This is a genomic window from Paenarthrobacter nitroguajacolicus (assembly GCF_051027655.1).
In the GTDB taxonomy this organism is placed as follows: domain Bacteria; phylum Actinomycetota; class Actinomycetes; order Actinomycetales; family Micrococcaceae; genus Arthrobacter; species Arthrobacter nitroguajacolicus.
This window is the reverse complement of record NZ_CP073234.1, coordinates 2,390,989-2,448,088: the sequence shown is the minus strand read 5'-3', so window position 1 is coordinate 2,448,088 and position 57,100 is coordinate 2,390,989. Positions and strand designations below refer to the sequence as shown.

Annotated in this window: 54 protein-coding genes (2 of these 54 running past the window's edge); 22 read left to right on the top strand and 32 right to left on the bottom strand. The window is 61.7% G+C overall.

Annotated elements, in window-relative coordinates; all coding sequences use genetic code 11:
- The 3 genes from KCX59_RS11655 to KCX59_RS11645 all read right to left on the bottom strand — a co-directional run.
- Positions 1 to 1,412, bottom strand: the 5' portion of a protein-coding gene (locus tag KCX59_RS11655; protein WP_256871293.1) for an ATP-binding cassette domain-containing protein. 76 nt of this gene lie to the left of the window's left edge; the window shows 1,412 of its 1,488 coding nt (coding positions 1-1,412); it begins with the start codon at positions 1,410 to 1,412; its stop codon lies off the left edge, out of view.
- A gap of 332 nt (positions 1,413 to 1,744) precedes the next feature.
- Positions 1,745 to 2,497, bottom strand: a complete 753-nt coding sequence (locus KCX59_RS11650) for an SDR family oxidoreductase (protein ID WP_091470674.1) — start codon at positions 2,495 to 2,497, stop codon at positions 1,745 to 1,747.
- A 117-nt stretch (positions 2,498 to 2,614) separates the two neighbouring features.
- Positions 2,615 to 3,340 carry a beta-ketoacyl-ACP reductase gene (locus KCX59_RS11645; RefSeq protein ID WP_179016622.1) on the bottom strand — a complete coding sequence of 242 codons (726 nt, stop codon included), beginning with the start codon at positions 3,338 to 3,340 and terminating at the stop codon, positions 2,615 to 2,617.
- Positions 3,341 to 3,493: 153 nt separating this feature from the next.
- Between KCX59_RS11645 and KCX59_RS11640 the strand changes: the two genes are divergently transcribed.
- Genes KCX59_RS11640 through KCX59_RS11625 form a run of 4 tightly spaced genes read left to right on the top strand, consistent with a single transcriptional unit; the run spans position 3,494 to position 5,599 of the window.
- Positions 3,494 to 3,991, top strand: a complete 498-nt coding sequence (locus tag KCX59_RS11640) for a DUF3099 domain-containing protein (protein ID WP_178992784.1) — start codon at positions 3,494 to 3,496, stop codon at positions 3,989 to 3,991.
- Complete coding sequence (locus KCX59_RS11635) at positions 3,988 to 4,263, top strand: hypothetical protein (RefSeq protein WP_091470669.1); 276 nt, start codon at positions 3,988 to 3,990, stop codon at positions 4,261 to 4,263. The genes KCX59_RS11640 and KCX59_RS11635 overlap by 4 nt, the downstream gene beginning before the upstream one ends.
- Entirely contained in the window at positions 4,264 to 5,130 is an 867-nt protein-coding gene (locus tag KCX59_RS11630) for an SURF1 family cytochrome oxidase biogenesis protein (RefSeq protein ID WP_178992785.1), read from the top strand. It abuts the gene before it with no gap.
- Positions 5,114 to 5,599: a YbaK/EbsC family protein gene (locus KCX59_RS11625; protein ID WP_179016623.1), complete on the top strand. Its 486-nt coding sequence runs from the start codon at positions 5,114 to 5,116 to the stop codon at positions 5,597 to 5,599. Before KCX59_RS11630 ends, KCX59_RS11625 begins: the two co-directional genes overlap by 17 nt.
- 147 nt (positions 5,600 to 5,746) lie before the next feature.
- Here the strand turns inward: KCX59_RS11625 and KCX59_RS11620 are convergent, their stop codons facing one another.
- Positions 5,747 to 7,345: an ABC-F family ATP-binding cassette domain-containing protein gene (locus KCX59_RS11620; protein ID WP_011774803.1), complete on the bottom strand. Its 1,599-nt coding sequence runs from the start codon at positions 7,343 to 7,345 to the stop codon at positions 5,747 to 5,749.
- A 268-nt stretch (positions 7,346 to 7,613) separates the two neighbouring features.
- Between KCX59_RS11620 and KCX59_RS11615 the strand changes: the two genes are divergently transcribed.
- Genes KCX59_RS11615 through KCX59_RS11605 form a run of 3 tightly spaced genes read left to right on the top strand, consistent with a single transcriptional unit; the run spans position 7,614 to position 9,631 of the window.
- A complete protein-coding gene (locus KCX59_RS11615; protein WP_178992788.1) occupies positions 7,614 to 8,252 on the top strand; it encodes a biotin transporter BioY in 639 nt (212 codons plus the stop codon).
- Between the two features lie 18 nt (positions 8,253 to 8,270).
- Positions 8,271 to 9,008, top strand: a complete 738-nt coding sequence (locus tag KCX59_RS11610) for an energy-coupling factor ABC transporter ATP-binding protein (protein ID WP_179016624.1) — start codon at positions 8,271 to 8,273, stop codon at positions 9,006 to 9,008.
- Positions 9,005 to 9,631: an energy-coupling factor transporter transmembrane component T family protein gene (locus KCX59_RS11605; protein ID WP_179016625.1), complete on the top strand. Its 627-nt coding sequence runs from the start codon at positions 9,005 to 9,007 to the stop codon at positions 9,629 to 9,631. The genes KCX59_RS11610 and KCX59_RS11605 overlap by 4 nt, the downstream gene beginning before the upstream one ends.
- Here the strand turns inward: KCX59_RS11605 and KCX59_RS11600 are convergent.
- Together KCX59_RS11600 and KCX59_RS11595 are read right to left on the bottom strand one after the other, a co-directional pair.
- A complete protein-coding gene (locus tag KCX59_RS11600; protein WP_256871294.1) occupies positions 9,628 to 10,881 on the bottom strand; it encodes a thiolase family protein in 1,254 nt (417 codons plus the stop codon). The two genes, KCX59_RS11605 and KCX59_RS11600, sit on opposite strands and share 4 nt — an antisense overlap.
- Positions 10,853 to 12,244 (bottom strand): class I adenylate-forming enzyme family protein, encoded by a 1,392-nt coding sequence (locus tag KCX59_RS11595; RefSeq protein WP_179016626.1) that lies wholly within the window; start codon positions 12,242 to 12,244, stop codon positions 10,853 to 10,855. The genes KCX59_RS11600 and KCX59_RS11595 overlap by 29 nt, the downstream gene beginning before the upstream one ends.
- A 61-nt stretch (positions 12,245 to 12,305) precedes the next feature.
- Here KCX59_RS11595 and ypfJ point away from each other — a divergent pair, with 61 nt between their 5' ends.
- Positions 12,306 to 13,208, top strand: a complete 903-nt coding sequence (gene ypfJ, locus KCX59_RS11590; RefSeq protein ID WP_179016627.1) for a KPN_02809 family neutral zinc metallopeptidase — start codon at positions 12,306 to 12,308, stop codon at positions 13,206 to 13,208.
- A 122-nt stretch (positions 13,209 to 13,330) separates the two neighbouring features.
- Here the strand turns inward: ypfJ and KCX59_RS11585 are convergent, their stop codons facing one another.
- Genes KCX59_RS11585 through KCX59_RS11560 form a run of 6 tightly spaced genes read right to left on the bottom strand, consistent with a single transcriptional unit; the run spans position 13,331 to position 18,484 of the window.
- Complete coding sequence (locus KCX59_RS11585) at positions 13,331 to 13,663, bottom strand: metal-sulfur cluster assembly factor (protein ID WP_054808115.1); 333 nt, start codon at positions 13,661 to 13,663, stop codon at positions 13,331 to 13,333.
- Between the two features lie 13 nt (positions 13,664 to 13,676).
- A complete protein-coding gene (gene sufC / locus KCX59_RS11580; protein ID WP_089595077.1) occupies positions 13,677 to 14,462 on the bottom strand; it encodes a Fe-S cluster assembly ATPase SufC in 786 nt (261 codons plus the stop codon).
- Between the two features lie 43 nt (positions 14,463 to 14,505).
- Positions 14,506 to 14,862: a non-heme iron oxygenase ferredoxin subunit gene (locus KCX59_RS11575; RefSeq protein WP_091470659.1), complete on the bottom strand. Its 357-nt coding sequence runs from the start codon at positions 14,860 to 14,862 to the stop codon at positions 14,506 to 14,508.
- A gap of 21 nt (positions 14,863 to 14,883) precedes the next feature.
- Entirely contained in the window at positions 14,884 to 16,197 is a 1,314-nt protein-coding gene (gene sufD / locus KCX59_RS11570; protein ID WP_179016628.1) for a Fe-S cluster assembly protein SufD, read from the bottom strand.
- A gap of 2 nt (positions 16,198 to 16,199) precedes the next feature.
- A complete protein-coding gene (gene sufB, locus KCX59_RS11565) occupies positions 16,200 to 17,663 on the bottom strand; it encodes a Fe-S cluster assembly protein SufB (RefSeq protein WP_011774792.1) in 1,464 nt (487 codons plus the stop codon).
- A complete protein-coding gene (locus KCX59_RS11560) occupies positions 17,663 to 18,484 on the bottom strand; it encodes a helix-turn-helix transcriptional regulator (RefSeq protein WP_091470656.1) in 822 nt (273 codons plus the stop codon). The genes sufB and KCX59_RS11560 overlap by 1 nt, the downstream gene beginning before the upstream one ends.
- A 109-nt stretch (positions 18,485 to 18,593) precedes the next feature.
- On the opposite strand from KCX59_RS11560, the gene KCX59_RS11555 reads away from it, so the two are divergent.
- From KCX59_RS11555 to KCX59_RS11545, 3 genes are read left to right on the top strand one after another with little or no spacing between them, the layout of a single operon-like run.
- Positions 18,594 to 19,559, top strand: coding sequence for an ABC transporter ATP-binding protein (locus KCX59_RS11555; protein ID WP_178992793.1), 966 nt, complete (start codon positions 18,594 to 18,596; stop codon positions 19,557 to 19,559).
- Complete coding sequence (locus KCX59_RS11550) at positions 19,556 to 20,320, top strand: ABC transporter permease (protein ID WP_178992794.1); 765 nt, start codon at positions 19,556 to 19,558, stop codon at positions 20,318 to 20,320. Before KCX59_RS11555 ends, KCX59_RS11550 begins: the two co-directional genes overlap by 4 nt.
- Positions 20,321 to 20,368: 48 nt before the next feature.
- Positions 20,369 to 21,313, top strand: coding sequence for a COX15/CtaA family protein (locus KCX59_RS11545; protein WP_179016629.1), 945 nt, complete (start codon positions 20,369 to 20,371; stop codon positions 21,311 to 21,313).
- A gap of 7 nt (positions 21,314 to 21,320) precedes the next feature.
- Here the strand turns inward: KCX59_RS11545 and KCX59_RS11540 are convergent, their stop codons facing one another.
- From KCX59_RS11540 to KCX59_RS11525, 4 genes are read right to left on the bottom strand one after another with little or no spacing between them, the layout of a single operon-like run.
- Entirely contained in the window at positions 21,321 to 23,282 is a 1,962-nt protein-coding gene (locus KCX59_RS11540) for an ABC transporter ATP-binding protein/permease (RefSeq protein WP_434122449.1), read from the bottom strand.
- Positions 23,279 to 24,463, bottom strand: coding sequence for a hypothetical protein (locus KCX59_RS11535; protein WP_179016631.1), 1,185 nt, complete (start codon positions 24,461 to 24,463; stop codon positions 23,279 to 23,281). The genes KCX59_RS11540 and KCX59_RS11535 overlap by 4 nt, the downstream gene beginning before the upstream one ends.
- Positions 24,450 to 25,337, bottom strand: coding sequence for a hypothetical protein (locus tag KCX59_RS11530; RefSeq protein WP_178992798.1), 888 nt, complete (start codon positions 25,335 to 25,337; stop codon positions 24,450 to 24,452). The genes KCX59_RS11535 and KCX59_RS11530 overlap by 14 nt, the downstream gene beginning before the upstream one ends.
- Positions 25,338 to 25,362: 25 nt before the next feature.
- On the bottom strand, positions 25,363 to 25,743 hold the full coding sequence (locus KCX59_RS11525; protein WP_179016632.1) for a peptidase inhibitor family I36 protein: 381 nt from the start codon (positions 25,741 to 25,743) through the stop codon (positions 25,363 to 25,365).
- Between the two features lie 225 nt (positions 25,744 to 25,968).
- Between KCX59_RS11525 and KCX59_RS11520 the strand changes: the two genes are divergently transcribed.
- Positions 25,969 to 26,517: a TOPRIM nucleotidyl transferase/hydrolase domain-containing protein gene (locus tag KCX59_RS11520; RefSeq protein WP_178992800.1), complete on the top strand. Its 549-nt coding sequence runs from the start codon at positions 25,969 to 25,971 to the stop codon at positions 26,515 to 26,517.
- An 84-nt stretch (positions 26,518 to 26,601) separates the two neighbouring features.
- On the opposite strand, the gene KCX59_RS11515 is transcribed toward KCX59_RS11520, so the two are convergent.
- The gene (locus KCX59_RS11515) at positions 26,602 to 27,564 is read right to left on the bottom strand and encodes a heme o synthase (RefSeq protein ID WP_091470646.1); all 963 of its coding nucleotides are present in this window, start codon (positions 27,562 to 27,564) and stop codon (positions 26,602 to 26,604) included.
- 416 nt (positions 27,565 to 27,980) lie between these two features.
- Between KCX59_RS11515 and tkt the strand changes: the two genes are divergently transcribed.
- From tkt to pgl, 6 genes are read left to right on the top strand one after another with little or no spacing between them, the layout of a single operon-like run.
- Positions 27,981 to 30,107, top strand: coding sequence for a transketolase (gene tkt, locus KCX59_RS11510; RefSeq protein ID WP_370629150.1), 2,127 nt, complete (start codon positions 27,981 to 27,983; stop codon positions 30,105 to 30,107).
- 33 nt (positions 30,108 to 30,140) lie between these two features.
- Positions 30,141 to 31,259 (top strand): transaldolase, encoded by a 1,119-nt coding sequence (gene tal / locus KCX59_RS11505; RefSeq protein ID WP_178992802.1) that lies wholly within the window; start codon positions 30,141 to 30,143, stop codon positions 31,257 to 31,259.
- Positions 31,260 to 31,265: 6 nt separating this feature from the next.
- Complete coding sequence (locus KCX59_RS11500; protein ID WP_179016633.1) at positions 31,266 to 32,897, top strand: glucose-6-phosphate isomerase; 1,632 nt, start codon at positions 31,266 to 31,268, stop codon at positions 32,895 to 32,897.
- A gap of 15 nt (positions 32,898 to 32,912) precedes the next feature.
- Entirely contained in the window at positions 32,913 to 34,469 is a 1,557-nt protein-coding gene (gene zwf, locus KCX59_RS11495) for a glucose-6-phosphate dehydrogenase (protein ID WP_179016634.1), read from the top strand.
- A complete protein-coding gene (locus KCX59_RS11490) occupies positions 34,466 to 35,407 on the top strand; it encodes a glucose-6-phosphate dehydrogenase assembly protein OpcA (RefSeq protein WP_178993038.1) in 942 nt (313 codons plus the stop codon). The genes zwf and KCX59_RS11490 overlap by 4 nt, the downstream gene beginning before the upstream one ends.
- A complete protein-coding gene (gene pgl / locus KCX59_RS11485) occupies positions 35,397 to 36,215 on the top strand; it encodes a 6-phosphogluconolactonase (RefSeq protein WP_178993037.1) in 819 nt (272 codons plus the stop codon). The genes KCX59_RS11490 and pgl overlap by 11 nt, the downstream gene beginning before the upstream one ends.
- Here pgl and KCX59_RS11480 read toward each other — a convergent pair.
- The 15 genes from KCX59_RS11480 to KCX59_RS11410 form a co-directional block, all read right to left on the bottom strand.
- Positions 36,168 to 36,563: an RNA polymerase-binding protein RbpA gene (locus KCX59_RS11480; protein WP_179016663.1), complete on the bottom strand. Its 396-nt coding sequence runs from the start codon at positions 36,561 to 36,563 to the stop codon at positions 36,168 to 36,170. The two genes, pgl and KCX59_RS11480, sit on opposite strands and share 48 nt — an antisense overlap.
- 163 nt (positions 36,564 to 36,726) lie before the next feature.
- Positions 36,727 to 36,984 carry a preprotein translocase subunit SecG gene (gene secG, locus KCX59_RS11475; protein ID WP_017198454.1) on the bottom strand — a complete coding sequence of 86 codons (258 nt, stop codon included), beginning with the start codon at positions 36,982 to 36,984 and terminating at the stop codon, positions 36,727 to 36,729.
- A 36-nt stretch (positions 36,985 to 37,020) separates the two neighbouring features.
- Complete coding sequence (tpiA, locus tag KCX59_RS11470) at positions 37,021 to 37,836, bottom strand: triose-phosphate isomerase (RefSeq protein WP_178993035.1); 816 nt, start codon at positions 37,834 to 37,836, stop codon at positions 37,021 to 37,023.
- A gap of 74 nt (positions 37,837 to 37,910) precedes the next feature.
- Complete coding sequence (locus KCX59_RS11465) at positions 37,911 to 39,137, bottom strand: phosphoglycerate kinase (protein ID WP_178993034.1); 1,227 nt, start codon at positions 39,135 to 39,137, stop codon at positions 37,911 to 37,913.
- Between the two features lie 9 nt (positions 39,138 to 39,146).
- Complete coding sequence (gene gap / locus KCX59_RS11460) at positions 39,147 to 40,157, bottom strand: type I glyceraldehyde-3-phosphate dehydrogenase (RefSeq protein WP_091467346.1); 1,011 nt, start codon at positions 40,155 to 40,157, stop codon at positions 39,147 to 39,149.
- Between the two features lie 271 nt (positions 40,158 to 40,428).
- Positions 40,429 to 41,052 (bottom strand): superoxide dismutase, encoded by a 624-nt coding sequence (locus tag KCX59_RS11455; RefSeq protein ID WP_091467344.1) that lies wholly within the window; start codon positions 41,050 to 41,052, stop codon positions 40,429 to 40,431.
- A gap of 175 nt (positions 41,053 to 41,227) precedes the next feature.
- Positions 41,228 to 42,208 carry a DNA-binding protein WhiA gene (gene whiA, locus KCX59_RS11450; RefSeq protein ID WP_017198459.1) on the bottom strand — a complete coding sequence of 327 codons (981 nt, stop codon included), beginning with the start codon at positions 42,206 to 42,208 and terminating at the stop codon, positions 41,228 to 41,230.
- Positions 42,209 to 42,217: 9 nt separating this feature from the next.
- On the bottom strand, positions 42,218 to 43,234 hold the full coding sequence (locus KCX59_RS11445) for a gluconeogenesis factor YvcK family protein (protein ID WP_017198460.1): 1,017 nt from the start codon (positions 43,232 to 43,234) through the stop codon (positions 42,218 to 42,220).
- On the bottom strand, positions 43,234 to 44,157 hold the full coding sequence (gene rapZ / locus KCX59_RS11440) for an RNase adapter RapZ (RefSeq protein WP_091467342.1): 924 nt from the start codon (positions 44,155 to 44,157) through the stop codon (positions 43,234 to 43,236). The genes KCX59_RS11445 and rapZ overlap by 1 nt, the downstream gene beginning before the upstream one ends.
- Positions 44,158 to 44,289: 132 nt before the next feature.
- Positions 44,290 to 46,320 (bottom strand): excinuclease ABC subunit UvrC, encoded by a 2,031-nt coding sequence (gene uvrC / locus KCX59_RS11435; protein WP_179016664.1) that lies wholly within the window; start codon positions 46,318 to 46,320, stop codon positions 44,290 to 44,292.
- Between the two features lie 60 nt (positions 46,321 to 46,380).
- Positions 46,381 to 47,049 carry a lysophospholipid acyltransferase family protein gene (locus KCX59_RS11430; protein ID WP_091467339.1) on the bottom strand — a complete coding sequence of 223 codons (669 nt, stop codon included), beginning with the start codon at positions 47,047 to 47,049 and terminating at the stop codon, positions 46,381 to 46,383.
- Positions 47,036 to 47,752 carry an HAD hydrolase-like protein gene (locus KCX59_RS11425; protein WP_179016665.1) on the bottom strand — a complete coding sequence of 239 codons (717 nt, stop codon included), beginning with the start codon at positions 47,750 to 47,752 and terminating at the stop codon, positions 47,036 to 47,038. Before KCX59_RS11425 ends, KCX59_RS11430 begins: the two co-directional genes overlap by 14 nt.
- 112 nt (positions 47,753 to 47,864) lie before the next feature.
- Positions 47,865 to 50,792, bottom strand: a complete 2,928-nt coding sequence (gene uvrA, locus KCX59_RS11420; protein ID WP_178993030.1) for an excinuclease ABC subunit UvrA — start codon at positions 50,790 to 50,792, stop codon at positions 47,865 to 47,867.
- Positions 50,793 to 50,857: 65 nt separating this feature from the next.
- Positions 50,858 to 51,238: a GntR family transcriptional regulator gene (locus tag KCX59_RS11415; protein ID WP_091467334.1), complete on the bottom strand. Its 381-nt coding sequence runs from the start codon at positions 51,236 to 51,238 to the stop codon at positions 50,858 to 50,860.
- Between the two features lie 154 nt (positions 51,239 to 51,392).
- Positions 51,393 to 52,187 (bottom strand): trans-aconitate 2-methyltransferase, encoded by a 795-nt coding sequence (locus tag KCX59_RS11410; protein ID WP_179016666.1) that lies wholly within the window; start codon positions 52,185 to 52,187, stop codon positions 51,393 to 51,395.
- Between the two features lie 70 nt (positions 52,188 to 52,257).
- On the opposite strand from KCX59_RS11410, the gene KCX59_RS11405 reads away from it, so the two are divergent.
- The 4 genes in view from KCX59_RS11405 to KCX59_RS11390 are tightly spaced (at most 32 nt apart) and all read left to right on the top strand, a layout consistent with a single transcriptional unit that may run on beyond the window.
- On the top strand, positions 52,258 to 54,792 hold the full coding sequence (locus KCX59_RS11405; RefSeq protein WP_091467332.1) for a DEAD/DEAH box helicase: 2,535 nt from the start codon (positions 52,258 to 52,260) through the stop codon (positions 54,790 to 54,792).
- 11 nt (positions 54,793 to 54,803) lie between these two features.
- Positions 54,804 to 56,192, top strand: a complete 1,389-nt coding sequence (locus KCX59_RS11400; RefSeq protein ID WP_179016667.1) for a CoA transferase — start codon at positions 54,804 to 54,806, stop codon at positions 56,190 to 56,192.
- Between the two features lie 32 nt (positions 56,193 to 56,224).
- Positions 56,225 to 56,737 carry a GNAT family N-acetyltransferase gene (locus KCX59_RS11395; RefSeq protein WP_179016668.1) on the top strand — a complete coding sequence of 171 codons (513 nt, stop codon included), beginning with the start codon at positions 56,225 to 56,227 and terminating at the stop codon, positions 56,735 to 56,737.
- On the top strand, positions 56,730 to 57,100 hold the 5' end (the start) of the coding sequence (locus tag KCX59_RS11390; RefSeq protein WP_179016669.1) for an alpha/beta fold hydrolase. Its footprint extends 973 nt past the window's final position; only the first 371 of its 1,344 coding nucleotides appear in the window; its start codon is at positions 56,730 to 56,732; the stop codon falls past the right edge of the window. Before KCX59_RS11395 ends, KCX59_RS11390 begins: the two co-directional genes overlap by 8 nt.

Genomic DNA, 57,100 nt, shown 5'->3' with positions numbered 1-57,100 from the left:
TCATTGGTGTTGGCATTGGCCTCGATAGTCACAAGTTCGCCGTCCCGCATCACGCCCACCCGGTGGCACCAGCCGATCAGTTCGGACAAGTCGGAAGACAAGAGGATAATGGCAACCCCTGTTTGGCTGAGCTCGCTCAGCATCTTGTACACCGTCTCCTTGGCGCCAATGTCGATGCCACGGCTGGGATGGCTAAGGATCAGCACGTCACAGTCCGAGCCGATCCATTTGGCGAGTTGAATCTTCTGCTTGTCCCCGCCGGAGAGGGTGGAGATGTTGCCGTGGATATTAGTGGTGCTGATGCGCATGCGTCGAATGACCTCAGTGACACCACGGAGCTGGGAAATCTCGTCCCGTAGATTTGCCTCCCCTGCTTCCGGCGGCTGAAGGCCGTCCACGATGCTGCCCGTCTCCTCACCACTCTCGGCGGCATCGGACAAGTAGCCGATTTTTAAGCGGGAGGCATCCTGGACTCCTCGGATCTGAACCGGTTGACCGTGCAAAAAGATGTGTCCCGAGGTGCTGGGGTGAACTCCCGCCAGCGCTTCGACCAACTCGTAGACACCTGACCGATGAGTTCCGACCAAGCCAAAAATCTCGCCTTTGGATACATTGAAGGTGACCTCCCGAACCTTGTCTTCCATGCTGAGGTTCACCACCCGCAGTGCCTCATCACCCGCTGCCGGGTCAGTAGGCCTGGTGCCGTCTTCGAGTTCCTGCTGAAGCAACAGAAAGGCCAATTCGTCGACGTCGGTATGACTGGCTTCAAGTATTTTGTGCACCCGGCCTTCCCGGAGGACGGCTATACGGTGTGCAATGGATCGGACCTCATCCAGTCGATGCGTGATGTAGATGATTGCGCGTCCTTGCCGGACCAGCATTCGCAACACCTGATGCAGGACAGCGACATCGTGGTCCGGCAGCGAAGCGGCAACCTCGTCCATGATGACCAACTGGGCTTCTTCGGCAACCATCCGCAGCACCTCCACAAGGGCCTGCTCAGCACGAATCAGCGTTCCGACCTTCATGTCGGGATCCAAGCTGATGCCGATGTCGCGTATTAACTTTCCTGCTTGATCCCGGAGTTCGTGATGAGGCTTATCTGCTTGGAAAGTACCCCGGAAAATCGCCCTTGCAATGGTTAGCTGGGGATCGATTCGGAAGTTCTGCGGGATGAGACCAACCCCGCAGGCCTGCGCTTCCTCTATGGAGTCCGGCACATACTTTTCTCCGGCCAGCGTCATCATTCCGGTGTCGTGCCTATGGGATCCGGCCAGTACGCCCATTAGCGTGGTTTTTCCCGCACCGTTGGTGCCGATCAACCCCAGTATCTCGCCACGTTGTACGGAAAGTCCGACGCCTTTAAGGATGCGCCGATGATCGTACGAGGCATGTATATCATCAGCGTGCAATAACAGGTCCAAAGAAAGCTCCTAAACAAAGGGACAATGGCCGCCCCTGTGAGTCAACCGCGAAGTTTCCACTTGATGTCTGAGTGCGTGAGTTGGCATAGAGCCGCCAACCGGGTTCATGCGGCCTGCTTACAAACCAGGACGAGGGCGCCTTGGAGAGTTAATCAGATAAATTCGCTTAATGCAAAGCTAAAGTGACGAAACAACAATTGCTATTTCGTGACGCGAAATGCTGGATAATTTATGGAACTGTTATTTGCAGAGAGGAGCGGATGTTAAACAGCAGCGGCCCAGGACGTTGGTCCCGGGCCGCCGATGATTTGCTGTGCGGGCTATTCGGCAGTCTTACCGAAGTAGTCTGCACCACCCACGTATTCGGTATGGCCGGATTCCACATCGGCGGTCACCATCTTTGCAACCTCGGCCGCGAACTCCTCCACGGAGTACAGCTTGCCGGCTTCCGCTCGACGGGCTTCAATGGCTCCCGGGTTGGAGCGATCCAGCAAGGTGGCAGTCACGGTGCCTTCGATCATGTCGCCGGATACGACCACAAGTGAGATGCCCTTGTCCGCAAGGTTGGGCAGGAGGGCGCGCAGGGCGTCCTCACCGGCACGCTTGCTCTTGGCAACGGGCTCGTACTCGGGCATGGTGGGCACGGTTTCCACAAAGTGCGCCTGATGGCTGGTGACGAAAACCACGCGCGAACCCTCGGGCATGAGCGGAACAGCTGCGTTAAGCACATTCACCTGGGCATCGCGGTTCAGCTTGAGTGCGTACCCCTCTTCCATGCCCGATTCCATGCCGCCGGAGGCGTTAAGTACCAAGACATCGAGGGAACCGAACTCCTCCATGGCGGTGCTTGCCAGTGCGTGCACGCCTTCGTCAGTGGTGAGGTCTGCCCCTACAGCAGCCGCGCGTCCGCCTGCTGCCTGGATCTCTGCCACTACCTTGTTGGCTCGCGGCGCCTTCTGACGGTAGTTGACGACGACGGCGGCACCCTCACCAGCGAGGATCTTGGCAACTTCGGCGCCGATTCCCCGGGAAGACCCCGTGACGATGGCGGTCTTGTTATCCAGCGTTCCCATTCGTGCTCCTTTTGTTCACTTCATCCAAATTCCGTGGGCTCGGATTCCATCATGCCAGCGGCCCGAAGGAAATCCGTTGTTGACCCCGGACAAAAAACAGCCGTGCAGGCTAGTTTCCTAGTGGCCCATCCCGAGGCCGCCATCGACCGGGATCACTGCACCGGAGATGTACGCGGCTTCGTCGCTGGCAATCCAGCGCACCACGTTGGCTACCTCGGACGCTTCGGCGAAGCGTCCCGCCGGAACATTGGACAGGTAGGACTTCTGGGTGTCTTCGGGCAGTTCGGCCGTCATGTCGGTGTTGATGAAGCCGGGCGCAACAACATTCGCGGTGATGCCGCGGCTACCAAGTTCGCGGGTCAGGGAGCGTGCGATCCCCACCATGCCGGCCTTGGAGGCGGAGTAGTTGATTTGGCCAGGCGCGCCGTAGAGGCCCGACACCGAGGAAATGAGCACAACGCGGCCCTTTCGCAGGCGGATCATGCCCTTGGACGCCCTCTTGATCACACGGAAGGCTCCGGTCAGGTTGGTGTCGAGAACTGACGTGAAGTCTTCCTCGCTCATCCGCAGCAGCAGCGTGTCCTTGGTGATTCCGGCATTGGCTACCAGCACTTCCACAGGTCCGTGCGCCTCTTCGACGATCTTGAAGGCAGCGTCGATTGATGCCTCGTCCGTGACGTCGGCCTTGACGCCCAGGATGCCCTCAGGCAGTTCTGTTTCACTGCGGTAGGTGACGGCCACCTTGTCACCGTTGGCAAGGAACGATTCGGCGATGGCGAGGCCGATGCCCCGGTTGCCGCCGGTAATGAGGACACTGCGGCCGGTGGATACTGCTTCAGACATGCTTTCGCTCCAGGTTCCGCGGCATTCTTTTGCCGCTATGAAGAGGGATTTTCCTGATTCGATCCTATCCGCAGCCCGCTGCAACCCGCGGGTAACCGGCAACCAGCGCGGTTTGGGCGGTTACAGCCTTGGTGAGAGAATTGAGAGAGGCCTTTGGAGCGTGATGATTCAGTTGTGACACGAGAAAACAGTCCCCTGCAGCAAGTGCCCGGGGAGCCGGACGCTGTTTCCAGCGACCCCGAGGTCCACAGCATCACCGATGCCGCGGCCGCACACTCCGAAGACATGCGTGACCGCATGATCAAGTATGCGGTGGCCATGGGCATCCGCATGGTCTGTATCATCCTGATTTTCGTGGTTGACGGCTGGTTCAAGATCATCGCCATCGCTGGTGCCGTGTTCCTGCCTTGGATTGCTGTGGTCATAGCAAATGGCAACGACAAAGCGGAGGACCACAGCGAGTCCCTGCTGGACTACGTGGCCGTTCCTGAGATCGAACGTTCCCCGGAGCCGGAAGAAGCTCCTGCGGACGGGCCGACAGTGCTTCAAGGAGAACTGGTGGACGACGAACCACCAAGCAAACAAGCTGGCCCTGCAACGGGCCATGCAAGCGAGGCCGGGCATCCCGGCGACGAACGGGCGGCTTCATGAATATCTTTAATCTTGGCGGCCCGGGTGCGGCCAGCCAGGAGTCCGAACGTGCCACGGGTCCGGCTCTGTGCTCCCGTAAAGGCTGCAGAGCCGGCGCCCAATGGCAACTCCTGTGGAACAATCCCCGCATCCATACGCCGGATCGACGCAAGGTGTGGTTGTCGTGCGGCGACCACCGGGACTGGCTGGAGGACTACTTGCAGACGCGTGGCCTCTGGAAGGAAACTGTGCCGTTCACGGCCAGTCAAGAAGCGGCAAATGGGGCCGGCTGAATGTATCGTTTCCTCTTCTCCAGCAAGTGGCTGGGATACTTCGTGCTGGCTGTCATCTTCGCCACAGCCTGCGTTTTCCTGGGCCGCTGGCAGATGGACCGCAGGGCTGAAACGCTGGCCGAGATCAATCGCGTGGTGAGCAACTACTCGGCAACTCCCATTCCCTACACGGAGATTAAAGAGCAGTTCGACGCCCTGGACCCCGAGCGGGAATGGACCCAGGTTGAATTGCGTGGGAGCTACGACGTCGATGGTCAGCGGGTTGTGCGGAACCGGCCGCTGAACGGCCAGCCAGGTTACGACGTCGTGGTTCCCTTTCGGCTGACCACAGGCGAAGCCGTGGTGATCGACCGGGGTTGGCTGCCGATCGGAAACAACACACCAGGCCGTCCTGACGTCATTCCGGCTCCTCCCACTGGCGAGGTGACGGTGGTAGCGCGGCTAAAGCCCGCCGAACCCAAGCTGGACCGGGGCGCGGTGGACGGTCAGCTGGCCTCCATTGACCTCGCCGGATTCGCCAGTGAACTTCCCTATCCCATCGCGACAGGGGCATACGGGCAACTGGCCAGCGAAGCCCCCGCAGTGCAGCCGATGCCAACGCCCTTCCCGAAACCTGCCACCGAAGAAGGAACACACCTTTCCTACTCATTGCAGTGGTTCGCCTTTGGCGTGTTGATGTTTATCGGGTTCGGATACGCAGCACGACAACAAGCCCGGAACGCGGCAATCGATGCTGAAGAGGAAGAGGACGAGCAGATCATCGCCGCCGGCGGAACGCCAAAACTCCGCACCCCGTCACCCCGAAAAAACAAACGGCGAACGTCCGAAGAAGAGGAAGACGCGATCCTGGATGCACAAGGCTACTGATTTGATGCCTGATCCCGTCATCAACGTCAGGTCGGCTTTGACAGCTTCCGGCGCCCAGGACACTGTCCGGACTTTCGACGTCAGCGTGCCGACGGCAGCCGCAGCTGCCTTGGTCCTGGGCTGTGACGTCGCCGCGATCACCAACAGCCTGGTGTTCGAGCTCGACGGCGAACCCCTGCTCATCCTGGCCAGTGGAGCAGCCAAAGTGGATTCGGCCCTGGTGGCCGACCAGCTGGGAATCGGAAAGATTCGACGCGCCAAGCCAGACTTCGTGCTGAAACACACAGGCCAGGAAGTAGGCGGAGTAGCACCCGTAGGTCACCCCAGCCGGATCCGAACCCTCTTGGACACCTCGCTGCAGGAACACCCGCTGCTATGGGCAGGCGCCGGAGACCACAACTCCATGTTCTCCATCAACTACGAAGAACTACGGGCTATCACCAACGCGGAAGAACTCCGGGTTCGCTAGCTGCATCAGCCTGCGGGGGTGACTCAATCGCGAGCGAAGCGACGCGGTTGATCTGTGTAGCGTGCGTCTAAGCGAGGAACGAGCGAGCACGCGGCAGATCAAGCGCGCCGCGCAGTGGAACTAACCGCTGGCGGCCCGCCCCAGGGCTTAGGCCAACGTGATGAGGTCCAGGTAGTCTTCGTTCCAGTGGTCCTCTACGCCGTCCGGAAGCAGCACAACGCGCTCCGGGTTGAGCGCCGACACGGCACCTTCGTCGTGACTGACCATGACGACGGCGCCGCTGTAGTTCTTGAGCGCCCCCAGGATTTCGGCGCGGCTGGCAGGGTCCAGGTTGTTGGTGGGCTCATCAAGGAGCAGCACATTCGCGCTGGAGGCCACGATTGTGGCCAAGGCCAAGCGGGTCTTCTCACCGCCGGAAAGTACGCCTGCGGGCTTGTCGACGTCGTCGCCGGAGAACAGGAATGAACCCAGGATGCCTCGGACTTCGGCGTCTTTCATGTCCGGGGCTGAAGACCGCATATTTTCCAGGACCGTGCGGTCGACGTCGAGCGTTTCATGCTCCTGGGCGTAGTAGCCCACCTTGAGGCCGTGCCCGGGGATGATGTCGCCAGTGTCGGGCTTATCAACACCGGCCAGCATGCGCAGAAGGGTGGTCTTGCCGGCACCGTTAAGGCCAAGGATGACCACCTTGGAACCGCGATCAATGGCCAGGTCTACATCCGTGAAAATTTCCAATGAGCCATAGGACTTGCTCAGCCCCTCCGCCGTCAGCGGGGTCTTGCCGCATGGTGAGGGATCCGGGAAACGCAAGGCGGCCACGCGGTCGTTTTCCCGCACGGCCTCCAATCCACTGAGGAGCCTCTCGGCGCGCTTGGCCATGTTCTGGGCAGCCACGGCCTTGGTGGCCTTGGCGCGCATCTTGTTGGCTTGGTCGATCAGGACCTGGGCCTTCTTTTCGGCATTGGCGCGTTCGCGCTTCCTGGCGCGCTCGTCCGTTTCGCGCTGCAGCAAGTAGCGCTTCCAGTCCATGTTGTAGAAGTCGATCTGGGCGCGGTTGGCATCCAACAGGAAGACCTTGTTCACCGTTGCTTCGAGCAGGTCCGTGTCGTGACTGATCACGATCAAGCCGCCTTGGTGGTTCTTCAGGAAGTCGCGCAGCCAAGTGATGGAGTCGGCGTCAAGGTGGTTGGTGGGCTCGTCGAGGAGCAGGGTTTCCGCGTCCGAGTAAAGGATGCGTGCCAGCTCGACACGGCGCCGCTGGCCACCTGAGAGGGTCTTCAACGGCTGGTTGAGGAGCCGATCCGGCAGGGCGAGGTTGGAGGAGATCGCAGCGGCTTCGGCTTCAGCAGCGTAGCCGCCACCCGAGAGGAACTCAGCTTCGAGGCGATCGTAGCGGTTCATGGCTTTGCGCTGCACGGCCGCATCATCGCTTGCCATGTCCTCATGGGCCTTCTTGAGCTTGCCTACCACGACGTCCAAGCCGCGGGCGGAAAGGATACGGTCCCGGGCAAGCTGCTCCATGTCCGGCGTCCGCGGGTCCTGCGGCAGGTAGCCGATCTCGCCGCTGCGGGTGACTTTGCCGCCTGCCGGAAGGCCTTCGCCGGCAAGGACCCGGGTGAGGGTTGTCTTGCCGGCGCCGTTGCGTCCGACGAGACCAATCTTGTCCCCTTTGTCCACCCTGAAGTTGACCTGGTCCATGAGCAGGCGTGCGCCGGCGCGGAGTTCGAGGTCCTGGACGGTAATCAATTCGGGTGATGCCTTTCAATGGGGAACGCTCGCGGGGACCGGTGGGTCCGATAAGTGCGGCGGGATGTGGCCGTGAGAACAGCCTGTTCAAGTCTACCGGTACCCCGGCCGCAGGCTGACATCGGCCCTCGAAAGAGGAAACTGTGCCAACGGCCAAACAATTCCCGAAAGACTTTGTGGGAAGGCTCCAAAATACCGCCCCCCGTCCCTCCGTACCCTCGACATCAGGGGAAACAACTTTCATTGCACCGCACCCGATAGGACCGTCATGAGCCAGACCCAACCTGACACTGCTGCCACTTTCGACGCAACAGTGCAACGCACCGCCTCCTCCCGCAAACGCTGGACCGCCACCGACCTCGGCCTCATTGCCGTTTTCGCTGCCCTCGTCGCCGCCTCCGCGATCGTCCCCGGCATTCCGGTAGGCGCCCTTGGCGTTCCCATCACCTTGGTGACCCTGACAGTGATGCTCAGCGGGCTGGTGCTGGGCGCCGGGCGCGGTTTCGCCGCCGTCGGGCTCTATGTGCTGCTCGGCTTCGCCGGGCTGCCGATCTTCAGCGGCGGCCGTAGCGGACTGGGGATTCTCGCGACGCCCTCCGCCGGTTACATCATTGCGTTCCCCTTGGCCGCAGCGGCAACCGGGTACCTTGCGGGGGTCGTCATCCGTCGGACGGTTAAGTTCCGTGCGCTGTGGCTCTTCGCCGCGGCAATGGTAAGCAGCATCGTGGTCATCCACGCGCTGGGCATCCTTGGAATGATGGTCAATGCCAAATTGGACTTCACCAAGGCTCTCCTCGCAGACCTCCCGTTCGTGCCCGGTGACGTCCTCAAGAACGTCCTGGCTGTGATCATCGCCATGGCGATTCACAAGGCTTTCCCGGACGTCCTGGTGCGTCGGGTCAAATAAAGCAGGAACAATCAGTAGATGAACTCCATCAGTTTCAGCAGTGTCTCGGTGCGCGTCCCGGTTGATGGAAGCGACGTGCCCAAGACGTTGCTGCAGGACATTTCCTTGGACCTGACCGAGCGCAGGATCGGGGTGATCGGCGCTAACGGATCCGGGAAATCCACCCTTCTCCGCCTCCTGAACGGTTTGGTTGTCCCGAGCGAAGGCACTGTTGTGGTCCACGGCGGTGACACCGTCGCCGACGTCCGTCGCGTTCGCGGCAATGTGGGCTTCGTCTTCACTGATCCCCTGTCCCAGTTGGTGATGCCCACGGGGCGGGAGGACGTTGAGCTCTCCCTGCGCCGTTCCATCAAAAACTCCAAGGAGCGGGCAGCGCGGGCAGAAACAGTACTGGATCGTTTCGGATTGCTGCACCTTGCCGATCAAAGCATCTACGAACTTTCCGGTGGTGAAAGGCAGTTGTTGGCACTGGCTGCAGTCCTGGCCGTTGATCCGGCAGTTCTGGTCCTTGACGAACCGTCCACCCTCCTGGACCTCCGGAACCGTGAACTCCTGCGGCGCACCGTAGCCGAACTGGACCAGCAGGTGGTCATGTCCACGCACGATCTCGAGCTCGCGCTCGACATGGACCGGGTGCTGGTGGTGGAGTCCGGACGAATCGTATTCGACGGCGATGCTGCCGACGGCGTCGCACGTTACCGTGCGCTCTGCGCGGCTGCCCTGCCCAGCGCCCCCTTAGGTGATGTGTCGAGGTGAGGGGCCATGGATTCCTGATTGCGAATTACGTTCGCGGAAATTCGATCATCCACCGAACTCCCCTATGGCTGAAATTTCTGGTGGTAGCCGCCTGCGGAACGGCGTCTTTCCTCATTGTGGATTGGACCGTTTCCCTTGTGGTCTTCGCCATCATGTGCGGCTTGTTCCTCCTGACCGGCGCCGGCCTCCGCCGACTTCTGAGGGCCATCTGGATGGTTACGCCCATCCTGCTGGTCATCGGTCTCTTCCAGTGGTGGCAACTCGGTGGACCCACCGCAGCACGCATCGTACTGAATGTGCTTATTTGTGTGGTGGCAGCGTCCGTGCTGACAGCCACCACCCCCGTGCAGGCGCTGCTGGACGGGGTGGTGGCCTTGGCAAAACCGTTCCGGCGTTTCGGTGCCGATCCTGAACGATTCGCCTTGACCATCGCAGTAATGCTCCGGAGCATTCCGTTCATTGCGGGCACTTTCTCGGACGTACGGGACTCCGCCCGGGCACGCGGCCTTGAACGCAATCCCCGCGCACTGGTCCTTCCTGTCTTCATCACTACTGTGGCGTACGCCCGTCAAACCGGCGACGCGCTGGCAGCCCGCGGGCTGGGCGAACCGGAAAGGGACTAAAACCTGGTGTACTGCAGCAGTGCTGCGGTTCCCATGCCGCCTGCAATGCTGATCATTGCCAACGCCAACGGAGTCTCTCCATCCGTTGCATAGCGGCCCCGTGCCTGGGCCATCAACCGCGTCACGAGGACCGCTCCAGAGGCGCCGTAGCCGTGGCCCAAAGCCAGGGCGCCGCCGTCCAGGTTGGCTCGCTCAGGATCTACGCCTAAGTAAGCCAGGCATGCAATCGTTTGGGAGGCGAACGCCTCGTTGAACTCAATCAGGTCAAGGTCTCCTGGGGCCACGTCGTGGCGGCTTAAGAGCCGTTCGGCGGCGTGGGCTGCTCCGATACCAAGGAGTTCCGGATCAACCCCCGCCGTGTCGCACCCCAGTACCAATAGTCCGTCCGAGGCTCCCATCTCGCGGGCCCGCTCGAGTGACGTTATGACCACAGCGGAGGCTGCGTCTGCGTCGAAGCAGGAGTTGGCCGCCGTGACCGTTCCATCCGGGACGAACGCAGCAGGGAACCTCGGCATCAGCGGCGCCCGCAGGGTCGCTTTGGGGCCGTCATCGAAATCCACCAGTTTTTCGTTGCTCTTGAGCGGAACGATCTCATCCGCAAAGGAGCCCGCACTTGCCGCCTCAACCGCGCGGCGATGGCTCCGGAGTGCGTACTCGTCCTGCTTCTCCCGGGTCACGCCAAAGGCGCGGGCCACGTTCTCCGCCGCAACACCCATGTCAGGGTCGCCGAACTGTGGAGGCACAAACCTGGCCCTTGAGTAAAACTCCAGTTCGCCGTCGTCGGTTCTGTTGGCCCTGGCCGGTGCGGTGCTGATGCTCTCAACGCCGCCGGCAAGGTACAGCGGATTACCCCCTGCAGCCACCAGCCGTGACGCCAGCGCAATGGCGTCCAGGCCTGAACCGCACTGCCGGTCAACGGTAAGGCCCGGTACGGTGACGGGCAAGCCGGCCTGGAGTGCGGCAAACCGGGCCACATTCCCTCCCCCGCCCACGGCGTTTCCGATGATGACATCATCCACATCCGCAGGTTCCGCATTTATGTTCTGCAGAAGAGAACCCAGCACGGGTGCCAGGAGATCCGGCGCGCGGAGATGCTTCAGTTGCCCGTTGGCGCGACAAATCGGAGACCGGAGCGCGGCGATGATGACGGGTTGCCGGGATTCGTTGGAGCCGTGTTGCAACTCTTCGGCGCCAGGCTTGCCGCTACCCAAAGGGCTGCCGTTACCCAAGGGGCTGTGCCCGGGGGTCATGATTCTTGATCCAGTCCAGCAGGACTTTCCTGCTGACCTTGCCCCGGTCAGTCATGGGCAACTCCGCCAATAAGTAGTACTGCAACGGCCATTTATCCCGTGCCAGCAGACCATCCAGGCCCGTGCGCAGCTGCGTGGCGGTGACCGCACCATAGGCAGGCACGACGCCGGCAATCACCTTTTGGCCGCGGATATCGTCAGGTGCCCCGGCAGCAATCGCAACGTCCACACCGGGCACCGAGGCAACTGCAAGCTCAACCTCATGCGGGTAGACGTTCTTTCCAGAGGTGATGATCATGTCCGAGCGGCGGCCGAGAATGTGAAGGGTGCCGTTTTCCAGGAAGCCCTGATCCCCCACGGTGTACCAGCCGTCAAGGCACCGCAGGGCTTGGCCATCGTCTCCCCAAAGGTAGCCGTTGCTGACCATTCCGCTGCGAACGCTGATATTGCCGTGTTCGCCGTCCGGCACGGGTCTGCCGGTGTCATCGAGGATGCTCAGGTCAACACCCGGGAAAGGCAAGCCAATGCCGGTGCCACCGGCGTCCAGTGGTTCACCAGCGGCAAGGCGGGTGCCGGAAACAAAGCTCAACTCGGAGGCACCGTAGTACTCGTAAATGGCTGCATGGGGCGCCCACCGCCGGGCCGCCTCCAAGGTCCGGGCGTCCAACTTGGAACCCGCGCAAATGATGCTCCGGATGCCCGAAGCATCAACGTCGCCGGCGAGTCCCCGTTCGCTGAGTAGACGCAGCGCCGTGGGTGCCAGGACCAGCCGGGTGATTCCGTCGTGGCTGATGGCAGCATGGGCGTCGCCGACGTCGAACGACTCAAGCGTGTGGAACGCGGCCCCCGCGTACAGGCATTCCGAGAGGGCATACAGGTTCAGGCTGGCTGACAGGGGCCCCGGCGCCAGGGTGCAATCGTCCTGCGTAAGGCCAAAAAATTCGATGGACGCTTCGAACGACACTTGCCAGGAACGACGGGACCTGGTGAACGCTTTGGGAACCGAAGTAGTGCCGGACGTGAGACCGATGAGGAAGGTATTAGACGGGTTTCCGTCTACCAACCCGGCATCAATGGTGGTGGTGGTCCCGACAACGCGTGATGAAACTTCCTCGATCATGGGGAGCGGCCATTCGGGATCCAGCACCGCACAGCGACGCTCCCCCGCCACCGCGGCCGCGTAGCGCTCAACAAAGCGCACGGAGTTGGGCTCGGCAAGAACAGTAGTGGCAGTCGTGTCGCCCAGCAGCCCTGCTGCAGCGTCGCGAAGTCCCGCCCAGGTGAGCCGGCTGCTGCCCACAACGACGGCGGTGTCGTGGGGGCGCTCTTCGGCCCAGAGCTGAAGTTTGTCCAGGAAAGGCATCCACACAATTTTACGGCAGTGTTCGGCCCCGGGCACCAAAAGTGACGTCTATTCTGACTGTATGAGTTTCAATGACGGCGCGCAGCTTGACCCCTCGCAAGTAGAAGACCGACGTGGCGGCGGCATGGGCCGCGGCACCAAGATCGGCGGTGGCATCGGCGGTGGAATAGTGGTGCTGTTGCTGGCACTTTTCGGTATCAATCCCAACATCCTCGGGGACCTGACAGGTAGCGGAAGCCAGCCACCCGCCGTCGAAAGTGGTGGCGGGTCCGGAGGTGTCCAGGAATGCCAGACAGGCGCCGATGCGGACAAACGGCTGGACTGCCGGATCACAGGGACAGTGAACAGCCTCAATGCCTTTTGGCCCGCGTACCTTGCTGACTACAACGTGCAGTATCCCCGTCCCAAGACCGTCATTTTTAGCCAAGCCACAAACACCGGTTGCGGTGCGGCCACAAGTGCCGTGGGTCCGTTCTACTGCCCTGCGGACACCACCGCATACTTTGATCCTGGATTCTTTGATGAGCTGGTAACCCGGTTCGGCTCCTCAGGAGGTCCCCTGGCACAGGAGTATGTAGTGGCCCACGAATTTGGTCACCACGTCCAGAATGTCCTCGGTAACCTTGACCAAGCCCAGCAGGACCCACAAGGTCCCCAGTCAGGAGCAGTCCGCGTGGAACTCCAGGCTGACTGCTACGCGGGACTTTGGGTCCGGCACGCCACCACCCAAACGGACGCCAGCGGCAAGCCCTTCCTTGATCCCCTGACCCAGCAGGACCTGCAGGATGCACTCTCGGCCGCTTCCGCCGTTGGTGATGACCGGATCCAGGAGGCGGCTACCGGCAGGGTTTCTCCTGAATCCTGGACCCACGGGTCCAGTGAGCAGCGGCAGAAGTGGTTCTATCAGGGATACACCACGGGCGATATCAACAAGTGCGACACCTTTGGGGTGGCTGCGCCGTAGTGCATTCGACGACATGGGCGCATTGACGACATGAGCGCATTGACGACATAAAAAAGGAAGGGTTCCGGGCTTGCCGCCCGGAACCCTTCCTTGTGCCCGCCGAAGCGAGCAAAAACTGCTGATCAGATGTTGAAGCCGAGGGCCCGCATCTGGTCCTTGCCGTCGTCGGTGATCCGCTCGGGACCCCATGGCGGCATCCATACCCAGTTCAGGCGCCAATCATCAACCACGCCGTCAAGGGACTTGCCCACCTGCTCTTCAAGCACGTCCGTCAGCGGGCAAGCCGCCGTGGTCAGCGTCATGTCGATCAGGAGTGCGCCGTCTTCGTCGGAGTACTTGAGCCCGTAGAGAAGGCCCAGGTCCACAATGTTGACTCCGAGTTCCGGGTCAATAACGTCCTTGAGCGCTTCTTCGACGTCCTCGAGACTGGTTCGCGCCGTGTTGATTTCGGTCATGGAACGATCCTATCTAGGCCTGCACAGCAGGAGCAACGGCAACGCCTGCGCCCGGAGCGTAACGGTCGTAGCCCTCATCCTCAAGGCGGTCCGCGAGCTCGGGTCCGCCCTCTTCAACAACCTTGCCGTCAACGAACACGTGAACGAAGTCCGGCTTGATGTAGCGCAGGATACGGGTGTAGTGGGTGATGAGCAGGGTGCCCATGTTGCCCTCTTCGTGCGCGCGATTGACGCCCTCGGAGACGACCTTCAAAGCGTCGACGTCCAGGCCGGAGTCGGTCTCGTCAAGGATGGCGAACTTCGGCTTGAAGAGTTCGAGCTGAAGGATTTCAACGCGCTTCTTCTCACCACCGGAGAAGCCTTCGTTGACGTTGCGCTGTGCGAAGTCGGCGTCGATACGCAGCTGCTGCATCGCTGCCTTGACGTCCTTGGTCCACGTGCGCAGGGCCGGTGCTTCGCCGTCGATCGCAGTTTTGGCGGTCCTCAGGAAGTTGGTCATGGTGACGCCGGGAACCTCTACCGGGTACTGCATGGCCAGGAAGACGCCTGCACGGGCGCGCTCGTCGACGCTCATTTCCAGCACGTTTTCGCCATCCAGCGTGATGGTGCCGCTGGTGACGTTGTAGCGCGGGTGGCCGGCGATGGTGGAGGCAAGCGTGGACTTGCCCGAGCCGTTGGGGCCCATGATGGCGTGCGTTTCACCGGTCTTGATGGTGAGGCTGACGCCCTTCAGGATCTCCTTGGTGCCCTGCTCCGTCTCGATGCTGACGTGCAGGTCCTTGATTTCAAGAGTTGACATGCTCTTCTTTCTTTCCGTTCGTAAGTCTGGCGGTACTGGGCGCTCAGTAGTGATCTACCGAGGCGCCGTTCACAACGTTGGTCACGTCCACGTAAACGTCGTCTCCGTCGATGGTGACGGCGAAAACGGGGACGGGGTCATAAGCAGGCAGCTGGAGGGGTTGTCCGCTGCGGAGGTCGAACTGGGAACCATGTCCCCAGCATTCAATCGCGCAGCCTTCAACCTCACCCTCGGACAACGAGATGTCCGCGTGCGAGCAGGTATCGGCGATGGCGTGGATGTCGCCCATCGAGTCCCTGACGATGGCTACGGGGTAGTCATCAATCAGGACGCGCAGCGCTTGCTTGACCTGGATGTCATTGGCGTTGCATACCAGTTCGCCCTTGGTTTCTTCACTCATTGTTGCTCTGCCTGGCCTGTCTTAGTTGTCGGTCGCGGCGAGTTCGCGCTCAACAGCTGCGGTCAGGCGCTCTTCGATTGCCGGGACCTTGATCTGCTGGATGATCTCGTTGAGGAAGCCTCGGACCACCAGGCGGCGTGCAACCTTTTCCGGGATGCCACGGGCCATGAGGTAGAACAGGTGCTCGTCATCAAAACGGCCTGTGGCGCTGGCGTGGCCTGCACCTTCAATCAAACCGGTTTCGATTTCGAGGTTGGGAACCGAGTCCGCGCGGGCACCATCGGTGAGGACCAGGTTACGGTTGGCCTCGTAGGTATCCGTGCCCTCTGCTTCCTTGCGGATCAGGACGTCGCCGACCCATACGCTGTGGGCGTTGCGGCCCTGAAGGGCGCCCTTGTAGAGCACGCGCGACTTGCAGTTGGCCACTGCGTGGTCAACGAAGAGCCGCTGCTCAAGGTGCTGTCCGGCGTCTGCGAAGTACAGCCCGAACATTTCGACGTCGGCACCCGGCGCGGTGAAGCGCGTGGATGGCGTAACGCGCACGAGGTCGCCGCCAAGGCTGACGACGATGTGCTTGAACTTGGCATCGCGGCCGATCTTTGCCTGCTGCGATGACGCGTGGACAGCGTTATCCGCCCATTCCTGCAAGGACACAACGGTCAGTTCAGCGCCGTCTTCAACGATGATTTCAACGTTCTCGGACACAACTGCGGAACCCTGGTGGTCCAGAACCACGACGGCCTTGGAGAAGCGTTCTGCCACAATCACGATGTGCTGGGCAGACGGTGCCTCGCCAGCGCCGGTAATCAGGACAGAAACTTCACTCTCGGCCTGCAGCTCGGCGGGCACCGTGACGACAGTGGCCTCGGCGAAGTTCTCCCACGCGTTGGCAGACACGAGGTCCTCCGGGATTGCCGCCTGGCCAATGCGCTTGTCATCGCGGCCAACGGTTTCAACAACGACGCCGGCCGGTGCAGTGACGCTGATAGCCGGAGCTGCGCCGTTAAGTACTTCGGTGTGGAGGCCACGCAGGCGCTTCAGCGGCGTGAACCGCCAGTCTTCCTCGAGGCCGTTAAGTGGCTTGAAGTCCGCCAGCTTGTAAGAGGTGAGACGACCCGCGCGGGAGCTGTCCGGAATCCCAACGCCGCCACCATGCGAGTGGCTCTTGGCCGAAGCACCGGCGAGCGGACCAGCGGAAGGCTGCTCCGACGTCGTGCTGGTGTTCGTTCCGGTGTTGACGGGCGAAAGGTTCTCGCCTTCCTCGGTGAAACCGTTGATAAACGGCTGGGCCGAGGGCGCGCCGATGCGCGCCTTTTCAGTAGTGATATCAGTCATTGTTAACCGACGGACCCTTCCATCTGCAGTTCAATCAGGCGGTTCAGCTCAAGAGCGTATTCCATGGGCAATTCACGCGCGATCGGCTCGATGAAGCCGCGCACGATCATAGCCATGGCCTCGTCCTCAGGCATGCCGCGGGACATCAGATAGAAGAGCTGCTCTTCGCTGACGCGTGAAACGGTGGCCTCGTGGCCCATCACAACGTCATCCTCGCGGATGTCGATGTACGGGTACGTGTCCGAACGGGAAATGGTGTCCACCAGGAGGGCGTCACAACGAACCGTGTTGGCCGAGTGCTTGGCGCCTTCACGGACCTGTACCAGGCCGCGGTACGCAGCGCGTCCGCCACCGCGGGCCACGGACTTGGAAATGATGGAGCTCTTGGTGTTCGGTGCGATGTGCACCATCTTGGACCCGGTGTCCTGGTGCTGGCCCTCGCCGGCGAAAGCGATGGACAGCGTCTCGCCCTTGGCGTGCTCGCCAACGAGGTAGACGGCCGGGTACTTCATGGTCACCTTGGAACCGATATTTCCATCGATCCACTCCATGGTGGCGCCCTCTTCGCAGATGGCGCGCTTGGTAACCAGGTTGTACACGTTGGTGGACCAGTTCTGGATGGTCGTGTAGCGGACGCGGGCGCCCTTTTTCACGATGATCTCCACAACAGCCGAGTGCAGCGAGTCCGAGGTGTAGATCGGAGCCGTGCAGCCTTCGATGTAGTGAACGTAGGAGTCTTCATCGGCGATGATCAGCGTGCGCTCGAACTGGCCCATGTTTTCCGTGTTGATACGGAAGTATGCCTGGAGGGGGATGTCAACGTGCACGCCCTTGGGCACGTACACGAAGGATCCGCCGGACCATACAGCCGTGTTCAGTGACGCGAACTTGTTGTCGCCCACCGGGATGATGGTGCCGAAGTACTCCTGGAAGATCTCCGGGTGCTCCCGCAGGGCGGTGTCAGTGTCCAGGAAGATGACGCCCTGGGCTTCCAGGTCCTCGCGGATCTGGTGGTAGACGACCTCGGACTCATACTGGGCTGCGACGCCGGAAACCAGGCGGCTGCGCTCAGCTTCCGGGATGCCGAGCTTTTCGTAAGTGTTCCGGATGTCTTCCGGAAGGTCTTCCCACGTTGCCGCCTGCTTCTCGGTGGAGCGCACGAAGTACTTGATGTTGTCGAAGTCGATGCCCGAGAGGTCTGCACCCCAGGTAGGCATGGGCTTGCGGTCGAAGTACTTAAGGCCCTTGAGCCGCAGATCGAGCATCCATTCGGGCTCGTTCTTCTTCGAGGAAATGTCGCGGACGACCTCCTCGTTGAGGCCACGACGGGCGTTGGCGCCTACGTCGTTCTTGTCGGCCCAGCCGTACTCGTAGTTTCCGATACCGTGCAGTTCGGGATTCTTCTCCAGAATCTCCGAGATCACAGTGCCGTCAGCTACCGCTTTCTCTGCTATTTGGTCCGTCATCACGGCCTTTCTTGCTGGTTGTTTGATTCCTGGTACGGGTTCCCGGGCTGCTCTGCGACATCTGGGGATGCCGTGGCAGCCGGGCGCCCGGTAGGTATGTGGGTGGTGCAGACGTGTCCGCCCTGCGCGAGCGTGGAGAGGCGCCGGACATCGACACCCACCAAGCGCGAGAAAACCTTGGTCTCCGTGTCGCAGAACACGGGAAACTCTGCGGCAAGCCGCTGAATCGGGCAGTGGCCTTGGCAAAGCTGGACACTGGACAACGCTGCCGGCAGTGGCGCCTTGGCTTCGATGGAGTGGGCTGAGGCAACAAAGCCATCACGACTGAGGGCCTTTGACAGTGCCATGGCGCGGGCGGTGATGTCATCACCGGCGGCTTCCACCTCGGGGGCGTAGCGGCGTTCCATGTCCGAGAAGCGTTCTTCCGCGTACTCCCGGACAGCATCCTCGCCGGCAAGTTCCTGAAGGCGCCTTAGCGCGGAGCTGGCAATATTCAGGTAATCGTCGCCGAGCTTGGACTGCCCCTGTGAGCTGAGGACGTAGCGGCGCGCCGGGCGGCCTGCGCCGGAACCGGCTTTGGCTACTCGCTTAACTTCGATAACCCCGCTGCGTTCCAGATGGTCAAGGTGACGTCGAACTGCAGCGGGCGTGAAGCCCAGAAGGTCGCCCAGCTCCGCGGCACTTACCGGACCGTTCTCCAGTACAGCGCTCAGGACCCGGTCCCGTGTACGGTCATCCGCGTCCGGCAGCACAGGAGAAGCACCGAAGGCCTCTGCCGCTGCAGCATGCCGCGTTGCGGGCATGGAAGTTGGACTGCTCATGGAATACACAACACAATCATGTCGTAATTTGTTTCATGCATCCAGTAAGGCAAGACTGACCTTAGCCAGCCGCCAAGTGTGACCGTACTACTTCCCGTAGAATACTCTGGTGCGATCCCCCGATTCCCCTGTCCTCACTATAGATGGACTCATTAAGGATGTAGGCCCCCTGGCCTCCCTTGACGGCAAAATGCTCAGGGTAGTCAGTGGGCTGTCCCTTGTGGCCGAACGCGGCCAAGTAACTGCCCTGTTGGGGGCGAACGGCGCTGGTAAAACCACCACCCTGGAGTGCGCCCAAGGCCTGCAGAAGCGGACGGGTGGACGTATTTCCCTGCTGGGAGCGGACCCCGACACGGCAGGTGCCGACCTGAGGTCCCGTGTAGGTGTGATGCTCCAGGACGGCGGCCTCCCGCCGTCGGCCCGTCCCATCCCACTGTTGCGGCACGTCGCCGGCATGTACCAAAAGCCCATGAACGTTGACGCCCTGGTGGAACGGCTGGGAATCAGCCAGTTCAGCAGGACCAGCGTGCGCCGTCTTTCCGGGGGCCAGAAGCAGCGGCTGGCACTAGCGGCCGCCCTTGTGGGCAATCCTGAAATCCTGTTTCTCGACGAACCCAGCGCAGGGCTGGATCCGCAGTCGCGGCAAATGGTTTTCGAGCTCATTGCCGAACTGAGGGACGCCGGGATGGGCATCGTGCTGACAACGCACCTGATGGATGACGCTGAGCGCCTGGCCGACTACGTGTACATCATCGACGGCGGTCACAACGTGGTGGAGGGAACGGTAGCCGAGCTGCTCCGGCACGATCATGCCGCAGACTCGGCCATCACGGATCGGACGCTCTACTTCGATGCCCCCGGAGGACTAAATTTCAACGGTGCTGTTGATGCGGGCCTTCAGATCACCGAAACCCGCTCCGGGAGTTACTCAATCACCGGTGCCATCACGCCCAAGGACCTTGCGTCATTGACGGCATGGTGGGCCGAACGGAACATCATGCCCGCCTCGCTGCGGTTGGAAGCACGTAGCCTGGAAGACGTGTTCCTGGACATATCCGGAAGGGACCTCCGATGAGCAAGCTCCTCTCCCCCAACGCCGGACCGGCATCCCTGCCGCGCAGGATCATGCAGCAGGGCCGCTACGAAACCATCACCATGCTGCGGAACGGTGAGCAGCTCATCCTCGCTGTCGTCCTGCCCCTGATGGCCCTCGTGGGCTTGGTTGTTACCCCGCTGCTTGACGGCCTCGGCGGGTCCCGCGTGGACGTGGCCACGCCCGGGATTCTGGCGCTGTGCGCCATGTCCACGGCCTTCACCGGCCAGGGCATCGCCACCGGTTTTGATCGCCGCTACGGAGTACTCCGCTTCCTGTCCACTACTCCCCTTGGCAGGGGCGGGCTCATCGCGGGCAAGATTCTCGCCGTACTGGTGGTCCTGTTCCTTCAAGTACTGGTGGTCGGTGCTGTTGCCGGGCTGCTGGGATGGCAACCTCGGCTCGAGGCTTGGCTTCCCGGCGCGGGGCTTCTGGTTCTTGGCGCTGCCGCCTTCACCGCCCTGGGCTTGCTGGTGGCGGGCACCGTGCGGCCCGAAGCGACCCTGGCGATTACCAACCTGCTGTGGATCCTCCTCGGGGCATTGGGCGGCATTGTGGTGCCTTCTGAGCGATTGCCGTCGTTGCTTCAGGGGATCGTTCAATTCCTTCCCTCCGGGGCTCTGGGCCAAGCACTTCGGGACGCCTTCCTGTTGGGCGCTGTTCCCTTCCCCGCCGTAGCAGTCCTCCTCCTGTGGACCGTACTGGCCGGCGCCGCGGCCATCCGCTGGTTCAAATGGAACTAACCCGTCCAGGCACCAACCACCAACGCAGAACTGAGAAGTGAGAAAACTGTGAGCACGGCATCGCGCCTACCAAAAACCGTCCAGCGATTGACCTCCAAGTTGCCAACCGAGGTCAACAAGGCCGTGCGCCGCCTGGCATTGTTGTCGCTCATTGGGCAGACCGTTCTGGTGGTAACCGGTGGTGCCGTACGACTCACAGCTTCCGGCCTGGGTTGCCCGACATGGCCGCGCTGCACGAGCGATTCGTTGGTCAACACGCCGGAGATGGGCATTCACGGGTTCATTGAATTCGGCAACCGCCTGCTCACCTTCGCCCTCGCCGCAGTGGCCGCCATGATGTTGGTGTACTTGTGGAACCTCCGCAAGGAACGCCGCGACCTCTTCATGCTTGCATTGGGACTCCTTGCCAGCATCCCGGCACAGGCAGTGATCGGTGGAATCACCGTACTGTCCGGCCTCAACCCTTGGGTTGTTGGCCTGCACTTCCTCGTATCCATGGCCTTGGTGGTTTTTGCTACGCTGCTGGTCAACCGGGCTTACGGGCGGACCGGCCGCTTCATGAACCGCACCCTCCCGGACCTCCCCCAGCTTGCTCGCCCCGTGATGCTTGCTGTCGCAGTTTTCTCCGCGCTCTCTGTCATGCTGGGAGTCGTAGTTACAGGAGCCGGACCCCACGCCGGAGATGCAGATGCTCCCCGCAACGACCTCGACTGGGACCTCTTCTCGCACATCCACGCGGTCCCTGCGTACCTCATCACTGCCGGAACGCTCTTCGCGGTGTACCTGGTGATCCGGCACAAAATCGGCGGTCCGTTCCGATCGGCGTCGTATCTTCTGCTGGGTGTCACATTGCTACAGGCTGTCATCGGCTTCACCCAGTACTACAACGGAATCCCTGCTCTACTGGTTGGTGCACACATGTTCGGCGCAGCCGTGCTGATGAGCGCGGCCACCAATGCCGCCGACCTGGCGAAACACAGCCCCGCCAACTAGCTTTTTTCTATACCCGGATGAGCTGGGCGGGGTTGGATCGCGAAGCCACCAGGGCCGGGTACAGCGCGGACAGGGTTCCGCTGGCCAGCCCGGCTCCGATTCCCCACAGCGCTGCATACCAAGGGATCACGGCCGCCCAACCTTCAGTGGACGCGTATAACAGGACTGCCCCCATGCCCACTGCCGCTCCCGCAGTGCCGCCTAACACCCCCACCACGGCGCCTTCCAGCAGGAACATCCCGGCCAGTGGCCCCCTTCGCATGCCCAGTGCCAGTCGAAGGGCTATTTCGCTCGACCGGGCCAGGACACCGAGGTACATCGTGGTTCCGGCACTCAAACAGGCGATGGCCAGGAGCACAATGGAGACAATGCCCACCAGCCTCCCCAGATCAGCGTCAATCCCGTGCTTGAGGTCCCGTAGGTCGGCCACGGTCTGCACTGTCACGGCGCCTGTCTCAGCGGGACTCAGCGTCTTAGGCAGCGCCTCCGCGATGGCCGCCGGCATGCCCGGATCTGTCCGTAAGACCAGGCTGGCTGCGACTCTGCTGGTCACGGGGTATGAACCGACTCCCACCACCACCGACCCTGGAAGCATCGGATCCCTCCCCGGATTCTCGATGATGCCCACCACCGGAACCGGCTCACCATACAGCCAGATGACGACGCCGGGACCTGGCCTTGCGATACCCAGTTGGATGGCGGCATCCTGACCAAGGACCGCGACCGGGCCACCGAAAGATTGATCAAGCAGGCTGGCGTCGCCGAAGGAAATGGTGGCCCCTTGGAGTCGGAGATAGGCCGAATCAGCCACCCGGACTGCTCCGTTGAAGACAGGCTGTTCGGGAAAGGACCCAGGGCGGAAGGTCGAGGGCTGGACTATCGCCGCCGATAGCTCAGCAAGAACTCCGGCTTCGAGGACGCTGGAGAGCTCCTTTGACCGCTGAAGATCCTCTGTCACGGCGTCCCACGAGGCGTATCCGCCCTCACGCGTAGCCCGCACTTCGTCGCTGGCGGCTGCGTCGATCCTTGCGGACACCTTGACGGCTGCACTCTCGCTCAGCCCCATGGCGGCTACAAGCCCGCCGCTCCCCAGCAGGAATGCCAGTACCAGAAGAAGGGCCTTGGCCGGGCGGACCGTCAGCGCAGACAACGCATCCGCAACCACGTCTGCAGCTTCATGGTGTATGCGCCGGGCAAGGTGATAGGAAGCGGAACTGTCGCCTGGTGTTACTGGCGCGTCGCTGTGGACCGTAGCGGAGCCGGTGTCACCCACGATCAGCCCGTCCCGCATTGTGATGACCCGATCAGCAGCAGCAGCGATGCCTGGGTCATGGGTGACCAGGACGACGGTCGTTCCTGTGGCGTGAAGCTCGCGGAGATGGACCAGGACCAGCCCGCCATTGACGGTGTCCAGGCTGCCTGTCGGTTCATCAGCGAGCACGATTCCCGGGGCTCCGATGACGGCACGTGCAATTGCCAGCCGCTGTCGTTCGCCCCCGGAGAGCAAGGAAGCGGGGGTGGCCGCCTTATGCGCAAGGCCAAACTTGTGAAGTGCGGGCATCACTAGTCGCTTTTGGACGGACAGGGCAATCCCCCTTGCACGCAGTCCGAGGACGGCATTGCGTGCGGCAGCATCGCGTCCCACCATGTGCGAGTCCTGGAAGACGAAACCGAAGAGACTGGCGCGCAGCTCGGCTCTCTGTCGCTCGCTGAGGCCCGACACGTCCGTACCCTGCACCAAGTACGTTCCTGCCGAAGCTGTGTCCAAAAGGCCGAGGACGTTGAGAAGCGTCGACTTTCCCGAGCCGGAGGGGCCAACGATAGCCACGAACTCGCCCTGATAGATGTCGAGGCGCAAACCGGCCAGGGCGGGCGCGCCGGAAAAATCTCGCCGGACGTCCCGCATGCTAAGTATCGGACGGTGTGGTGGCGGATCGGTCGCTTCCGGGACATGCCAGTGTGAAGTCATTGCAACTTGACCTCGTCGCCTGGAGCCAACCCGTCCATGTCGGCAATGGCCGCCCACCCGTCCGCCTGTGCCATGACCTTTACGTTCACCCGCCGCGGCTCACCGTTCTTTTCCAGCAGCACGTAAGGGACACCTTCCTCCTGGCGAACCGCGATCAGGGGTACGGCCAAGGACTCCGCGGCGGCGATGCCAGCAGTTACAGTCACGGACTGGTCCGCGGCGAATCCTTGCGTGCCGGGTGGCACAGCAAACGTGATGTCCTTTCCGGGGATTTCGTTCTTGCTTTGGTCACCCTCCAAAAAGTCGCTGACAAGCACTACCTTGGTTTCGAGGACTGCGGAGCCGGCGCGAACAGTAACGGCCCCACCCACGGGAAAACTCTCGGACTGGACGACGTCCGCCCGGGCAACAATGGAGTCGTCAGCAATCTTTACCTGGGCAACGATGCCATCCTCACCGAGAACCGATCCGTTGCCGGCCATGGCGGCGATTGTCCCCGTGTCTCCGGGAACTTGAACGAATTCCTTCCACCGAAAAACCACCGCGTCGGGGGCCTGCTTGGTCGAAAGGGGGTGGGAGTCCACGTCCCCGGGTTTGAACGCTTTCGGCGAAGGTGTTGAGGTTGGGGCTTCGTAACCGGCTGCCTTGTACCAGTCGATCAAGGCGCGTTGCGTGCCGGTTTCGAAGGTATCCGCCGAAGAAACGGCGTAGCCAAAGCCAGCCAATGCGCCGTGCAACGCCGCGACGTCGGGGCCCGAATCACCCAGTTCGATATCGCGGTACAGGGGCACGCCGCTGGGGAGTACGAGTAACGGCCTCCCGGACACAGCGGCCAGCAGTTCACCTGGAACCACCACGCTTCCCACCATTTTGGGGGCTGCCGTCAAAACCAGCCTGTCAATACCTTCAATGGAACTCGCTTTGATCGCGTGTTGTGCACCTGCCACGACTTTGCCGGAGAGCACCACCTGTTTGAGGACCGCGCGACGCTCCACGGTTGCCGAAACAGGGATTACCACGGGCGTTGACGACGAGGGCCCTCCGCTGGCAACGCCGCTGGCACCAGTCCAGTACGCGGCGCCCAGGCCTGCCAACACCATCACCAGCAGCACTGGAATGAGCCACCACCGGGGAACGCGCCTCATGGCACGACCCGCCGGGGTCACCTCAGAGTCGTGCATCAGCCACACCGTGGTCCCTCAGTATTTGCCTGGCTCGTTCAACGGCGGCCGCCTTCTCTTCTGCCAAGGCGTTGAGCTCAGCCTGATGGTCCTTCATCTGTGCTGCTTGGTACTGAGCAAGGATGTCATAGGGTTTCCTGGCACCGCCGCCCGCGTCCTTGCAGTCAAGAGCCAGCAGGGCAACACGGATTTCGTCTTCTTTTGACCCTGTTGATTGCAGGTTCCAGGAACCTGCTTCAGTGAGCTTCAGGCCTCTTCCTGCCAAGCAGTCCTCCCAGCCCCGGCGGAAGGCAACGAACTCCGGGTCACGCTCTGTCAGCCCCACCGCGATGTCGGAGATCTGGTTCTGGATGGACGTATCGCCGACAAGTCCCTCCAGGAGTTCAGGTAAGCCAGCGCGCCCTACAGACTTGGTGCACTGGGATTCCGCTTCTTGTTGCTTGGAGCTAAGTGCCGGGCGCTCCGGTTGCTCCTCCATCACACCAGGAATTTTCCGGATCTCCGGCAGGGCACCATTCTTTGCGGCCAAGGCACGTGACCACTGTCCATACCTGCTGTCCTGGAGTGCCTTGCCGCCGCCTCCCCAAGAAGCCACAGTGAATCCAGCCTCTTCAACGCAGTCGAAAATGAGAAACGCGACCGCGGAATTGACCATGACGTTTTCCCTGTCGGAGTACCAGTAGGCGCTCATGGGCAGCACAACCTCTCCGGTCATCTCATTGAGGGAGGCCCGCGCGTTCGCTCCGGCGCTCCGATCAATCGCAGGCAAGCTGAGGGTGGGCCCGGGTTCGGACGGACGGGCGGGTTCGCTGGAGCACGACGCGCCGGCGATAGCAACCAGTATCGCCAGCACGCCAAGTGCCGCGGACGGCATCCTTTGGATCTTGAACGCCAAGAGACTAGCCCCAGACGCTCGTGATTTCGTCGTCCCAGTTCCGGGTGGACGTCATGTAGAGTCCGCGCAGATCATTTGAGGCATTGCCGGCCCGAAAAACCACATTGTGGCCAACAAAATTGCCGTCAACATAGAAATAGACATAGGGCGAAGCTGGATCTGCGGCAGGTCCAACGACTAAGGAACTCCCCTTGTCATTGGCGTCCACGCCCACGTTGTACGTGACCCAGCCAAAGGACCTGGAGGTCCCCGTGAACCAGTAGTTGTCGTATAGGCATACTCGTGCGGTGGAGCACGCCGGTGCGGCCTGGGCTGCAGACACCCCGGTCAATACAGAGGCTGAAACAACTGCAAGCACCCCGGCTGTGCGCAGGATGTTTTTCATGAGAATCCCCAATGCTTGTGTGAAGTGGAACAACTCTGTTCCATCTCGAACGGTAAGTCGCCTTGAGCACCACCTAGGCTGCTTTCCGAGGATCTAGGTGGCGTTCAGGCAAAAGATAAGTGTTCAGGGGGTCCAAACTAGGTGCTGCAATGCGGCTTCTAGGTGTTGATCTCTTGGTTTGCGCTGGTTAGAGGAGTTGCCACCCTTGTCCGCCATACTGATCATGTGCTGGAGACGACTGTGTTGGTGGAGGGCGAGAGCGACCGGCTGGCAGTGGAAATGCTGGCTAAAAGGCTTGGCCACGACCTAAGGATGGAACGCGTTTCGGTTGTGCCCATGAATGGCGCCACGAGCATCGTGCGTTTCCTCGACCGCTATGGCCCGCATGGGGCGGGCCACCGATTGTTGGGTCTCTGCGATTTCGGCGAGGCCGCGGGCATTGGCCGTGCCCTCATGCGGGCTGGCATGGGGGCAGGCCCGCTGGAAGACCATGGCTTCCAGGTCTGTAACGCCGATTTGGAGGACGAACTCATCCGGTGCCTTGGCGTGGATGCCGTGCTCGACGTCATCGCGGACCAAGGGGAGCTCGCGTCCTTTGAGCTCCTGCAACGCCAGCCCTCGTTGCGGGACCGGTCTGTGGAGGGGCAGTTACGGCGGTTCTTCGGTGGGCGCAGCGGGAATAAGATCCGATACGCGCCCATGCTTGTCAACGCGCTACCGGAAGGACAGGCGCCTCCTCCGCTGGCTCGACTGGTTGCATCTTTCGAGTCGTGATGTGAGAGAGCGTTGGCCGCAAGCCAGTGGGATGTGAGAGAGCGTGGGTTTCAAGCCAGTGGGACGTGAGAGAACGTTGGTGGGCTAGCCGCCGACGATCGCTGAGCCGATGAACGGATCAACGGCAAGCGCGATGAAGAGCAACGTCAGGTAGCTGATGGAGCCATGGAACACCTTCATGGCCCCCTTGTTGGAAACGTCGCCACCCTGCGCACGCTTGTACAATGCGTGGCTCTCGTAGAGGAACCAGGCTCCGGCAGCAACAGCCACGATCGTGTAGACCCACCCGGCCCCGCCCACCGGGATCATCAGCAGCGAGCAGGCAACCATGGCCCACGCATAAAGAACTACCTGTACGGAGACCACCTTCGCGCCGGCAATGGCGCCGAGCATGGGAACCTTGGCGTTGCGGTAGTCCTCGCCGTAACGCATGGACAGCGGCCAGTAGTGAGGAGGCGTCCAGAGGAAAATCACCATGAAGAGCACGATGGCGGGCCATTCGACGGTGTTGGTGACGGCCGCCCAGGCGATGAGCACCGGGAAGCAACCGGCAGCGCCGCCCCAGACGATGTTCTGGGCAGTGCGGCGTTTGAGGATCATGGTGTAGATCACCACGTAGAAGACGATTGCACCGAGGCCCAACCAAGCAGACAGCGGGTTGGCGCCAAACCACAGGATTGCGATGGAGGCGGCACCAAGGATCCAGGCGAAGATCAGAGCTTCGCGGGGAGTCACTTCACCGGTGACCAGCGGACGTTTCTCCGTGCGGTGCATCAACTTGTCGATGTCGCGGTCGATGTAGCAGTTGAAGACGCCGGCGCTGCCCGCAGCGAACGCGCCACCAACGAGGGTGGCAAGGATCAGGCCGATGGACGGGAAGCCGCGCTGCGCAAAGATCATGGTGGGAAGCGTGCTGACCAAGAGCAACTCAATGACACGGGGCTTCGTCAGAGCCAGATACGCCTTGAACTTACGGGACATTCCGATGCTTCCCCGGGCCGGGGACGCGTTAAGGGGCGTATCAGTTGTGCTCACGGCGGCAGTCACTCTGTTCTATGCTCTGGGGTTCTCGCAGCGGCTGCCGTCCCTCAAACCGGGCGCATGAACCGCTGCTGGCCTCCAAATATCATACCGTGGCGGAAAGCGGCCCGATGTCCGCAAAATACGCCAATGTTTCCGAATCTTCACTCTTCCGCCGGGCCATAGTGATTCATATAAGGGAAATTCTGTCCAGTTAGTGGGATTCCCTGAGTTCCATGACACGTTTAGGGCTAAGCTGTTGAGCAGATCAGCACACGTTGACGATCCGGGAAACCGTATTCTTGGATATCCGTGCGTCTGGATGAGAGATCAACGTTTCAATGGTGAACGGCTGGTAGACACATTGCAGCGGGCGCCATCCTGTGCTTCCTGCGTGCCGTGTCCATACGCCTGCCGTCAGCACAGAGAGGGGCTCGGTTTTCGTGCCACATTTGGAAGAGCAAGAACTGTCATGGACCGATCTGGACAAGAAGGCTGTTGACACCGTTCGCGTGTTGGCCGCTGACGCCGTGGAGAAGGTCGGCAATGGCCACCCTGGTACGGCGATGAGCTTGGCTCCGGCAGCGTACCTGCTGTTCCAGAAGCTGATGCGTCATGACCCGAAGAACCCGGACTGGCTCGGCCGCGACCGGTTCGTCCTGTCCCCCGGCCACACTTCGCTGACCCTTTACATCCAGTTGTTCCTCTCCGGTTACGGCCTGGAACTGAAGGACCTCGAGGCACTGCGTACCTGGGGTTCACTGACCCCGGGCCACCCGGAGTACAAGCACACCGCCGGTGTGGAAATCACCACCGGCCCGCTGGGCCAGGGCCTGGCCTCGGCTGTTGGTTTCGCTTACTCCCAGCGTCGCCAACGTGGCCTGTTCGACGCCGATGCTCCCGCCGGCGAATCCCCGTTCGACCACACCATCTGGGTTATCGCTTCCGACGGTGACCTCCAGGAGGGCGTAACGTCCGAGGCTTCCTCGCTCGCCGGCCACCAGGAACTGGGCAACCTCGTAGTGATCTACGACGAGAACCACATCTCCATTGAAGATGACACCGACATCGCCTTCACCGAGGACGTCCTCAAGCGCTACGAGGCCTACGGCTGGCACACCCAGCGCGTCGACTGGACCAAGACCGGCGACTACGTCGAAGACGTCCAGGAGCTCTACGCGGCACTGCTCGCTGCCAAGGCTGAGACGAACAAGCCGTCCATCATCTCGCTGCGCACCATCATCGGATACCCGGCACCGAAGAAGCAGAACACCGGCAAGATCCACGGCTCCGCTTTGGGCGCCGAGGAAGTCGCAGCACTGAAGACCGTACTCGGCTTCGATCCTGCCAAGTCCTTCGATGTTGACGAAGAAGTTCTTGCGCACGCCCGCAAGGTCCTGGACCGTGGCGCCGAGTCACGCGCTGCCTGGCAGACCTCGTTCGAGGCATGGCAGTCCGCCAACCCGGACGCCGCTGCCCTGCTGGAACGTGTTGAAGCGAAGAAGCTCCCTGTGGGTATTGACGCAGCCCTGCCGGTGTTCGAAGCCGGCAAGGACGTTTCCACCCGCGCAGCCTCGGGCAAGGTCCTGAACGCCATCGGCCCGGTCCTGCCGGAGCTCTGGGGCGGCTCAGCCGACCTCGCCGAGTCCAACAACACCACCATTGAAGGCTCGCCGTCGTTCATCCCGACGTCCCGCTCAACGGACGCCTGGAAGGGCAACCCGTACGGACGTGTGCTGCACTTCGGTATCCGTGAGCACGCTGCCGCGTCGATCGTGAACGGTATTTCCCTGCACGGCCGCACCCGCGCATTCTCCGGCACGTTCCTGATCTTCAGCGACTACCAGCGCCCGGCCATCCGCCTCGGCGCGCTGATGGGTGTTCCGTCCCTGTACGTATGGACACACGACTCCATCGGCCTGGGCGAAGACGGCCCCACCCACCAGCCGGTGGAACAGCTCGCCTCCCTGCGTGCCATCCCGGGCCTGGATGTTGTCCGTCCCGGCGACGCGAACGAGGTCTCCGCGGCATGGAAGGTCATGCTGGAGAACCACGAGAACCCGGCGGGCATTGTCCTGACCCGTCAGAACATCCCCACCTACGCCCGCGGCGAAGGTGAAGCAAGCGGCGACACGTTCGGCTCCACCGCTGGTGTGGCCAAGGGCGGTTACGTCCTGGCTGAGGCCTCCAAGAACGGCGAAACCGTTGACGCGCAGGTCATCCTGATCGGCACCGGCTCCGAAGTCCAGCTCGCAGTCCAGGCCCGCGAAGCCCTCCAGGCTGAAGGCATCGCAGCGCGTGTTGTGTCCATGCCGTGCGTTGAATGGTTCAACAAGCAGGACGCGGCTTACCGCGAGTCCGTACTCCCGGCCTCCGTGAAGGCCCGTGTTTCGGTTGAAGCCGGTCTCGCACTGGGTTGGCGCGAATTCGTCGGCGACGCCGGCCGTTCCATCTCACTGGAGCACTTCGGCGCCTCGGCTGACTACAAGCGGCTCTTCAACGAATTCGGCATCACTGCCGAAGCTGTTGCCGCCGCAGCAAAAGACTCCCTCGCAGACTCCAACGCATAACAGTCTGCTTCCCTCTCACAAGGAGAAAAACACATGTCTACAACTCCCACACAGCAGCTCTCAGACGCCGGCGTCTCCATCTGGCTTGATGACCTTTCCCGCAACCGCTTGGAGACGGGCACGCTGCAGAAGCTCATCGACGAGAAGAACGTTGTTGGTGTGACCACCAACCCGTCGATCTTCCACGCCGCCATCACTGCCGGCACGGATTACGACGCCACCATCGCAGCGCAGGCCGCGGCCGGTGCCAGCGTCGAAGAAACGATCTTCGAAATCACCACCACGGACGTCGCTGACGCCTGCGATCTCTTCGCTCCCATCGCCGCCGCCACCAAGGGTGTGGATGGCCGCGTCTCCATCGAGGTTGACCCCCGCCTTGCTTGGGATACCGCAGGAACCATCGCCGAGGCCAAGCACCTCTACGCCAAGGTCAACAAGGACAACGTCCACATCAAGATCCCGGCAACGCTTGAAGGCCTCGAAGCCATCACGGCTACGCTGGCCGAGGGCATCAGCGTCAACGTGACCCTGATCTTCTCCCTTGAGCGCTACCGCGCGGTCATCAACGCTTTCCAGTCCGGCCTTGAGCAGGCCAAGGAGAACGGCCACGACCTCTCCAAGATCCACTCCGTGGCCTCGTTCTTCGTGTCCCGCGTGGACTCCGAGATTGACAAGCGCCTTGACGCCATCGGCACCGAGGAAGCCAAGGCACTCAAGGGCAAAGCCGGCGTTGCCAACGCCCGCCTCGCGTACCAGGTCTACGAAGAGCTCTTCTCCACCGAGCGCTGGGCCGTCCTGGCTGAGGCCGGCGCGCTCCCCCAGCGTCCTCTGTGGGCCTCCACTGGCGTGAAGGACCCGGCCTACCCGGACACCCTGTACGTGACCGAACTCGTCGCAGCCGGCGTGGTCAACACCATGCCGGAAAAGACGCTCGACGCCTCCTTCGACCACGGCGTAGTCACCGGTGACACCATCACCGGCACCTACGACGAAGCGAACGAGACCCTCAACGCCCTCGAAGCCCTTGGCGTCTCCTACAACGACGTCGTCACCCTCCTCGAGACCGAAGGCCTCGAGAAGTTCGTAGGCTCCTGGAAGGAACTCCTCGCCGACGTCGAAGGCGCACTCGTCACCGCACGGAAGGCTTCCTAACCCATCATGAGCACAATCAGCTACGACGCCAGCGGTGCTGCCCAAGAGGCCATCGCCCAGCACATTGACAGCCTGGTCGAGGAAAAGATCGCAACCCGGATTTTCGCGAAAGACCACACTCTATGGGGTCCTGAAGCGGAGTCTGAGTCGGCGATTCGTCTCGGCTGGGTAGAGGCTGCCACCGTGTCCCAACCTTTGGTCGAAGGCATTCTGGAACTTCGCGATGCCCTCCGCGCCGACGGCGTCTCACGCATTGTCCTGTGCGGCATGGGTGGGTCTTCGTTGGCTCCCGAGGTCATTGCCGGCACTGCCGGCGTCGAGCTGACTGTTTTGGACAGCACTGATCCTGAACAGGTCAGTGCGGCCTTGGCGGACCGCTTGGCGGAAACAGCTATCGTCGTTTCTTCCAAGTCCGGCTCCACCGTGGAAACTGACTCCCAGCGCCGCGTGTTCGAGAAGGCGTTCAATGATGCCGGTATCGACGCCAAGAGCAGGATCATCATTGTCACAGACCCGGGTTCTCCGCTGGATAAGTCTTCCCGCGAAGCCGGCTACCGTGCAGTGTTCAACGCTGACCCCAACGTTGGCGGCCGTTTCTCGGCGCTGACCGCATTTGGATTGGTGCCTTGCGGGCTGGCCGGCGTGGACATCCAGGCGTTCCTGGACGAAGCAGAAGAGGCTGCTGAGATCCTCAACGAGGACTCAGCTGACAACATCGGTCTGGCGCTCGGCATCGCCCTCGGTGGTACCAGCCCGCTGCGCAACAAGATCGTCATCGCCGAGGACGGATCAGGCATAGTCGGTTTCGCCGACTGGGCCGAACAGCTTATCGCTGAATCCACAGGCAAGCTGGGCACCGGCGTGCTGCCGGTCGTAGCAGGCCCGGAATCCCCGGAAGCCTTGAACGGTGCCGAAGACATCCTGGTGGTCCGGCTGGTGGACGCCGATGCGGACGTAGAACTTCGTGAAAACGAGGTTGCCATTGCCGGTGGACTGGCCTCGCAGATGTTTGTGTGGGAGTTTGCCACCGCCGTGGCGGGTCGCCTGCTGGGAATCAACCCGTTTGACCAGCCCGACGTCGAGGCCGCCAAGGTGGCCGCGCGCGGCTTGCTGGACGCACGCCCCGAACCCACTCCGGCGGCCTTCACGGACGGCGCAGTGGAAGTACGCGGCGGCGAATGGCTCGGTAGCGCCTCGACGGCAAGCGAAGCCGTGCAGGCGCTCCTTGGCCAGCTCGGCACGGACGGTTACTTGAGCGTTCAGGCCTATCTTGACCGCATTTCCCATGCACCGCTTGAAGGCATCCGCGACGAACTCGCCGCCGTCAGCGGGCGTCCGGTGACGTTCGGTTGGGGCCCGCGGTTCCTGCACTCCACTGGCCAGTTCCACAAGGGTGGACCGGCCATCGGAGTGTTCCTGCAGGTCACTGCAGCATCCTCCACTGATCTTGAGATCCCGGAGCGGCCCTTCACTTTCGGTCAGCTCATTGCTGCCCAGGCCTCGGGCGACGCCCAGGTCCTGGAAGGCCATGGCCGCCCGGTTTTGCGCCTGCACCTCACTGAGCGCGCTGCGGGCGTAGCCCAACTCCAGGAAGTCGTCGCTGCGTTGGCCAACCAAGCCAGCGCACTCGAAAGCTAAGGCACAGAACCAAACATGCCAGAAACTGAAAACGGCAGGAAGAACGCCGGTCTCCGGAATCCTTTGCGGGATCCGCGGGATCGGCGCCTGAATCGTATTGCCGGGCCGTCGTCGTTGGTGTTCTTCGGAGTCACTGGTGATCTTGCCCGTAAGAAGCTGATGCCGGCGGTCTATGACCTTGCTAATCGTGGGTTGTTGCCGCCGAGTTTTGCTTTGGTGGGTTTCGGACGTCGTGAGTGGGATAACGCGGATTTCGCGGCTGAGGTCAAGGAAAACGTGAAGGCCCATGCCCGGACGAAGTTCGATGAAGCGGTGTGGGAGCAGTTGGCTTCGGGTATTCGTTTTGTTCGGGGCGAGTTCGACGACGATGACGCTTTCGAGCGTCTCGGTGATGTGCTCGATGAGCTGGATGAGACCCGTGGCACCCGGGGTAATCATGGTTTCTATTTGTCGATCCCGCCGAAGGCGTTCGAGCAGGTGTGCCGGCAGCTCTCCAAGCACGGCCTGGCGCAGGCCAAGCCGGGTCAGTGGCGTCGTGTGGTGATCGAGAAGCCGTTCGGGCATGACTTGGAGTCGGCCCGGCAGTTGAACGACATTGTGGAGTCGGTGTTCCCGGCTGATGCGGTGTTCCGGATTGATCATTATTTGGGGAAGGAGACGGTGCAGAACATTCTGGCGTTGCGTTTCGCGAACCAGTTGTTCGAACCGCTTTGGAACGCCAATTACGTGGATCATGTCCAGATCACCATGGCCGAGGACATCGGCACGGGCGGGCGTGCGGGCTATTACGACGGTGTGGGTGCTGCCCGTGACGTGATCCAGAACCACTTGCTGCAGTTGCTGGCGTTGACCGCGATGGAAGAACCGATCTCGTTTAATGCCGATGATTTGCGGGCGGAGAAGGAAAAGGTCCTCGCAGCGGTCAAACTGCCCGAGGACCTGTCCACCCATTCGGCGCGTGGTCAGTTCACCGGCGGGTGGCAGGGCGGGGAGGAAGTCCTCGGGTATTTGGATGAGGACGGGATCCCGGCTGATTCGAAGACCGAAACTTATGCTGCGATCCGGGTGGATATCAATACCCGCCGGTGGAATGGTGTGCCGTTCTACCTGCGTGCCGGTAAGCGCCTGGGCCGGCGGGTGACCGAGATCGCGGTGGTGTTCAAGCGGGCACCGAACCTGCTCTTCCGTGACCACAACGATGATGACTTCGGTCAGAACGCGGTGGTGATCCGGGTCCAGCCCGACGAGGGCGCCACGATCCGGTTCGGGTCCAAGGTCCCTGGCACGCAGATGGAAGTCCGTGATGTGACCATGGACTTCGGCTACGGGCACTCCTTTACCGAGTCCAGCCCCGAAGCCTACGAACGTCTCATCCTGGACGTGCTGTTGGGCGAACCGCCGCTGTTCCCGCGGCACCAGGAAGTGGAACTGTCCTGGAAGATCCTGGACCCGTTCGAGGAATACTGGGCCGGGCTCGATGAACAACCGCAACCCTACGCACCGGGCAGTTGGGGGCCGGCCTCGGCCGATGCCCTGCTGGCCCGTGACGGACGAACCTGGAGAAGGCCATGATCGTAGATCTTCCCGATACCACCACCTCCAAGATCTCCAAGAAGATCATGTCGCTGCGCGAACAAGGCGGCGTGATTGCCTTGGGGCGTGTGCTGACGTTGGTGGTGGTGACTAAGTCCGGGCAGGAAGAAGACGCCATCGAGGCAGCCAACGAAGCCAGTAGGGAACACCCCTGCCGGATCATCGTCCTGGCCGATGCAGGCGTTGAAGGACCGGACCGGCTCGACGCGCAGATCCGTGTTGGTGGCGACGCCGGCGCGTCCGAGGTCATCGTCCTGCGCGGGCACGGGCACATGGCCCACGAAAGCGAATCCCTCGTCGCGGCCTTGCTCCTCCCGGACGCACCGATCGTGGCCTGGTGGCCGCACGGCGCCCCGGAAAGCGCGTGCGAGACTTCCATCGGCCGGATCGCGCACCGGCGCATCACCGACTCAGCCAACGAACCGGACCCGAGGCGCGCTCTGGAGAACATCCGGGCCACCTACAAAGCCGGCGACACCGACCTCGCCTGGACCCGCCTGACCAACTGGCGCATGCAACTCGCCGCCGTCTTCGACCAAGTGGATGGCGACCCCGTCTCCGCAGTGGCCGTCGAGGGCGCCTCGGACTCCCCGAGTACGCTCCTGCTGGCGGCCTGGCTCAGCCTCGCGCTGCAGGCCCCTGTCACGATCGTTGCCGATCCGGCAGGGACTGGAATCCGCCGCGTGCGCCTCACGCGCGCCAGTGGCGACGTCCAGCTCTTCCGTCCCGGCCTGTCCGTGGCCGAGTTGACCCAACCGGGACAACCGGCGCAGCGTATCACTCTCCCCCGCAGAAGCCTCAAAGACTGCCTCGCAGAGGAACTCCGGCGGCTGGATCCGGACGAAGTATTCGGAGAAGTGATTACGATGGGACTTCCACTAACCAGCCAGAGGAGAGTCCAGACCAGTGCACGCTGATCCAAGAGTAAGCATCCACCCCGACTCCAAGGTTTTGATGGCCGCCATAGCGGCGCGCCTCATTACCAAGCTTGTGGATGTCCAGGACAAGCACGGCGAGGCCACGGTGGTCCTCACCGGCGGAACCGTTGGCATTGGGACCCTGAGGGCTGTGGCTGACTCCGCGGCAGCACCCGCCGTCGATTGGTCAAGGGTTAACTTCTGGTGGGGTGACGAGCGATTCGTCGGCGCCGACAGCGATGACAGGAACACGCGCCAAGCACACCAGGCTTTGCTCGCCCACTTGGCCGTCGACCCTGCCCGGGTTCACGAACCCGGCTCCGCCGATCAGTACGCCACCGCGGACGAAGCCGCGGCAGCCTACGCGGAAGAGCTCAAGGCAGCGGCCGAGGCCGAGCATACAGCGGACACATCGGACAGCAGGCCCGAAAAGCCCGGCATCCTGCCGCGCTTTGACATCCTCCTCCTGGGTGTCGGACCCGATGCGCACGTTGCCTCGCTTTTTCCCGAGCAGGCCGGCATTCGCGAGAAGTCACGAACCGTAGTGGGCGTCGAGAACTCACCCAAGCCGCCGTCGGCGCGCATTTCACTGACACTTCCGGCCATCAACACCGCGCAGGAAATCTGGATGGTTGTTGCCGGCGAGGATAAGGCCGGCGCCGTGGGTCTGGCCCTGGCAGGCGCCAATCCCGTGCAGGTCCCTGCAGCAGGCCCTGCGGGGCGTGCCAGGACACTGTGGCTTATCGATGAGAACGCAGCGTCACGAGTCCCCCAGCAGCTGGTCCGGAAGGACCCCGCGGGCGCGTAGGCGCTCCAGCGCTCCGGCCAGGACCACTTCGGCGTCTTGGCTGGAGCGTCTTTCTTTAACGTAATCCAAGTGCGATTTGAAGATTTCATCCTCAGGTCTTGTTGGGGCCGCATGACCGGGATCCCGGGTGGCGGGCGAACCACATTTGGGACAGTCCCACATCTTGGGAATCTGTTCGTCCGGCAGCTTAAGAAAAACAAGCCGCGTTTCGTGTCCCTTGGCGCACCAATAGGGGACACGAATACGCGGCAGTTGTTCTCCTGCTCCGTGGTCGCTTTGATGTCGAGGAGCTGAACCTTGAGTTACACCTACGCGGGTGCCCCGATAACCAGACGTGCCATGAACCATTTTCGAACCCCTAGCGACTCGGTGGTTGGCCGTCACGGCCTGTGGGCCTTACGGCCAACAGGGCCAGTCTAGTGCGAGGTGCTCGACGGCGGCACTACTGGTGGGTCTCCCAGCCAAAGAAAAAGGGAGGCTCCTATGAAGGAGCCACCCTTTTTGGGAAGAACTAGGAGTCGCCACCCGAGGTAAAGCGCATGATCAGGCCCAGGCCAATGATCACAACGCCCCATGTGATGCCAAGAATGATGGTGAAGCGGTTCAGGTTACGCTCGGCTACGCCGGACGAACTCAATCCGGAGCTCATTCCGCCACCGAACATGTCGGACAAACCGCCGCCACGTCCCTTGTGCAAGAGGATGAGCAGCGTCAGCAGAAGGCTGGTGATACCCAGCAGGATCTGCAGAATGACTTGAAGAACGTCCACGACGGCCTTTCGAAGAAGCGGAAAACGGGAGCCGGACTAGTCCGTGACGAGGTGGCTCTCGAACCTGACAATGTTAGCAAACTCAGCGGGGTCCAAGCTGGCGCCACCCACAAGCAATCCGTCAACGTCGCTTTCGGCCATGATGGCGGCAGCATTGTTGGCCTTGACGGAGCCCCCATAAAGAAGGCGCGTCTTGGCTGCGACGGCCTCGTCGAAGAGACCGGCAAGCTCGGTACGAATTGCTGCACACATTTCCTGTGCATCTTCCGGGCCGGCTACTTCGCCGGTGCCGATGGCCCAGACGGGCTCATACGCCACAACGAGTTCAGCTGCCTGCTCGGCTGTGAGTCCTTCGACGCCGGCGCGCAGTTGGGCCAGGGTGTGCTCCACGTGGGTGCCGGACTGACGGACTTCGAGGCCCTCGCCGACGCACAGAACGGGCGTGACTCCGTGACGGAAGCCGGCCTTGACCTTCGCGTTCAAGACCTCGTCGGACTCGTTGTGGATGGTGCGGCGCTCACTGTGCCCCACCAGGACGTAGGCACATCCCAGCTTGCTGAGGAACTGACCTGAGATGTCACCGGTGTAGGCGCCGGAGTCGAACTGGGACAGGTCCTGGCCGCCGTAAACAACTTCCAGTTCGTCACCCTGAACCAGCGTCTGGACACCGCGGAGGTCGGTGAACGGAGGAAACACTGCGACCTCGGCGCGGCTGTAGTCATGCTTGGCATCGGACAGTGTCCAGGCGAGCTTCTGCAGCAAGGTGATGCCCTGGACATGGTCCATGTTCATCTTCCAGTTGCCGGCGATGAAGGGCTTGCGGACGAAGTTGCCGTTGGCAGAGGTAGTCACATGAACTCCAAAGAATGCGTTGAGATATGGAACGACCGGCAGGACGCGGTAACGTCCTGCCGGTCGGTTGATGCTTAGCGGTCGAGGACGCTCAGACCCGGAAGTTCCTTACCTTCAAGGTATTCCAAGCTGGCGCCGCCGCCGGTGGAAATATGGCCGAACTGCGAGTCCTCGAAGCCGAGGGTGCGAACGGCTGCTGCCGAGTCGCCACCGCCGACAACGGTGAACGCAACCGTATCCGTCAGGGCCTGTGCAATGGCACGCGTGCCACTGGAGAAGGCTTCGAATTCGAAGACACCCATGGGGCCGTTCCAGAACACGGTCTTGGCCCCTTCGATCTGGGCCGCGAATGCCGATGCCGATTCCGGACCAATGTCCAGGCCAATGCCGGCAGCACCGAAAGTGCTGTCCTCAATGGCGTCTGCCTTAACGACCTCGTGCTCAGCATCCGCAGCGAAGCGGCTGGCGACGACGACGTCCGTGGGAATCACGAACGACGTTCCGGCATCGGAGGCCCGCTTGAGGTAGTCCTGGACTACCGGAATCTGGTCTTCCTCGAGGAGGCTGCCCGCAACCTTGTGCCCGGCTGCTGCCAGGAAGGTGAAGAGCATGCCGCCGCCAACAAGGATGGTGTCCGCTTTGCCAAGCAGGTTGTCAATGACCGCCAGCTTGTCTGAGACCTTGGAGCCGCCAAGAACCACGACGTATGGACGTTGTGTATCCGTGGTGAGCTTCCGAAGAACCTCTACTTCGGTGTGGACAAGATCGCCCAAGTAGGACGGCAACCGGGTGGCTACATCGAAGACACTCGCGTGCTTGCGGTGGACGGCGCCAAAAGCGTCGTCCACGAACGCCCCGTTGCTTCCCGTAAGGGCAACCAACTCGTCAGCGAAGGCTCCGCGCTCGGCGTCGTCCTTGCTGGTTTCACGCGCGTCGAAGCGAACATTTTCCAAGATGAGAACTTCGCCATCCTGGAGTCCGGATGCGAGCTCCTTGGCGGAGTCCCCCACAGTATCGTTGGCCAACTGAACCTTGAAGTCTGCGAGCTCCGCGAGGCGGGTCGCAGCGGGCTTCAGTGAGTACTTATCCTCCGGAGCGCCCTTGGGGCGTCCGAGGTGGGCGGTTACGAGCACACGGGCACCGGCGTCCGAGAGCTTCTTGAGGACCGGAAGGGAGGCCTTGATGCGGCCGTCGTCGGTCACTGCAGAGCCGTCGAGCGGTACATTCAGGTCACTTCTGACCAGAATGTACCGCCCGCGGACACCTTCAGCGATGAGTTCGTTGAGGGTGTGAGATGTCATGTGTCTACCCTAGCCCAGCTTGGATGCGACAAGCTCCGTGAGGTCTACGAGGCGGTTGGAGTAACCCCACTCGTTGTCATACCAGGAAACAACCTTGACCTGGTTGCCGATGACCTTGGTGAGGCCGGAATCGAAGATGGAGGACGCAGGGTCTCCGACGATGTCCGAGGAGACGATGGGGGCATCCGTGTAGCTGAGGATTCCGGCGAACTGCTCGGACTCAGCGGCGGCCTTGACGGCAGCGTTGACTTCCTCCACAGTGACTTCGCGGGAAACAGTGACAGTGAGGTCAGTAGCGGAACCCGTGGGGACGGGAACGCGGATGGCGTAACCATCCAGCTTGCCCTTGAGCTCCGGCAGGACCAGGCCGATTGCCTTGGCAGCACCAGTAGACGTGGGGACCATGTTGATGGCAGCAGCACGGGCACGGCGGAGATCGCCGTGCGGGCCGTCCTGCAGGTTCTGGTCGGCCGTGTAGGCGTGGACCGTGGTCATCAGGCCACGCTCGATGCCGAAGGCGTCATTGACAACCTTGGCCAGCGGGCCGAGGCAGTTGGTAGTGCAGGACGCGTTGGAGATGATGTGGTGCGCTGCGGGATCGTAGAGGTCCTGGTTGACGCCCATGACGATGGTGATGTCTTCGTCGCTGGCAGGTGCCGAAATGAGGACCTTCTTGGCGCCGGCGTCAATGTGCTTCTGCGCCGCTGCTGCCTTGGTGAAGAAACCCGTGGACTCGATGACGATGTCCACGCCCAGTTCACCCCAGGGGAGGTTGGCGGGATCGCGTTCTGCCAGCACGGTGATGGACTTGCCATCGACTACCAGGTTGCCATCAACAACCTCCACGGACTGCGTGAGACGGCCACCAACGGAGTCGTACTTCAGGAGGTGGGCGAGGGTCTCGGGGCTGGTGAGGTCGTTGACTGCCACGATCTCAAGGTCTGCGCCCTGGGCCAGTGCTGCGCGGAAGTAGTTACGGCCGATGCGGCCGAAGCCGTTGATACCAATACGGGTGGTCACTATGTGTCAATCTCCTTGGTGCTCTTGCAAGCACGCCTAGTGAGTCGGATCAAATATTTCCAACTAACAGACCCCGCACGTCTTTGGGCAGAGGTGATTATCAGATCGGAGGGCGACCAGCCACGTTGCTGAAGGCTAACCGCCTTCCGTGATCCATCTTACGTTTAACTAAGCCTGCCCCCGCAACTGCGGAGGCAGGCTTTCCAGCATTTGGCCCCAATTCACGCGAAAAGTGACTTTTGTTACATCGGCGTGAACCGGGACTCACCAACTAGAGGACGATGAGGCCCGTGGCGTTGGCGCGGGCAGCTTCGAAGCGCTTGGCGACGTCTGCCCAGTTGACGATGTTCCAGAACGCTTTGACGTAGTCAGCCTTGACGTTGACGTAGTCCAGGTAGAAAGCGTGCTCCCACATGTCCAGCATCAGCAGCGGGGTGGTTCCTACTGCAACGTTGCCCTGCTGATCGTAGAGCTGCTCGATGAGCAGGTTCCCGCCGATGGGCTCGTAGGCGAGGAAAGCCCAGCCGGAACCCTGGAGGCCCAGCGCGGCAGCGCTGAACTGGGCACGGAATGCATCGAAGGAGCCGAAGGCGTCGTCAATGGCAGCAGCCAGTTCGCCTTCGGGCTTGTCGCCGCCGTCCGGGGAGATGTTGTTCCAGAACACGGAGTGGTTGATGTGTCCGCCGGTGTGGAACGCGAGGTCCTTGGAGAGGCGGTTGATGTTGGCGAAATCATTCTTCTCGCGCGCGTCGGCCAGCTGGGAGAGGGCGTTGTTGGCGCCTGCAACGTATGCCGCATGGTGCTTGCTGTGGTGCAGCTCCATGATTTTTGCCGAAATGTGCGGCTCGAGTGCTGCGTAGTCGTAGCCGAGCTCGGGCAGAACGTACTCTGTCACGAAATCCTCCAATGTAATGGACTCACGTCCGGGTTGGTAACTCTCGTTATTTCATCCGGCCAGCGGACCGGCCGGAAATCCTTGGCGGAGAAAGCCTGCTCTTGCCTCCACCGGGAACAACCAGCGGTGCCTTCGCAGTATTTCCTCCGCACTTTGTCGATTCTATGGGTGCGGCCTACTCGTCCATCATTTCCGGAGTCACATTTGCCTCAGTGCCCGGGATGCCCAAATCCAAGGCACGCTTATCTGCCATGGCCAGGAGCCGGCGGATACGGCCGGCTATGGCGTCTTTGGTCATGGGCGGATCAGCTAGTCGGCCGAGTTCATCCAGGCTTGCCTGCTTGTGCGCCACCCGGAGCTCTCCTGCGTACTTGAGGTGGTCCGGAACGTCATCTCCCAGGATCTCCAGTGCACGGTCCACCCTGGCGCCCGCCGCCACTGCGGCTTGGGCTGAGCGGCGCAGGTTGGCGTCGTCGAAGTTGGCGAGCCTGTTGGCGGTGGCACGGACTTCCTTTCGCATGCGCCGTTCTTCCCAAACCATCAGGGCGTCATGGGCGCCCATGCGGGTGAGGAGGGCAGCGATGGTGTCGCCGTCACGAATGACCACGCGGTCAACGCCGCGAACTTCGCGCGCCTTGGCCTGGATGCCGAGGCGGCGGGCTGCGCCGACCAATGCCAACGCGGACTCGGGGCCGGGGCACGTCACCTCAAGGGACGATGATCGCCCCGGTTCCGTGAGTGAACCATGGGCCAGGAAAGCGCCCCGCCACACTGCCTCGGCATCGGCCGCTGAACCGTTGACGACGGCGGAGGGAAGGCCCCGCACGGGTCGCCCCCGGCCATCCAACAAGCCCGTTTGGCGGGCAAGTGCTTCGCCGTCGCGCACAACGCGGACGACGTAACGGCTCCCCCGCCGCAGGCCTCCACCGGATACGACGATGATTTCGCTCTGATGTCCGTAGACTTCCGCGATCGCTGCCCGGAGACGGCGGGCGGTGGAAGCGAGGTCGACTTCGGCCTCGATAACGATCCGCCCCGAAATAATGTGCAAGCCGCCTGCAAAACGCAGCATTGCCGAAACTTCCGCCTTGCGGACCGAAGATTTCTTGATGTCCAGCCGGGACAGTTCGTCCTTGACCGACGCAGTAAGTGCCATCGCGTGTTCCTAACTGTTCCCGAAAATATCGTGGTACGCCGCTGCCAACAGCAGTGGATCATGGACGGGGCGGCGCCTCGACGCCCCTACTCTACCCAACACCACTTCGGCGCCGATCATCGCTGCCGCCTTCTCGAAGGCCTTGCGATCCTGCACCGCTGCGGGATCCGCCAGGACGACGTCGACAGTGAACTCAGGTGCATAGCGGCGCAGGACATCCAAGTGGTCCGCAGCCGTCATGCCGGATGTTTCCTTGGTTTCCACATCCAGGTTCATGGTGAGGCAACGCTTGGCAGCCGTATCACCGAGGGCCCGCCGAAGCTCAGGCAACAGCAAATGCGGCAGGACCGAGGTGTACCAGGATCCAGGGCCCAGAATGACCCAATCAGCCAGCTCAATCGCAGTGAGCGCCTCAGTGCAGGCAGGGGCGGCTTCGGGCAGGAGCCTGACTTCTTCCAGCTTCCCAGCCACAGCACACTTTGCCTGCCCCCGCACCGTACGCAGTTCATGGCCGCCACCCGGTAACTCCACCTGCGCCTTGCCCTCAATGGTGAGGGGGACGCTGGACATGGGAAGTACCTGTCCGCGGGCACCCAACAGTGCTCCAGCCCACTTGAGGCCGGCAACGGTGTCGCCCAAAAGTTCCCACAGCGTGACGATCAGCAGGTTGCCCATGGCGTGATTGTCCAGTGAGCCCCCTTTCGCCGAACCGGCTTCGAAGCGGTGCTGCATGACATCGCGCCAGGTCCGACCCCAATCCGTGTCGTCGCAAAGGGCGCTCAGGGCCATCCGCAGGTCTCCCGGGGGGAGAACGCCGTACTCGTCGCGGAGACGCCCGGAGCTGCCGCCGTCGTCCGCTACCGTGACGATTGCCGTCAGTTCGGACGTGAGCAAACGAAGGGCAGACAGCGAGGCTGCCAGTCCGTGACCGCCTCCCAAGGCGACAACGGAGGGGCTCTTCTTTTGCTGGCTACCGGGAACGCCCTTGGGCGGTATAAGCGGCAGCGGGCCCGTCAGGACCCCCACTACTCGCGTCCCAGGTCGCGGTGGGTGGTGGTCACGGTGACCCGGGGGTACTGCGCAAGGCGTTTGGAAAGTTCCACCGTAACCGCCACCGAACGGTGCTTGCCGCCGGTGCAACCAACCGCCAGCGTGGCGTAGTGCTTGTTCTCCTGACGGTAGCCGTCCAGGACAGGCTCCAACGCCCTAACGTAGCGGTCCACGAACTCCTGAACACCCTCCGCGCCCAGGACGTAGTCGCTGACGTCCTCGTCCAAGCCGGTGTGCGGCCGAAGCTGCGGTACCCAGTGCGGGTTGGGGATAAAGCGGGCATCGGCCACGAAGTTGGCGTCCACGGGCAGCCCGTACTTGAACCCAAAGCTCATGACGTTCAGGCGAAGTGTCACCGGCCCGGTATCGCTGAACAGCTCCGTGATAGCCGTAGCCAAGCCATGGACGTTGAAGTCCGAGGTGTCCAGAACGACGTCGGCGTGCTCACGAAGTTCCCGGAGGACCTCACGCTCGATGCCGATGCCGTCGAGGATCCTTCCACCGCCCTGCAGCGGATGCGGGCGACGTCCCTGCTCGAAACGGCGGACCAGGACGTCGTCGTTGGCGTCCAGGAAGAGTACCCGGAAGGTGATGCCGCTGGCGCTCAAAGCTCCCAACGCAGTCTGAATGTCGGTGAAGAGGTCCTTGCTCCGGACGTCCACAACTACGGCCAGCTTGGGTATCGACTTTGGCGCATGCGAGACGATTTCTGCCAGCGTGCCCAACATTTGCGGAGGAAGGTTGTCAACGACGTACCAGCCGTGATCCTCCAGAGCATCGGAGGCGGTGCTGCGTCCGGCACCCGACATGCCGGTTACCACCAGCAACTCCGCCTCAGGCGGCTTGACGGGCGTCAGGCCGTCCTGCTCCGTGCCGGACTCTGCCGTAGCCTCATCCATCTGTTGTCCCCGTTTCGTCGGAAGTGGTCATTCGAAAGCTTGTGGTAGCCGCCTGGGGCAGCATGGCCCACGTGGCCGCATCTCAGGCGCCCGGCAGCACTCTTGCGCCGACCGGCCAAGTTCTTACCCTAGCTAAGATTCAAGGATTTCGCCGGTGGTCATGTTCACCGCAGGTGCCGTTTCACCGGTGTCCGCAGCAGAACCAAGGTGCTGGACCACCGCGGCAGCCAGAGCCGGACCGATGCCCTTGGCAGAGGTAAGCTCCTCCACGGATGCGGCCTTGATCTTCTTGAGCGATCCGAAGTGTGCCACCAGGGCCTTCCGTTTCGCCTCCCCCAGGCCGGGCACGCCGTCCAGGACGGACACTGTCATGGCCTTGCCGCGCTTCTGGCGGTGGAAGCTGATGGCAAAGCGGTGGGCCTCGTCACGGATCCGCTGCAGGAGGTACAAACCTTGCGACGTCCGGGGCAGGATCACGGGGAAGTCGCTGTCAGGCAGCCAGACTTCCTCGAGCCGTTTGGCCAGACCCACCACGTAAACGTCATCAATGCCCAATTCCCCCAGGGCGCGGGCCGCCGCGTTGACCTGCGGCTGACCTCCATCCACCACCACCAGGTTGGGCGGGTAGGCGAACTTGGCCTTCGGGGCAGGCAAAGTAGTGTCCGACGGCGGCACGTCAGTGCTGCTCTTGTCCCTGTTACTTTGTGCACTGCTACGTGTCGGGTTGATGATTTCGCCGGAAACGATCGGGACCTGGGCGGCCTTGTCCGTGAGATAGTGCCTGAAGCGACGGGTCAGGACGTCGTGCATGGCCGCAGTATCGTCGGCGGCTGCAGCGCCCGTAATGGAGAATTTCCGGTAGTCGGACTTCTTGGGCAGCCCATCTTCCACCACCACCATGGAAGCCACCACGTTTGTTCCTTGAACGTGGGAAATATCGAAGCACTCGATCCGCAGCAGGGGAACCGGAATCTCCAAGGCCTCCTGCAGTTCCTGGAGGGCAACGGAGCGGACAGTAATGTCTCCTGCACGGCGCGTCTTATGCAGTTTCAAGGCTTGCTCTGCATTCTCGCGCACGGTGGACATCAGGGCGGCCTTGTCACCGCGCTGTGGTACGCGGATGTCTACCTTGGCACCTCGCAAGCCTCCCAGCCATTCCGTGAGTTCAGCATGGTTACTGGGGTTCTCCGGAACCAGGACTTCACGTGGAATTCGACCCTGTACTTCACTGTCCTCACCGTAGACCTGCTGCAGCAGGTGTTCGATGAGTTCCGGCGTCGTAGCATCCTCGACTTTTTCTACGACCCAACCGCGCTGCCCACGGACACGTCCGCCGCGAACGTGGAACACCTGCACGGAAGCTTCGAGTTCGTCCTCGTGAAGCGCGAAAACGTCCGCGTCGGTATCCTCCGCGAGGACCACTGCGTTGCGTTCAAAGACCTTGCGGAGCGCGATGATGTCGTCCCTGAGCCCGGCCGCGCGCTCGTAGTCCAATTCGGCTACGGCGGCAGACATGTCTTTCTCCAGCCGGTTGATGAAGCGCTTGGCTTCGCCGCCCATGAAGGAACAGAAGTCTTCTGCCAGGCCACGGTGTTCGTCGGGGGTGACCCGGCCGACACAGGGAGCCGAACATTTGTCGATATAACCCAGGAGGCAGGGTCGTCCGCTGGACTCGGCCCGTTTAAAGACGCCTGCGCTGCAGCTCCGAACAGGAAAGACCCGCAGGAGTGTGTCCATGGTTTCCCGGATGGCACCGGCTGTGTACGGACCGAAGTACCTGGTGCCCTTCCTTCTTTCACCGCGCATGACCTGCACTCTGGGGTACTTCTCCCCCATGGTGACAGCGAGGTAGGGATACGTCTTATCATCCCGGAATACGACGTTGAACCGAGGCTTGAATTCCTTGATCCAGGTGTATTCCAATTGCAGCGATTCCAGCTCGCTCCCCACCACGGTCCATTCAACACTGCTGGCCGCGTGGACCATTGCATGGGTCTTCGGGAGGAGTCCTGCAGGATTCGCGAAGTACGAATTCAGCCGGGAACGGAGGTTTTTTGCCTTGCCCACATAGATGACCCGGCCATGGGGGTCACGGAAACGGTAGACGCCCGGAGTGGTGGGAATTTCACCTGTTTGGGGCCGGTAACTTGCTGGATCTGCCACGTTTCCAGTCTAGTGAACCGGAACGACACTCATTGCCACGGTGGCGCGGCCACCAAGGCGTCAGTCGACGGCTTTGCTTTGGTTGTAGCTGGTGGACCGCTCCTGGCCGCTAAGCAGTGCAATGGCATCCATGATCTTGTCAGTGACTTCGCGGCGGGCGGGCAGGGAGTGGTCCGGGCCTGTCTTGTCGAAGTAGAGGGGCTCGCCAACCTTCATGGTGAAGTGCTGCGGCCGAACGGCGTTCTTGTCCGCAGGCTGCAACTGCTCCGTGCCGATCAGCCCCACAGGGATCACCGGAGCGCCCGTGGTCAAGGCAAGCCATCCCACCCCCGTCCTGCCGCGGTAAAGAATACCGTCGCGGGATCGTGTGCCTTCCGGGTAGATGCCGATGCCCTTCCCGGATTCCAGGATGTCCAGCAGGGTCTTGAGCGCCTGGACACTGGCCGCTTGTTCACCGCGCTCGACGGGAATGGAACCTACTGCCTCGAAGAACGACTTCATCACGGCGCCTTTGACGCCCTTGGTGGTGAAGTATTCCGCTTTGGCAAAGAAGGCAACAGGGCGGGGCATCAGCGCCTGAACGATGACGCTGTCAAGGAAGGAGAGGTGGTTGGGGGCTACGATGAATGGCCCATCCTTGGGAACGTTCTCGAGCCCAATTACCGTAGGACGGCACGTGGAGGAGATCAGGCCTCGGGTTGTCCAGCGGATCGCATCAAAGACTGCCATCGTTTTGTACCTCGCTCAGGGCTGCCGCGCGGACAGCGTCAAGTTCTTCAATTTTGGTGCGCAGTTCGAGGGCAGTGTTTACCACCGCGACTGCTCCGGCTTGCTCAAGTTCACCGTCCGGTGCAAATCCCCAACTGACTCCGATGCAGTCCAATCCATTGGCCAGAGCGCCTGCGACGTCTTGATGCCTGTCCCCCACCATGACGGCCGGCTGGGAGTTGAGATCATTTAACGCCGCGGCGACGATTTCCACCTTGCCGGACGCTGTATTGGCTTTCAGGGATTCGTCATCCGCAGCCCCGCGGATGGAAACGAAGAAGTCAGCAATTCCATGGTGCTCCAACACGAGGCGCGCAATTGACTGCGGCTTCTGGGTAGCCACCGCGACGGGCCGGCCAGTCTCCGCGAAGAATTCGAGGAGATCGAAGATTCCCGGGTACAACTTGCTTTGGCCAATGCCGGTTTCTTTGTAGTGGCCCCGGTATCGCTCAATGGTTTCATCCACCAATTCGCTGGAGACGTTCGCCAAATGGAGGAGGGAATCGCTGAGTTTGGGACCCACCATGGAATTCAGCACGGCTTGTTCGGGAACAGGTAGGCCCATTTCCCGGAGGGCGGCAGAAATGCCTCCCGTGATACCGCCGGCAGGATCGACAAGGGTGCCGTCCAGATCGAATATTACGGGCACCGTTGTTTGAGTCACCGGGTTAGTTTCTCACGAGTAGCGGCATGCCTGAAACTCGCATGCCGCTACCGGAATACTTCCAAGGTCCCGAAGATTTTCCTTAGGTGGCCTCAAAGCCGTCCGTGAGAAACTAACCGAGAATCTCGGCCAGGAACGTCGCTGTGTGGCTATCCGTGGATTTTGCGACCTGCTCCGGCGTTCCAGTGGCCACGATCTTTCCTCCGCCCGAACCCCCGTTGGGGCCAAGATCCACAATCCAGTCCGCAGACTTGATCACGTCCAGGTTGTGCTCAATGGTGATCACGGTATTGCCTTTGTCCACCAAGCCCTGAAGAACCATGAGCAGCTTGCGGATGTCCTCAAAGTGCAAGCCAGTGGTGGGCTCATCGAGGACATATATGCTGCGACCGTTGGAACGCTTCTGGAGCTCGGCAGCCAGCTTAACGCGCTGGGCCTCCCCACCCGACAAGGTAGTTGCCGGCTGCCCAAGCCTGACGTAACCAAGGCCCACGTCCACCAAGGTGTTCAAATGCCGTGCGATCGGAGTGAAGGCAGCGAAGAATTCAGCACCTTCCTCTATTGGCATGTTGAGGACGTCGGCAATGGTCTTGCCCTTGTAGTGAACTTCAAGGGTTTCCCGGTTGTACCTGGCGCCGTGGCACACTTCGCAAGGGACGTAGACGTCCGGCAGGAAGTTCATCTCGATCTTCAACGTACCGTCGCCGGAACACGCCTCGCAGCGCCCACCCTTGACGTTGAACGAGAACCGTCCCGGCTGGTAACCACGTACCTTGGCTTCAGTGGTCTCAGCGAAGAGTTTCCGGATGTTGTCAAAGACACCGGTGTAGGTAGCCGGGTTGGACCGGGGTGTCCGGCCGATGGGGCTTTGATCGACGTGGACCACCTTGTCCAGATGCTCCAGCCCGGCAACCGTGCGGTGCCGTCCTGCAACCTGTTTTGCGCCGTTGAGCTTGTTGGCGAGGACCTTGTACAGGATCTCGTTCACCAACGTGGATTTGCCGGAACCACTTACACCCGTCACCGCGGTGAAAAGTCCCAAGGGGAACGTGGCGTCTACGTTGTTGAGATTGTTCTCCCTGGCGCCCACGACCTTGAGCTCACGCTTTTTGTCGTATTTTCGGCGTTTGGCGGGGACATCAATTTTGCGGCGTCCGGACAAGTAGGCGCCCGTCAGCGAGTCAGGGTTCTCCAGGAGTTCCTTGTAGGTTCCGGAGTGCACCACTTGGCCGCCGTGTTCACCGGCACCGGGTCCGATGTCAACAACCCAGTCTGCTTCGTGGATGGTGTCTTCGTCATGTTCCACCACGATCAGGGTGTTACCGAGATCCCGGAGTCGGGTGAGTGTCTCGATCAGTCGCCGGTTATCACGCTGGTGCAACCCAATGGATGGCTCGTCCAAAACGTAGAGGACACCCACCAGGCCGGAGCCGATTTGTGTGGCCAGGCGGATGCGTTGGGCCTCGCCACCGGACAAGGTACCCGAGGGTCGCTCCAGGTTGAGGTATTCCAAGCCGACGTCCAGGAGGAAGGTCAGGCGGGCCTGGATTTCCTTCAGCACCTGGTTGGCGATCTGGGCTTCCCTGTTGGTCAGGGTAAGGCTTCCCAGGAACTCCGCGCACTCACGCATCGGCAAGGCAGCGACCTCGGCGATCGACTTCCCGTTGATGAGCACGGACAGCGACGCCGGGTTGAGGCGCGCACCGTTGCACTCAGGGCAGGGAATCTGCCGCATGTACTCTTCGTACCGGTCGCGTGCCCAGTCGGAATCCGTTTCTCCGTGCTTGCGGTGGACGTACTGGATGGCACCTTCAAACCCAGTGCTGTACTTGCGCTCACGACCAAAGCGGTTCTTGTACTGGACAACAACCTTGTGATCCTTGCCGTGAAGGACGGTGTTGCGGACCTCCTTGGGCAGCTTCTCCCACGATGTCTTCATGGAGAAGCCCAGTTCGTGGGCCAGGCCCTCGAGGAGCCGGTTCCAATACTCTGTTGTCGCTGTGCCCAGGGCCCAAGGAGCAATGGCGCCTTCACCCAGGGAGAGTTCAGGATTGGGAACGATGAGCTCTTCATCCACTTCCAGCCGCGTTCCGATGCCGCTGCAGGCAGAGCAGGCACCGAAGGGGTTGTTGAAGGAGAATGAGCGCGGTTCAATTTCGTCGATGGCCAACGGGTGCTCGTTGGGACACGCCAGGTTCTCCGAGAAGGCGCGGATACGCTCGGGATCCTCGGCATCGAGGTCCACGAACTCCACCAGCACCCGGCCTTCTGCAAGGCCCAGGGCTGTCTCCACGGAGTCGGTAAGCCGTTGGCTGATCTCTTCCTTGACCACCAGGCGATCCACCACAACCTCGATGGTGTGCTTGAACTGTTTGCCGAGCTTGGGAGGATCGCTCAGCTGCACAAGTTCGCCGTCCACACGGGCACGGGAATAGCCCTTTGCGGTCAGCTCCTTGAAGAGATCGACAAACTCACCCTTGCGGCCGCGTACAACCGGGGCAAGGACCTGGAACCGTGTTCCAGGATCCAGTTCCAGGAGCTGGTCCACGATCTGTTGCGGCGTCTGCCGGGCGATGGGCTCGCCACAAACAGGGCAGTGTGGCCGGCCTACGCGCGCCCACAGCAACCGCATGTAGTCGTAGATCTCGGTGATGGTGCCCACCGTGGAACGAGGATTCTTGCTGGTGGACTTCTGGTCGATGGATACAGCAGGAGACAAACCCTCGATGAAATCGACATCAGGCTTATCCACCTGCCCAAGGAATTGACGCGCGTACGCGGACAACGACTCCACGTAGCGACGCTGGCCCTCTGCGAAGATCGTGTCAAAAGCCAGGGACGACTTCCCGGAACCGGAGAGTCCCGTGAACACGATCATGGCGTCACGGGGCAGATCGAGGTCCACGTTTCGCAAATTGTGTTCCCGGGCACCCTTGACCACCAAACGGGAAAGGTCCGGCTTGGCGGGTTTGGTATCGGGAAGGACGGAGACGCCGTTCACGGCATCCATGGCGGTATCTTCAGCTAAGGCTTTGGGCACCTACCAATGCTAATCGAAAACTTCTTCGAATTTCCATGTCGTGCCTCACATGCTACTGATCGGTATCAGTCGGCATCGTAGGCAGCAGCAAGAAGCTGCACTGCCTCAGCGAACGAAGCTCCTTGGGCCTTGGCGGCGGCGGCATATTCTGCGGCAACACCGGCTAGTGCTCCCCAACGATCATCCCGCGGGCAGACCACAGTTCCATTGCGCCCACGTGTTGCCACTACCCCGGCTGCTTCCAATTCCTTATATGCGCGGGCAACGGTGTGCGGAGCGACATCCAGCACCCCGGCCAGATTGCGAACAGGAGGAAGCTTGGCGCCAACGGCAAGGATTCCGGCATCCACCAGTTCAATGATGCGCAGTCTCAATTGTTCAAAGAGCGCAACGGCGCTGCTGGTGTTAGGGCGCCAGCTGCCCGGAAAATCCCCGGTGGGAGTCACGACGAGATCCGGCCTGGCGTCGGCTCCACACGGGGCATCTCTTGTACGAAGCATCCTTGGTCCATGCCGAGAATTAGACCAGCGACGCCGGTCAGGAACAAGCTGTCACGGCGGAGGAAACTGAATGCTACGTGGGTCGAAGCGTGCTGCCGGGTCATGCGGCCTTTTGGGCTACGGCGAAAACGCGACGGAATGGGTAGACCGTTCCATGGATCGTCGAAGGGTAGGCCTCACGCAGCAGGGCCGAGTATTCCGCTTCGAATTCAGATGCCTCCAGGGGAGTCAAGGCTGCCAATATTGGACGAAGCCCAGTGCCCCGGACCCACTCCAATACCGGGTCTTCACCTTGCAGAACCTGCTGGTAGGTGGTCTCCCAAGCGTCTGCTGCACATCCGGCGTCGAGCATGATGCCCAGGTAGTCCGCAGGACTGCCCACAGCGCCATCGTGTCGAAGCACGCCACCCAGCCGTGTAGACCACCTTGGCGATTCGGCCAGTTGCCGCATCAGGGTGTGGGACGGCGACGTGAAGTTTCCCGGCACCTGCATGGCAAACCATGCCCCCGGTTTGAGGACGCGAAGCCAACCGGCCAACATCTCCTGATGTCCGGGAATCCATTGGAGAGCGGCATTCGTGACCACGACGTCAGTATCCGCATCGGGGACCCACTGCGTGATATCGCCCAGCTGGAAGGTCAGCCGGCCGGATTGCTCCTGGGGGGACTGCTCCCGGAGGGACTGTGCTTTGAGGAGCATTTCCTCCGAGGAGTCCAGACCCACAACGTGCGCCTCAGGCCAGCGATCAACCAGCGTAGCGGTCAGGTTCCCGGGACCGCAGCCGAGGTCAATGACTGTCCTTGGTTCGTCAGCCCGGACCCTCGCGACGAGGTCATGGAATGGCCGGTCGCGATGGTTGCCGAATTCCACATACTTGGATGGATCCCACTTCACAAAAGCCTCCTCGCGTCTGCCATGCCTGCTGGGCCGAGCCTAAACCGTCCGGGCACTAAGCTGGAAACCAATGAAACTTCTTGAGCAGCTCCCCGGTTCCACGGCCACCGGTCCTTTGGACCCGGACGAAATCTACACCCGGTTCGTGGCGTGGACCGAGAGCCGTGGATTGCAGCTATACCCGGCGCAGGACGAAGCGATCATGGAGCTTGCCTCCGGCGCCAACGTTATCCTGGCCACGCCCACGGGCTCCGGTAAATCCCTGGTAGCAATTGCGGCGCACTTTGAGGCAATGGCACGCGGCCAGCGGAGCTATTACACAGCCCCGATCAAAGCACTGGTTTCCGAGAAGTTCTTCGCACTCTGCGAGATCTTCGGTGCCGAAAATGTTGGCATGATCACCGGTGATTCCGGCGTGAACCAGGATGCCCCCATCATCTGCTGCACGGCGGAAATCCTGGCCAACATCGCCCTGCGCGAAGGCTCTGCGGCCGAGCTGGGCTCCGTGATCATGGACGAGTTCCACTTTTACTCCGACCCGCAGCGCGGTTGGGCGTGGCAGGTACCGCTCCTGGAACTCCCCCAGGCCCAGTTCCTCCTGATGTCCGCCACCCTGGGCGACGTCTCCCGATTCGAAACCGGTTTGTCTGAGCTGACGGGCCGGACCACCACGACTGTCAGCTCTGCGGAACGTCCCATTCCGCTGCATTACTACTACCACCTGACCCCGGTTCACGAGACGCTGGAAGAACTGCTCTCCACCAAGCAGGTTCCCGTCTATGTGGTGCATTTCAGCCAGGCGGAAGCTATCGAGCGGGCCCAAAACCTCATGAGCATCAACATGTGCAGCCGTGCTGAAAAGGACCGCATTGCAGAGTTGATTGCTGGATTCAGGTTTGCCGCCGGCTTCGGAAAAACGCTCAACAGGCTGGTCCGGCACGGGATCGGGGTACATCACGCCGGTATGTTGCCCAAGTACCGCCGCTTGGTGGAACAGCTCGCCCAAGCAGGCCTCCTCAAGGTGATCTGCGGAACCGATACTTTGGGTGTGGGCATCAACGTGCCGATCCGGACGGTGCTGTTGACGGCTCTTAGCAAGTACGACGGCGTACGCACCAGATCGCTTAACTCACGTGAGTTCCACCAGATTGCCGGCCGCGCAGGCCGCGCCGGCTATGACACCGCCGGGACGGTGGTGGTTCAGGCTCCGGACCACGTGGTGGAGAACACCAAGGCCATGGCCAAAGCCACCGCCAAGTTTGGCGATGACCAGAAGAAACTGCGCCAAGTGGTCAAGAAAAAACCTCCGGAAGGGTTCGTTTCCTGGGGGGAGCCGACGTTCAAGCGTCTCGTGGAGTCTGTGCCCGAGCCTTTGACTTCCAGCTTTACGGTCACCCACGCGATGCTGTTGAACCTTATGGAACGGCCGGGCGATCCCTTCCAGGCAACCCGGCGCCTGCTAAGTGAGAACCATGAGAGCCGCCCGGCGCAGCTCAAGTTGATGAAGAAGGCCTTGGGAATCTACAGGGAATTGCTGGCCGCGGGTGTGGTGGAACGCATCCCGGAGGAGGAACAGGAGGCTGAAGGGCGCTCAGTCCGGCTGACTGTTCACCTGCAGGCAAACTTTGCCCTTAACCAGCCGCTCTCCCCCTTTGCGCTTGCCGCGTTGGAGCTCCTTGATCCTGAGTCTCCCTCCTACGCCTTGGATGTTGTCTCCGTCATTGAGTCCACGCTGGAGAAGCCGCGCCAGATTCTCTCTGCCCAGCAGAAGAAGGCTCGAGGCGAGGCTGTTGCCGCCATGAAGGCTGACGGCATTGAGTATGACCAGCGCATGGCCATGCTGGACGAAGTTACTTATCCCATGCCCTTGGCGGAGATTCTCGGCGAGGCCTTCGAGGTCTACCGGAAGGCGGCCCCCTGGGTGGGCGACTTCGAGCTCGCTCCGAAATCGATTATCCGGGACATGTATGAGCGTGCCATGAACTTTGGCGAGTTCGTGCAGTTCTATGGCCTTGCCCGGTCGGAGGGCATCGTCCTGCGTTACCTGGCGGATGGCTTCCGCGCGCTCAGGCAGACGGTTCCCCAGGATTCGCTCCGCGAGGACCTTGAAGACCTCATCGCGTGGCTGGGTGAGCTGGTGCGCCAAGTGGATTCCAGCCTCTTGGACGAGTGGGAAGAGCTCACGTCCGGGCTTGCCCCCACACCCCATGACGCTCCGCCGCCCCCGCCGCCGCTGCTGACCACCAACATCCGGGCTTTCCGGGTCATGGTGCGGAATGAGATGTTCCGCAGGGTTGAACTTTTTGCGGACGAGGATTCCGCAGCCTTGGGCGAACTCGACGCCGATGCCGGCTGGGACGCCGAGCGGTGGGAAGAAGTCCTGGACGACTACTTCGACGAACATGACGACATCGGCACCGGTCCTGATGCGCGGGGTCCCGGGTTGCTCATCATCACTGAGGAACCAGGGACGTGGAAGGTCCGGCAGATCTTCGATGACCCTGCGGGCAACCACGATTGGGGAATTTCGGCCGAGGTGGACTTGGCAGCATCCGATGAGACTGGAACCGCCGTGGTCCGGGTGACAGACGTCAACAGGCTCTAGGTCCACTTGCGATGAAACCCGGAGCCTTTGAATCCGTCCCGGATCTGACCGCGGGCTTGCGGGAGATGGAAGCCTTACGCGGGCAGCAGCGGGCGGCCTGCACTGGTTCGCGTCGATGGTGGGGTGGCGGCCTGGACGTGGAGGGTCTGGCGCTGGGTTCGGTTCAAGCCGCCGCTACAGCGCTCAATGCGCTGACTGGACACCCAGGCAGATACTCGATTGACTCAGGCCTGACTGCAGCGTCTTTCGATTCACTGGGGCACCTTCGGGTTGAGGGCCGGAAACCCCAAGGCTTCGCCCCCACGTCGGGATTCCGGCGCACGGCCGACGGCTGGATCCGCCTCCACGCCAACTACCCTCATCACGCAGCACGGCTGATGGAAGCGTTATCGGCCACAGTGCCGCAGGACGTTGACCGTGCGCTGTTGGCTATGACGTCCTTGGAGGCCGAGACTGTGATCGCGGCTCACAAGGGGGTGGCTGCCGCTGTCCGGAGCCGCGAGGAATGGGTGGCCTCGCCGATGCATGGCGCGGCAATCTCCGGTCCGTGGATCAGCCTCTCGCGTTCTGATATTCGGTCCGTGGGTTCGGATTCCACGCCATGGATGCCGGCGGAGAACCCGTTTCAGCCGTTGGATGGGTTGAGAGTGCTCGACCTGACACGCGTCATCGCCGGCCCTACTGCCACGCGCCTGCTGGGTGCCCTGGGCGCAGACGTCCTGCGCATCGACCCACCCGTCCTTCCGGAGCTGATCGATGCTTTTATCGACGCCGGGTTCGACAAGCGCAGCGCCGAGGCTGATTTCAGGAAGAATGAAGACATTGCAACTGTGCATGCTCTCGTCGCCTCAGCAGATGTGGTGGTCACCGGATACCGGGACGGGGGCTTGGACAAATTCGGATTGAGCCAGGACGCGCTGCTCGCCACCAAGCCCGGGCTGGTGGTTGTCACACTTACCGCATGGGGCAGCAGCGGGCCGTGGAAGGGACGGCGGGGCTTTGACAGCCTCGTCCAGGCAGCCTGCGGAATCGCTGAGCGGTATGGACGGCATCACGACGACGGGTGGACACCTGGTGCGCTTCCGGTTCAGGCACTGGACCACGCCACAGGATACGGACTCGCGGCGGCAGTGCTGGCCCTGCTGGCCGAGCGACTCATGACCGGAACCGGTGGAGCAGCGAAACTCTCCCTGGCGCGGACGGCCGAGGAGCTCTTCGCCCTGCCTTCCGGCTACCAATGCAGCCCGGTGAGCCAACTCCATGAACCGGAGTACCTTGAAGCGGACAGCCCCTACGGCGAGCTCAGGTTCGTAGGGCCGCCCCTTGTGGTGGCGGGCATACCGCTCACGTACCGGGAACCGCCCGTACGTTATGGAACGTCTACGCTTGCCTGGCGGTAGGAGTCCGGCAAGCCCCTAGTAAGCTCGAATGCATGAGTGTAATCCGCCCCGCCACCGTTGACGACGTTCCCGCCATCCTGCGTATGATCCACGACCTTGCGATCTACGAAAAGGAACCGGACGCAGTTAAGAACACCCCGGCCATGCTCACCGAAGTACTCTTTGGCGAGAACCCGCGGGTATACGCCACCATTGCCGAAAACAGCTCCGGCACAGTTCAAGGTTTCGCGCTCTGGTTCCTGAACTACTCCACATGGGAAGGCGTCCACGGCATCTACCTTGAGGACCTCTACGTAGTGCCGGATGCCCGTGGCGAGGGCCACGGAAAGGCGCTCCTGCAATATCTGGCCGCCACCGCCGTCGAACGCGGTTACGCCCGGGTGGAATGGAGCGTCCTGAACTGGAACGAACCCTCCATCAACTTCTACAAGAACCTTGGCGCTTTCCCCATGGAGGAATGGTCGACGTTCAGGCTGACAGGCCACGCACTCCAGGCCTTTGGAGCGGACGTCAGTGAGGCGAAAGAGGCGCTGACCCGTGGCTGAACCGTACGTAGCTGACGAGCGGGCCGCCACCGGCAGGCACATCATCCAAGCCCGCCACGAATTTCGTGGACTACGGACGGCGGAGCACTACTTCACTGTTCCCTTGACGCATCAGGCAGACGTACCCGACGAGACGATCACGGTCTTCGCCCGGGAATACTCGTCCACTGACCATTCGGCGGACGAAGCGGCCAAGCTGCCGTGGCTCTTGTTCCTCCAAGGGGGGCCCGGCGGCAGGGGCAATCGTGTAACGTCGCTGTCCGGCTGGATGAAGGCGGCAGCGAAGGACTTCCGCATCCTCATGCTTGACCAACGCGGCACCGGACTGTCCACCCCGATTGAGCGTCAGTCATTGGAGCTCCG

Excerpts from the sequence above, each read along its gene's own strand:
- KCX59_RS11430 (WP_091467339.1), bottom strand. The coding sequence starts at position 47,049 with ATGGCAGTCTTTGATGCGATCCGCTGGACAACCCGAGGCCTGATCTCC.
- KCX59_RS11625 (WP_179016623.1), top strand. The coding sequence starts at position 5,114 with ATGCACAAGGCTACTGATTTGATGCCTGATCCCGTCATCAACGTCAGG.
- KCX59_RS11500 (WP_179016633.1), top strand. The coding sequence starts at position 31,266 with ATGAGCACAATCAGCTACGACGCCAGCGGTGCTGCCCAAGAGGCCATC.
- KCX59_RS11645 (WP_179016622.1), bottom strand. The coding sequence starts at position 3,340 with ATGTCTGAAGCAGTATCCACCGGCCGCAGTGTCCTCATTACCGGCGGC.
- rapZ (WP_091467342.1), bottom strand. The coding sequence starts at position 44,157 with ATGGATGAGGCTACGGCAGAGTCCGGCACGGAGCAGGACGGCCTGACG.
- KCX59_RS11480 (WP_179016663.1), bottom strand. The coding sequence starts at position 36,563 with ATGGTTCATGGCACGTCTGGTTATCGGGGCACCCGCGTAGGTGTAACT.
- KCX59_RS11615 (WP_178992788.1), top strand. The coding sequence starts at position 7,614 with ATGAGCCAGACCCAACCTGACACTGCTGCCACTTTCGACGCAACAGTG.
- KCX59_RS11465 (WP_178993034.1), bottom strand. The coding sequence starts at position 39,137 with ATGACATCTCACACCCTCAACGAACTCATCGCTGAAGGTGTCCGCGGG.
- KCX59_RS11560 (WP_091470656.1), bottom strand. The coding sequence starts at position 18,484 with ATGAGCAGTCCAACTTCCATGCCCGCAACGCGGCATGCTGCAGCGGCA.
- sufD (WP_179016628.1), bottom strand. The coding sequence starts at position 16,197 with ATGACTGATATCACTACTGAAAAGGCGCGCATCGGCGCGCCCTCGGCC.
- KCX59_RS11490 (WP_178993038.1), top strand. The coding sequence starts at position 34,466 with ATGATCGTAGATCTTCCCGATACCACCACCTCCAAGATCTCCAAGAAG.
- KCX59_RS11635 (WP_091470669.1), top strand. The coding sequence starts at position 3,988 with ATGAATATCTTTAATCTTGGCGGCCCGGGTGCGGCCAGCCAGGAGTCC.
- sufC (WP_089595077.1), bottom strand. The coding sequence starts at position 14,462 with ATGTCAACTCTTGAAATCAAGGACCTGCACGTCAGCATCGAGACGGAG.
- ypfJ (WP_179016627.1), top strand. The coding sequence starts at position 12,306 with ATGAGTTTCAATGACGGCGCGCAGCTTGACCCCTCGCAAGTAGAAGAC.
- KCX59_RS11400 (WP_179016667.1), top strand. The coding sequence starts at position 54,804 with ATGAAACCCGGAGCCTTTGAATCCGTCCCGGATCTGACCGCGGGCTTG.
- KCX59_RS11395 (WP_179016668.1), top strand. The coding sequence starts at position 56,225 with ATGAGTGTAATCCGCCCCGCCACCGTTGACGACGTTCCCGCCATCCTG.
- sufB (WP_011774792.1), bottom strand. The coding sequence starts at position 17,663 with ATGACGGACCAAATAGCAGAGAAAGCGGTAGCTGACGGCACTGTGATC.
- KCX59_RS11585 (WP_054808115.1), bottom strand. The coding sequence starts at position 13,663 with ATGACCGAAATCAACACGGCGCGAACCAGTCTCGAGGACGTCGAAGAA.
- whiA (WP_017198459.1), bottom strand. The coding sequence starts at position 42,208 with ATGGCACTTACTGCGTCGGTCAAGGACGAACTGTCCCGGCTGGACATC.
- KCX59_RS11610 (WP_179016624.1), top strand. The coding sequence starts at position 8,271 with ATGAACTCCATCAGTTTCAGCAGTGTCTCGGTGCGCGTCCCGGTTGAT.
- KCX59_RS11540 (WP_434122449.1), bottom strand. The coding sequence starts at position 23,282 with ATGACTTCACACTGGCATGTCCCGGAAGCGACCGATCCGCCACCACAC.
- KCX59_RS11405 (WP_091467332.1), top strand. The coding sequence starts at position 52,258 with ATGAAACTTCTTGAGCAGCTCCCCGGTTCCACGGCCACCGGTCCTTTG.
- KCX59_RS11550 (WP_178992794.1), top strand. The coding sequence starts at position 19,556 with ATGAGCAAGCTCCTCTCCCCCAACGCCGGACCGGCATCCCTGCCGCGC.
- KCX59_RS11630 (WP_178992785.1), top strand. The coding sequence starts at position 4,264 with ATGTATCGTTTCCTCTTCTCCAGCAAGTGGCTGGGATACTTCGTGCTG.
- KCX59_RS11525 (WP_179016632.1), bottom strand. The coding sequence starts at position 25,743 with ATGAAAAACATCCTGCGCACAGCCGGGGTGCTTGCAGTTGTTTCAGCC.
- KCX59_RS11575 (WP_091470659.1), bottom strand. The coding sequence starts at position 14,862 with ATGAGTGAAGAAACCAAGGGCGAACTGGTATGCAACGCCAATGACATC.
- KCX59_RS11595 (WP_179016626.1), bottom strand. The coding sequence starts at position 12,244 with ATGCCTTTCCTGGACAAACTTCAGCTCTGGGCCGAAGAGCGCCCCCAC.
- KCX59_RS11535 (WP_179016631.1), bottom strand. The coding sequence starts at position 24,463 with ATGCACGACTCTGAGGTGACCCCGGCGGGTCGTGCCATGAGGCGCGTT.
- tal (WP_178992802.1), top strand. The coding sequence starts at position 30,141 with ATGTCTACAACTCCCACACAGCAGCTCTCAGACGCCGGCGTCTCCATC.
- KCX59_RS11530 (WP_178992798.1), bottom strand. The coding sequence starts at position 25,337 with ATGCCGTCCGCGGCACTTGGCGTGCTGGCGATACTGGTTGCTATCGCC.
- KCX59_RS11650 (WP_091470674.1), bottom strand. The coding sequence starts at position 2,497 with ATGGGAACGCTGGATAACAAGACCGCCATCGTCACGGGGTCTTCCCGG.
- zwf (WP_179016634.1), top strand. The coding sequence starts at position 32,913 with ATGCCAGAAACTGAAAACGGCAGGAAGAACGCCGGTCTCCGGAATCCT.
- KCX59_RS11600 (WP_256871294.1), bottom strand. The coding sequence starts at position 10,881 with ATGACCCCCGGGCACAGCCCCTTGGGTAACGGCAGCCCTTTGGGTAGC.